The organism is Streptomyces tyrfis, assembly GCF_037034285.1.
GTDB lineage: Bacteria > Actinomycetota > Actinomycetes > Streptomycetales > Streptomycetaceae > Streptomyces.
Window position 1 is genome coordinate 115,072 of record NZ_JBAGJZ010000012.1, and the last position, 57,156, is coordinate 172,227.

At 74.2% G+C, this 57,156-nt stretch carries 48 protein-coding genes and 1 pseudogene (2 of these 49 cut by a window edge); 25 read left to right on the forward strand and 24 right to left on the reverse strand.

The genetic code is table 11. The annotated features are described in order from the left end of the window. Nucleotides 1-1,381 carry the beginning of an FAD-binding and (Fe-S)-binding domain-containing protein gene (locus WA762_RS12055; RefSeq protein WP_335935519.1) on the reverse strand. The gene continues 1,571 nt to the left of window position 1, outside the view, so the window shows 1,381 of its 2,952 coding nt (coding positions 1-1,381); it begins with the start codon at nucleotides 1,379-1,381; its stop codon lies beyond the left edge, outside the window. Between the two features lie 93 nt (nucleotides 1,382-1,474). Continuing rightward, nucleotides 1,475-1,921 carry a MarR family winged helix-turn-helix transcriptional regulator gene (locus tag WA762_RS12060; RefSeq protein WP_335935520.1) on the reverse strand — a complete coding sequence of 149 codons (447 nt, stop codon included), beginning with the start codon at nucleotides 1,919-1,921 and terminating at the stop codon, nucleotides 1,475-1,477. Between the two features lie 198 nt (nucleotides 1,922-2,119). On the opposite strand from WA762_RS12060, the gene WA762_RS12065 reads away from it, so the two are divergent. Next, complete coding sequence (locus WA762_RS12065) at nucleotides 2,120-3,931, forward strand: ABC transporter ATP-binding protein (RefSeq protein WP_335935521.1); 1,812 nt, start codon at nucleotides 2,120-2,122, stop codon at nucleotides 3,929-3,931. A 510-nt stretch (nucleotides 3,932-4,441) separates the two neighbouring features. Here the strand turns inward: WA762_RS12065 and WA762_RS12070 are convergent. Then, a complete protein-coding gene (locus WA762_RS12070; RefSeq protein WP_335935522.1) occupies nucleotides 4,442-5,563 on the reverse strand; it encodes an NAD(P)-binding domain-containing protein in 1,122 nt (373 codons plus the stop codon). 122 nt (nucleotides 5,564-5,685) lie between these two features. On the opposite strand from WA762_RS12070, the gene WA762_RS12075 reads away from it, so the two are divergent. Together WA762_RS12075 and WA762_RS12080 are read left to right on the forward strand one after the other, a co-directional pair. Next, nucleotides 5,686-6,108, forward strand: a complete 423-nt coding sequence (locus WA762_RS12075; protein ID WP_335935523.1) for a secondary thiamine-phosphate synthase enzyme YjbQ — start codon at nucleotides 5,686-5,688, stop codon at nucleotides 6,106-6,108. A 203-nt stretch (nucleotides 6,109-6,311) separates the two neighbouring features. Continuing rightward, nucleotides 6,312-8,543, forward strand: a complete 2,232-nt coding sequence (locus WA762_RS12080; RefSeq protein ID WP_335935524.1) for a serine/threonine-protein kinase — start codon at nucleotides 6,312-6,314, stop codon at nucleotides 8,541-8,543. A 294-nt stretch (nucleotides 8,544-8,837) separates the two neighbouring features. Here the strand turns inward: WA762_RS12080 and WA762_RS12085 are convergent, their stop codons facing one another. Next, nucleotides 8,838-9,236, reverse strand: a complete 399-nt coding sequence (locus WA762_RS12085) for a DUF6221 family protein (RefSeq protein ID WP_335935525.1) — start codon at nucleotides 9,234-9,236, stop codon at nucleotides 8,838-8,840. Between the two features lie 410 nt (nucleotides 9,237-9,646). Between WA762_RS12085 and WA762_RS12090 the strand changes: the two genes are divergently transcribed. From WA762_RS12090 to WA762_RS12145, 12 genes are all read left to right on the forward strand, one after another. Continuing rightward, entirely contained in the window at nucleotides 9,647-10,417 is a 771-nt protein-coding gene (locus WA762_RS12090) for a dienelactone hydrolase family protein (RefSeq protein WP_335935526.1), read from the forward strand. A 119-nt stretch (nucleotides 10,418-10,536) separates the two neighbouring features. Continuing rightward, nucleotides 10,537-12,414, forward strand: a complete 1,878-nt coding sequence (locus WA762_RS12095; protein WP_335935527.1) for a transketolase — start codon at nucleotides 10,537-10,539, stop codon at nucleotides 12,412-12,414. 423 nt (nucleotides 12,415-12,837) lie between these two features. Beyond that, a complete protein-coding gene (locus WA762_RS12100; protein ID WP_335935528.1) occupies nucleotides 12,838-13,191 on the forward strand; it encodes an FAD-dependent oxidoreductase in 354 nt (117 codons plus the stop codon). 154 nt (nucleotides 13,192-13,345) lie between these two features. Further along, the gene (locus WA762_RS12105) at nucleotides 13,346-14,311 is read left to right on the forward strand and encodes an aldo/keto reductase (protein WP_335935529.1); all 966 of its coding nucleotides are present in this window, start codon (nucleotides 13,346-13,348) and stop codon (nucleotides 14,309-14,311) included. A 113-nt stretch (nucleotides 14,312-14,424) separates the two neighbouring features. Then, nucleotides 14,425-15,213: an SAM-dependent methyltransferase gene (locus tag WA762_RS12110; protein WP_335935530.1), complete on the forward strand. Its 789-nt coding sequence runs from the start codon at nucleotides 14,425-14,427 to the stop codon at nucleotides 15,211-15,213. Nucleotides 15,214-16,035: 822 nt separating this feature from the next. Beyond that, nucleotides 16,036-16,989, forward strand: coding sequence for an urea transporter (locus WA762_RS12115; protein ID WP_335935531.1), 954 nt, complete (start codon nucleotides 16,036-16,038; stop codon nucleotides 16,987-16,989). 4 nt (nucleotides 16,990-16,993) lie between these two features. Continuing rightward, on the forward strand, nucleotides 16,994-17,299 hold the full coding sequence (locus tag WA762_RS12120) for an urease subunit gamma (RefSeq protein WP_335935532.1): 306 nt from the start codon (nucleotides 16,994-16,996) through the stop codon (nucleotides 17,297-17,299). A 98-nt stretch (nucleotides 17,300-17,397) separates the two neighbouring features. Next, the gene (locus WA762_RS12125) at nucleotides 17,398-17,808 is read left to right on the forward strand and encodes an urease subunit beta (protein ID WP_335935533.1); all 411 of its coding nucleotides are present in this window, start codon (nucleotides 17,398-17,400) and stop codon (nucleotides 17,806-17,808) included. Further along, complete coding sequence (gene ureC, locus WA762_RS12130) at nucleotides 17,808-19,532, forward strand: urease subunit alpha (protein ID WP_335935534.1); 1,725 nt, start codon at nucleotides 17,808-17,810, stop codon at nucleotides 19,530-19,532. The genes WA762_RS12125 and ureC overlap by 1 nt, the downstream gene beginning before the upstream one ends. Nucleotides 19,533-19,612: 80 nt before the next feature. Beyond that, the gene (locus WA762_RS12135; protein ID WP_335935574.1) at nucleotides 19,613-20,299 is read left to right on the forward strand and encodes an urease accessory protein UreF; all 687 of its coding nucleotides are present in this window, start codon (nucleotides 19,613-19,615) and stop codon (nucleotides 20,297-20,299) included. Between the two features lie 139 nt (nucleotides 20,300-20,438). Further along, complete coding sequence (ureG, locus tag WA762_RS12140; protein ID WP_335935575.1) at nucleotides 20,439-21,119, forward strand: urease accessory protein UreG; 681 nt, start codon at nucleotides 20,439-20,441, stop codon at nucleotides 21,117-21,119. Further along, the gene (locus tag WA762_RS12145) at nucleotides 21,116-22,057 is read left to right on the forward strand and encodes an urease accessory protein UreD (protein WP_335935535.1); all 942 of its coding nucleotides are present in this window, start codon (nucleotides 21,116-21,118) and stop codon (nucleotides 22,055-22,057) included. The genes ureG and WA762_RS12145 overlap by 4 nt, the downstream gene beginning before the upstream one ends. Before the next feature lie 52 nt (nucleotides 22,058-22,109). Here the strand turns inward: WA762_RS12145 and WA762_RS12150 are convergent, their stop codons facing one another. Further along, entirely contained in the window at nucleotides 22,110-23,306 is a 1,197-nt protein-coding gene (locus WA762_RS12150) for an amidohydrolase (protein ID WP_335935536.1), read from the reverse strand. Nucleotides 23,307-23,355: 49 nt separating this feature from the next. After that, nucleotides 23,356-23,766, reverse strand: coding sequence for a DUF5997 family protein (locus tag WA762_RS12155; RefSeq protein ID WP_335935537.1), 411 nt, complete (start codon nucleotides 23,764-23,766; stop codon nucleotides 23,356-23,358). Between the two features lie 58 nt (nucleotides 23,767-23,824). On the opposite strand from WA762_RS12155, the gene WA762_RS12160 reads away from it, so the two are divergent. Beyond that, nucleotides 23,825-24,652 carry a LysR substrate-binding domain-containing protein gene (locus WA762_RS12160; RefSeq protein ID WP_335935538.1) on the forward strand — a complete coding sequence of 276 codons (828 nt, stop codon included), beginning with the start codon at nucleotides 23,825-23,827 and terminating at the stop codon, nucleotides 24,650-24,652. Nucleotides 24,653-24,715: 63 nt separating this feature from the next. Here the strand turns inward: WA762_RS12160 and WA762_RS12165 are convergent, their stop codons facing one another. Further along, a complete protein-coding gene (locus WA762_RS12165) occupies nucleotides 24,716-26,044 on the reverse strand; it encodes a geranylgeranyl reductase family protein (protein ID WP_335935539.1) in 1,329 nt (442 codons plus the stop codon). A gap of 607 nt (nucleotides 26,045-26,651) precedes the next feature. Here WA762_RS12165 and WA762_RS12170 point away from each other — a divergent pair. Then, complete coding sequence (locus tag WA762_RS12170) at nucleotides 26,652-28,094, forward strand: helix-turn-helix transcriptional regulator (protein WP_335935540.1); 1,443 nt, start codon at nucleotides 26,652-26,654, stop codon at nucleotides 28,092-28,094. A gap of 58 nt (nucleotides 28,095-28,152) precedes the next feature. Here WA762_RS12170 and WA762_RS12175 read toward each other — a convergent pair whose 3' ends face one another. The 3 genes from WA762_RS12175 to WA762_RS12185 form a co-directional block, all read right to left on the reverse strand. Next, a complete protein-coding gene (locus WA762_RS12175) occupies nucleotides 28,153-31,647 on the reverse strand; it encodes a M28 family peptidase (protein ID WP_335935541.1) in 3,495 nt (1,164 codons plus the stop codon). 258 nt (nucleotides 31,648-31,905) lie between these two features. Next, nucleotides 31,906-33,135 (reverse strand): serine/threonine-protein kinase, encoded by a 1,230-nt coding sequence (locus tag WA762_RS12180; RefSeq protein ID WP_335935542.1) that lies wholly within the window; start codon nucleotides 33,133-33,135, stop codon nucleotides 31,906-31,908. 318 nt (nucleotides 33,136-33,453) lie between these two features. Then, complete coding sequence (locus tag WA762_RS12185) at nucleotides 33,454-33,969, reverse strand: Lrp/AsnC family transcriptional regulator (RefSeq protein ID WP_335935543.1); 516 nt, start codon at nucleotides 33,967-33,969, stop codon at nucleotides 33,454-33,456. A 225-nt stretch (nucleotides 33,970-34,194) separates the two neighbouring features. Here WA762_RS12185 and WA762_RS12190 point away from each other — a divergent pair, with 225 nt between their 5' ends. From WA762_RS12190 to WA762_RS12205, 4 genes are all read left to right on the forward strand, one after another. Continuing rightward, nucleotides 34,195-35,172 (forward strand): alpha/beta hydrolase, encoded by a 978-nt coding sequence (locus WA762_RS12190; RefSeq protein WP_335935544.1) that lies wholly within the window; start codon nucleotides 34,195-34,197, stop codon nucleotides 35,170-35,172. Beyond that, nucleotides 35,165-36,340 (forward strand): acyltransferase family protein, encoded by a 1,176-nt coding sequence (locus tag WA762_RS12195; RefSeq protein ID WP_335935545.1) that lies wholly within the window; start codon nucleotides 35,165-35,167, stop codon nucleotides 36,338-36,340. Before WA762_RS12190 ends, WA762_RS12195 begins: the two co-directional genes overlap by 8 nt. Nucleotides 36,341-36,780: 440 nt before the next feature. Then, entirely contained in the window at nucleotides 36,781-38,283 is a 1,503-nt protein-coding gene (locus WA762_RS12200; RefSeq protein WP_335935546.1) for an FUSC family protein, read from the forward strand. Between the two features lie 130 nt (nucleotides 38,284-38,413). Next, nucleotides 38,414-39,493 carry a lactonase family protein gene (locus tag WA762_RS12205; protein WP_335935547.1) on the forward strand — a complete coding sequence of 360 codons (1,080 nt, stop codon included), beginning with the start codon at nucleotides 38,414-38,416 and terminating at the stop codon, nucleotides 39,491-39,493. Between the two features lie 141 nt (nucleotides 39,494-39,634). Here the strand turns inward: WA762_RS12205 and WA762_RS12210 are convergent, their stop codons facing one another. Further along, nucleotides 39,635-40,558, reverse strand: a complete 924-nt coding sequence (locus tag WA762_RS12210; protein WP_335935548.1) for a sirohydrochlorin chelatase — start codon at nucleotides 40,556-40,558, stop codon at nucleotides 39,635-39,637. Nucleotides 40,559-40,688: 130 nt separating this feature from the next. Next, nucleotides 40,689-41,666: an N-acetylglucosamine kinase gene (locus tag WA762_RS12215; RefSeq protein WP_335935549.1), complete on the reverse strand. Its 978-nt coding sequence runs from the start codon at nucleotides 41,664-41,666 to the stop codon at nucleotides 40,689-40,691. A 377-nt stretch (nucleotides 41,667-42,043) separates the two neighbouring features. Between WA762_RS12215 and WA762_RS12220 the strand changes: the two genes are divergently transcribed. Continuing rightward, on the forward strand, nucleotides 42,044-42,721 hold the full coding sequence (locus tag WA762_RS12220) for a uracil-DNA glycosylase (RefSeq protein ID WP_335935550.1): 678 nt from the start codon (nucleotides 42,044-42,046) through the stop codon (nucleotides 42,719-42,721). A 261-nt stretch (nucleotides 42,722-42,982) separates the two neighbouring features. On the opposite strand, the gene WA762_RS12225 is transcribed toward WA762_RS12220, so the two are convergent. The 3 genes and pseudogenes from WA762_RS12225 to WA762_RS12235 form a co-directional block, all read right to left on the reverse strand. After that, on the reverse strand, nucleotides 42,983-45,793 hold the full coding sequence (locus tag WA762_RS12225; RefSeq protein ID WP_335935551.1) for a hypothetical protein: 2,811 nt from the start codon (nucleotides 45,791-45,793) through the stop codon (nucleotides 42,983-42,985). A 266-nt stretch (nucleotides 45,794-46,059) separates the two neighbouring features. After that, nucleotides 46,060-47,148, reverse strand: coding sequence for a WD40/YVTN/BNR-like repeat-containing protein (locus WA762_RS12230; protein WP_335935552.1), 1,089 nt, complete (start codon nucleotides 47,146-47,148; stop codon nucleotides 46,060-46,062). 188 nt (nucleotides 47,149-47,336) lie between these two features. After that, nucleotides 47,337-47,831, reverse strand: a pseudogene (locus tag WA762_RS12235) (GNAT family N-acetyltransferase); the annotation flags it as partial. A gap of 110 nt (nucleotides 47,832-47,941) precedes the next feature. On the opposite strand from WA762_RS12235, the gene WA762_RS12240 reads away from it, so the two are divergent. Then, nucleotides 47,942-48,322: a hypothetical protein gene (locus WA762_RS12240; RefSeq protein ID WP_335935553.1), complete on the forward strand. Its 381-nt coding sequence runs from the start codon at nucleotides 47,942-47,944 to the stop codon at nucleotides 48,320-48,322. Between the two features lie 107 nt (nucleotides 48,323-48,429). Here WA762_RS12240 and WA762_RS12245 read toward each other — a convergent pair whose 3' ends face one another. From WA762_RS12245 to WA762_RS12275, 7 genes are all read right to left on the reverse strand, one after another. After that, nucleotides 48,430-48,609 (reverse strand): hypothetical protein, encoded by a 180-nt coding sequence (locus WA762_RS12245; protein ID WP_335935554.1) that lies wholly within the window; start codon nucleotides 48,607-48,609, stop codon nucleotides 48,430-48,432. Between the two features lie 58 nt (nucleotides 48,610-48,667). After that, nucleotides 48,668-49,381, reverse strand: a complete 714-nt coding sequence (locus WA762_RS12250; RefSeq protein ID WP_335935555.1) for an HAD family hydrolase — start codon at nucleotides 49,379-49,381, stop codon at nucleotides 48,668-48,670. Nucleotides 49,382-49,400: 19 nt separating this feature from the next. After that, entirely contained in the window at nucleotides 49,401-50,099 is a 699-nt protein-coding gene (locus WA762_RS12255; protein WP_335935556.1) for a phosphatase PAP2 family protein, read from the reverse strand. Between the two features lie 32 nt (nucleotides 50,100-50,131). Continuing rightward, nucleotides 50,132-51,067 carry a M56 family metallopeptidase gene (locus tag WA762_RS12260; RefSeq protein WP_335935557.1) on the reverse strand — a complete coding sequence of 312 codons (936 nt, stop codon included), beginning with the start codon at nucleotides 51,065-51,067 and terminating at the stop codon, nucleotides 50,132-50,134. An 84-nt stretch (nucleotides 51,068-51,151) separates the two neighbouring features. After that, nucleotides 51,152-51,769 (reverse strand): DUF5134 domain-containing protein, encoded by a 618-nt coding sequence (locus tag WA762_RS12265; protein ID WP_335935558.1) that lies wholly within the window; start codon nucleotides 51,767-51,769, stop codon nucleotides 51,152-51,154. A gap of 222 nt (nucleotides 51,770-51,991) precedes the next feature. After that, the gene (locus WA762_RS12270) at nucleotides 51,992-52,816 is read right to left on the reverse strand and encodes a phosphoenolpyruvate hydrolase family protein (RefSeq protein WP_335935559.1); all 825 of its coding nucleotides are present in this window, start codon (nucleotides 52,814-52,816) and stop codon (nucleotides 51,992-51,994) included. A gap of 105 nt (nucleotides 52,817-52,921) precedes the next feature. Further along, a complete protein-coding gene (locus WA762_RS12275) occupies nucleotides 52,922-54,199 on the reverse strand; it encodes a Tm-1-like ATP-binding domain-containing protein (protein ID WP_335935560.1) in 1,278 nt (425 codons plus the stop codon). 104 nt (nucleotides 54,200-54,303) lie between these two features. On the opposite strand from WA762_RS12275, the gene WA762_RS12280 reads away from it, so the two are divergent. Beyond that, entirely contained in the window at nucleotides 54,304-55,719 is a 1,416-nt protein-coding gene (locus WA762_RS12280; RefSeq protein WP_335935561.1) for an aminotransferase-like domain-containing protein, read from the forward strand. Nucleotides 55,720-55,806: 87 nt separating this feature from the next. Here the strand turns inward: WA762_RS12280 and WA762_RS12285 are convergent, their stop codons facing one another. Then, nucleotides 55,807-56,193 (reverse strand): VOC family protein, encoded by a 387-nt coding sequence (locus WA762_RS12285; RefSeq protein WP_335935562.1) that lies wholly within the window; start codon nucleotides 56,191-56,193, stop codon nucleotides 55,807-55,809. A gap of 128 nt (nucleotides 56,194-56,321) precedes the next feature. Between WA762_RS12285 and WA762_RS12290 the strand changes: the two genes are divergently transcribed. Continuing rightward, a complete protein-coding gene (locus WA762_RS12290; RefSeq protein ID WP_335935563.1) occupies nucleotides 56,322-56,885 on the forward strand; it encodes a GNAT family N-acetyltransferase in 564 nt (187 codons plus the stop codon). Here the strand turns inward: WA762_RS12290 and WA762_RS12295 are convergent, their stop codons facing one another. Beyond that, nucleotides 56,886-57,156 carry the end of a glycerophosphodiester phosphodiesterase gene (locus tag WA762_RS12295; protein ID WP_335935564.1) on the reverse strand. It continues 413 nt past the right edge of the window, so only the last 271 of its 684 coding nucleotides appear in the window; the start codon falls outside the window, past its right edge; it ends in the stop codon at nucleotides 56,886-56,888.

Here is a 57,156-nt window from a genome sequence, read left to right on the forward strand (position 1 = left end):
CGGCGACGGCGGCGTCGAAGCCGTGCTCCGCCTGGAGCGCGAGCAGGGCCTCGCAGGCGTCGGCCAGCCGGGACGGCGGGACCGCGAAGTCCTCCGTGATCAGCGTCGTCCCCGAGGGGCGCGAGCCGCCGACCGCGGTGACGAACGCCTTGCGGGCCTTCCAGTAGCCCGCGATCGTCCCGGCGTCACGGGTGAACTCGTTGGTCACCGAGGCGACGGGCGCGATCAGGTCGAGTCCTTCGACGACGGACGCGGCGGCCCGTTCGTACGCCTCCTGGCCCGCTTCGTCCGGCGCCCGGAACTCCACCAGCAGCGCCGTGGTCTCCTTGGGCAGCCCGGCCCAGTCCGCGGGGACGCCCTGGACGCTCACCGACGCCCGCAGCGTATTGCCGTCCATCAGTTCGACGGCGAGCGCCCCCGCCTCGTTGAAGAGGGGCACGGCGGACGCGGCGGCGGTCAGGGAGGGGAAGAACAGCAGACCGGTGGAGACCCGGCGGTCCAGCGGCAGCGTGTCGAACACGACCTCGGAGATGAAGCCGAAGGTGCCCTCGGAGCCGACCATCAGGCCGCGCAGGATCTGCACGGGCGTCGCCCCGTCCAGGAAGGCGTCCAGGCGGTAGCCGTTGGTGTTCTTGATCTCGTACTTGGCGCGGATGCGCGCGGTGAGTCCGGCGTCCGCCTCGATCTCCGCCTTCAGCGCCAGCAGGCCGGCGCAGAGCGCGGGTTCGGCCCGGGCCAGGTCCTCGTCCGCCGTGGGGGAGCCGGTGTCGACGACCGTGCCGCTCGGCAGGACGAAGGTGAGCGAGGAGACCGTGCGGTAGGAGTTGCGGGTCGTGCCCGCGGTCATGCCGGAGGCGTTGTTGGCGACGACCCCGCCGACGGTGCAGGCGATGGCGCTGGCCGGGTCGGGGCCGAGCAGCCGTCCGTACCGGGCGAGGGCGGCGTTGGCCCGCACGATCGTCGTCCCCGGCCGGACACGGGCCCGGGCGCCGTCGTCCAGCACCTCGATGCCCGCCCAGTGGTGGCGCACGTCGACCAGGATGTCCTCGCCCTGGGCCTGGCCGTTCAGGCTGGTGCCGGCCGCCCGGAAGACGACCTCGCGGCCGTGGTCGTGCGCGTACGACAGGATCGCCGAGACGTCGTCGAGGTCCTCCGGCACCACGACCGCCTGGGGGAGGAACCGGTAAGGGCTCGCGTCGGAGGCGTACTTCACCAGGTCGGAGACCTTCCACAGCACCTTCCCGGCCCCCAGCAGGCCGATGAGGTCGTCGCGCAGCGGCCGGGGCGTGCCCGGTGCCTGCCGGTCGGGGATCCGGTCCGGCGACGGCGCGCGCACTGCCCCGGGGCGGAGGGCTTCGGGCTTCGGCTCCAGCAGTGGCATGTCGGGCTCTCCTCGGCGGTTCTGTTCAGTTCGGTCCGGTGGGCGCGGCCGATGCACATGACACGGCTCGGGCGCACACGCGTTCCCCCAGGTTTAGCAGTGACGCCTCGGCATGCCGTTGACCAGGGCGGACAACAGGCCGCCGAACACCTCGCGCTGGTCGGCGTCCAACGGGGCCAGGATCTCCTCGGCGGCGGCCCGGCGCGCGTCGCGCAGCGACCGGAGGGTGGCGAGGCCCTCCTCGGTGATCTCGATCCGGACCACCCGGCGGTTGTCCGGATCGGGGGCGCGTCGCACCCGGCCGCTCGCCTCCAGGCCGTCGACCAGGCTCGTCACGGCACGGGGGACGACGTCCAGCCGCTGGGCCAGATCGGCCATCCGGGGCGGCCCGTCGTAATGCGCCACGGTGCGCAGCAGCCGGAACTGCGCGGGGGTGATGCCGATCGGCTCCAGCTGGCGGCTCTGGATCCGCTGGAGTCTGCGGGTCACCCGCAGCAACTGCTCGGCGAGCATGCCGTCTGCGTCGGAGGAGGAATCCATGAGGGAACAATATCAGGACCTTGTGCATTGTGAGTAGAGGTAACAATGAGCTATGCTCGCAAAAATCGGAGCCCCCGGTCCGGTCCCGAGCCTGCCCGGACCCACCGGGCCGGACCGGCCGATTCGGACCGGCCCGACCCGGGGCGTGTTCCGCGCCTTGTGCCTTCAGCCTTCACACCGCACCCGTCGAAGGAGCCCATGAAACCCGACGAAATCACCTGGACGCCCCCGCCGCAGGACGGAAGCCGCCCGCCCGCCGAGGTGCGCCGCATCCTGCGCCTGTTCCGTCCCTACCGCAGCCGGCTCGCCCTGGTGGGCCTGCTCGTCGGCGCCTCGTCCCTGGTGTCGGTGGCCTCGCCGTTCCTGCTGCGCGAGATCCTGGACACCGCGATCCCGCAGGGGCGCACGGGGCTGCTGTCGCTGCTCGCCCTCGGGATGATCCTCACCGCCGTGATGAACAGCGTCTTCGGAGTCCTGCAGACGCTGATCTCCACCACCGTCGGCCAGCGCGTCATGCACGATCTGCGCACCGCCGTCTACGCCCAGCTCCAGCGGATGCCGCTCGCCTTCTTCACCCGGACGCGCACCGGCGAGGTGCAGTCCCGCATCGCCAACGACATCGGCGGCATGCAGGCGACCGTCACCTCCACCGCGACCTCGCTGGTCTCGAACCTCACCGCGGTCTTCGCCACGGTGGTCGCCATGCTGGCGCTCGACTGGCGGCTCACCCTGGTCTCGCTCCTCCTGCTGCCGGTCTTCGTCTGGGTGAGCCGCCGGGTCGGTCGCGAGCGCAAGAGAATCACCACCCGCAGGCAGAAGCAGATGGCCGCCATGGCCGCCACGGTCACCGAGTCGCTCTCCGTCAGCGGCATCCTGCTCGGCCGGACGATGGGCCGGGCGGACTCCCTCGTCAAGGACTTCGCCGAGGAATCGGAGAAGCTGGTCGATCTCGAAGTGCGCTCCAGCATGGCCGGACGGTGGCGGATGTCGACGATCGGCGTCGTCATGGCCGCCATGCCCGCCCTCATCTACTGGGCGGCGGGGCTGGCCCTGAAGTCGGGCGGCCCGGCCGTCTCCATCGGCACGCTCGTCGCCTTCGTCTCGTTGCAGCAGGCCCTGTTCCGGCCCGCCGTGAGCCTGCTCTCCACCGGGGTGCAGATGCAGACGTCCCTCGCGCTCTTCCAGCGGATCTTCGAGTACCTCGACCTCGAGGTCGACATCACCGAGCCCGAGCACCCCGTGCGGCTGGAGAAGGTCCGCGGCGAGATCCGCTTCGAGCACGTCGACTTCGGCTACGACGGGACGAGCGCCCCCACCCTCAGCGACATCGACCTGACCGTGCCGGCCGGCGGCAGCCTGGCGGTCGTCGGGCCCACCGGGTCGGGCAAGTCCACGCTCAGCTATCTGGTGCCCAGGCTCTACGACGTCACCGGCGGCCGGGTCACGCTCGACGGCGTCGACGTCCGGGATCTGGACTTCGACACCCTGGCCCGGGCCGTGGGTGTGGTCTCCCAGGAGACGTACCTCTTTCACGCCTCGGTCGCCGACAACCTGCGCTTCGCCAAGCCGGACGCGACCGACGCCGAGATCGAGGAGGCGGCCCGCGCGGCGCAGATCCACGACCACATCGCCGCCCTGCCCGACGGCTACGACACCCTCGTCGGGGAGCGGGGCTATCGCTTCTCCGGCGGTGAGAAACAGCGACTGGCCATCGCCCGCACCATCCTGCGCGACCCGCCCGTGCTCGTGCTCGACGAGGCGACGAGCGCGCTCGACACCCGCACGGAATTCGCCGTGCAGGAGGCGATCGACGCGCTCTCCGCGGGCCGCACCACCATCACCATCGCGCACCGGCTCTCCACCGTGCGCGACGCCGACCAGATCGTCGTCCTGGACGGCGGCCGCACGGCCGAGCGCGGCACTCACGACGAGCTGCTCCGCCAGGACGGCCGTTATGCCGCCCTCGTCCGGCGGGACACCCGACTGGCCCCGGCGGCGGTGGCGAGTTGACGGCGGGGCGGGTGCGCGCCCGCCGCATACGCGACGGCGCCGCCGCTCCCGTGGGACGGGGAGCGGCGGCGCCGGTGAAGCAGTGGTCAGATGAGCCAGCCCACGAAGTGGACGACGCCGGCGAGCAGGCTGGTGAGGATGTTCATTCGGTGATTCTCCTTGTGCATGGTGCATCTGTGGGACAGCGCAGTCGCGGTCTGCAGCCCGTCGCTTGCGCCCTGTAATCATCATCCGCCGCAGGGTGGTTGAGCAACGAATGGCGGAACGATCACGCGTTCCAGCGAACACCCGATCCCCTGTTCGTGTGTTCGTTGACGAGCGGGCGGGTCGGCGTGCGCCGGATGAGGTGTTATGCCGCGTTCGCGCGCCTCGTCGAGGCGAGTCGACGCGCGGCCGAGGCACGTCGGGCGGGGGAGTACGCGGCGTGCGACGGGGGAGAGGAGGAGCGGTCCCGTGCGGCCGTTCCTCCGTGCGCGGTCCGGCGGGAGGACCGGAGCGGCGGACGGGGCGTCAGGCCGTGGCCGGCGCCAGGGCTTCGCCGCTTCCGGTCCGCGTGCTCGCCTCCCTCGCCGGCCTCTCGAGCAGTCGCCGGATCTCGTGCACCGCCGCCCGCCCCGCCCGGTTGGCGCCGATCGTGCTGGCGGACGGCCCGTACCCGACGAGGTGGACGCGTTCGTCCCGGACCGCCCGTGTGCCGTCGAGCCTGATGCCGCCGCCCGGCTCGCGCAGTCTCAGCGGTGCGAGGTGATCGACGGCGGCCCGGAACCCGGTCGCCCAGAGGATGACGTCGGCGTCGACCGTCCGGCCGTCGTCCCAGGCGACCCCGGTCGGCGTGATCCGGTCGAACATCGGCAGCCGGTCGAGCACCCCCTCCGCGCGCGCCCGGCGCACCGCCTCGGTCAGCGGCAGGCCGGTCACGCTCACCACGCTGAGCGGCGGCAGCCCGCGCCGCACCCGCTCCTCCACCATCGCCACCGCGGCCCGCCCCCGCTCCTCGTCGAACGGCCCCTCCCGGAAGACGGGCGGCCGACGTGTCACCCAGTGGGTCTCGGCCGCCACCTCGGCGATCTCCATCAGGTGCTGGGTGCCGGAGGCGCCGCCGCCGACCACCACCACGCGCCGCCCGGCGAACGCGTCGGGCCCCGGATAGCCGCCGGTGTGCAGCTGCTGCCCGCGGAAGCTCTCCTGGCCGGGGTAGCGCGGCCAGAACGGCCGGTCCCAGGTGCCGGTTGCGTTGATCAGGGCGCGGGTCGCGTACGCGCCCTCGGACGTCTCGACGAGCAGCCGGCCCTCGGCGCCCTCGCGCACGGCGGTCACATCCACCGGCCGGTGGACCCGTAGACCGAAGGCGCGCTCGTAGGCGTCGAAGTACGCGCCGATCACCTCGGAGGAAGGGCGGTCGTCGTCGGCGCCGGTCAGCTCCATGCCGGGAAGCGCGTGCATCCCGTGCACCTTGCCGTACGTCAGCGACGGCCAGCGGAACTGCCAGGCGCCCCCGGGACGCGGGGCGTGGTCCAGCACGACGAAGTCCCGGTCGGGCTCCAGCCCGGCGCGGCGCAGATGGTAGGCGCCGGACAGTCCCGCCTGCCCCGCGCCGATCACGACGACATCGACCGTGCGTCCCTCGGCCACCCCAAGATTGTTCACGCTTCTACCAACAGGCCCGGCGGCGGAGATCTTCCCGTGTCCGGCCGCCCGTCCCGGAGTGTGAGAGAGCCGCGCCGGAGCGCCCGACCGGCGAGAGGATGAGGAACATGTCCTCTTCTTTCAGCACCAGCGTCCTGCGCGTCACCACCGGAACGACGGAGACGGTCACCGACCTGACGCGCGACTGCGAGGAGTTCCTCGCCGGGACCGCCGCGGGGCGGGACGGCCTGCTCAACGTCTTCGTGCCCCACGCGACCGCCGGAATCGCCATTCTGGAAACCGGTTCCGGCAGCGACGAGGATCTCCTCGCGGCCCTCCACACCCTGCTGCCCGCCGACGAACGCTGGCAGCACCGCCACGGCACCCCGGGCCACGGCCGCGACCACGTGCTGCCCGCCCTGGTGCCGCCGCACGCGACGCTGCCGGTGATCGGCGGACGGCTGCGACTGGGCACCTGGCAGTCGGTGTGCCTGGTCGACACGAACATCAGCAACAGGGACCGTCAGGTGCGGCTGAGCTTCCTCGGTTAGCCGGCCGCCTCGGTGGGACCGCGGAGGGGGAGTCCTGCGACGCACCTCTTGACGGGTCTCGTCGTGTGCGGCACGGGAGCGGCTCCGGGCTCCGTGTTCGTCACCCGCTTTGCGCTGCCGTACTGCCCTGCGGCTAGTTTGTGTGCGGAACAGGTACGCAGGCCCGTGGCGGCAGAGGTGCACGGGGGACGGGAGGTCGGGGAGTGTCGCTGCGGGGAGGTGATCCAGCCGAGATCGGCGGTTATCCGCTCGAGGCGCGGCTCGGCTCGGGTGGCATGGGCACGGTCTTTCTGGCCCGTACGAGCTCGGGGCGACCCGTCGCGATCAAACTGATCCACCAGCAGTTCGCGGGGGACGACGAGTTCCGCATCCGTTTCCGGCAGGAGGTGGCGGCGGCGAGGCGGGTGAGCGGCGCGTTCACCGCCGCCGTGGTCGACGCCGCCCCTGAGGCCGAGCAGCCGTGGATGGCGACGACCTATATCGAGGGGCACACGCTCGCCCAGCACATCGCGGCGAACGGCCCGCTGAACGGAGCGGAGCTGAGGAGGCTCGCCATCGGGCTGGCGGAGGCGCTCCGCGACATCCACCGGGTGGGGGTCGTCCACCGCGACCTGAAGCCCTCGAACGTCGTGCTCTCGCCCGAGGGGCCGCGCGTCATCGACTTCGGCATTTCGCGCGCCGTGGACCAGCAGACGCTGACGATGACCGGGCGGGTCATCGGTACGCCGCCCTTCATGTCGCCGGAGCAGTTGCAGGCGCCGCGTGGCGTGGGGCCGCGGTCCGATGTCTTCTCGCTGGGGACGCTGCTGGTGTACGCGGCGACGGGCCACGGGCCCTTCGACGCGGACAGCCCGTACATGACGGCATATCAGGTGGTGCACGAGGAGCCGTCGCTGGACGCCGTGCCGGCGGCCTTGCGCGCGGTCGTCGAGCCGTGCCTGGCCAAGGAGCCCGAGGGACGCCCCTCGGCGGACGAACTCCTCGTGCTGCTGCGGGACCTGCCGGCCGACCTCGGCGGGACCGGCGCGAAGGGGGCCGGCGCGGGCCGCACCCGCGACATGATCACCCAGCATCACTTCGCGGCGCGGGCCACCCCGGCGCCGACCGGCCCGGCCGGTCCCGATGCGGGGAGCACCGGCGCCCCCATCGGCCGCCGTCTGCGCCGCCGATGGCGTCCCGTGCTCGCGGCCGCGGTAGCGGTGGCGGCGATCGGCGGGGGAGCCGCCGCGCTGAAGGCGGGCGGCTTCGGAGGCGACAGCGGCGGCGACAAGGACAACAGCGTCGCGGTGCCGGGCGCCGCACTTCCGGACGGCTTCGAGCCGTGGCGCAGGACCGTGCGGGGCGGCCGCGAGGACATCCCCGACGAGCTGCGTTGCGTCGCGCGCGGCGACGCGCTGTTCTGCGGGGGCGGCGGTGTCGTCGCGACCCGTATCAGGGCCTCGGACGGCTCGCAGGTGTGGACGGCGAAGAGCCCGGGCGTTCCCGTCCAGGGCATGCACCTGGTGGGTGCCACCGACGACACGGTGCTCGGCTACCGCTTCGCCGCCGAGGACGCCCCGCAGGACCCGCCCGGCGAGGTGGTGGCCGTGGACGCGGACGACGGCCGGGAGCTGTGGTCCGTGCCGTCCGGCGCCCAGTCGAGGGCCGTCACGGGCCGGACTCAGGACGCCGTCGTGGTCGGCTCCACCGTGGTGACGGTCGACGCCTCCAACTCCCGCTTCGAGGCCCGGGACGCGCACAGCGGCACGGTCGCCTGGGAGACGTCGTTCCCGTCGGGCGCACAGTGCGCTCCGGTCCCGGTGGGCCCGCAGCTCTTCGCGATGTGCGCGACGGACGAGGAGGTGGACGCCTCGGAGGTGAGCCATCCCACCCTGCGCGCGGTCGACCGCGCCTCGGGGACACTGGGCAGGCCCATCGCGGTCGACGGCCCCGCCGTGCCGATGGGCGTCGCCGACGGCGGGCTCGTGCTCCTCCAGGGACGCATGGAGGGAGCGGCGCTCGTCGGCTACGACGGGGTGGCGCGGGTCGACCCGGCCTCGCGGAAGGTCACGTACTCCCGGCTGGCCACGACATACTCGGGGACGCCCGGCATGGCGGACGGCACCCTCTACGTGAGCAGCCAGACCGGGCTCGTCACGGCGCTCGACCCCGCGACCGGCCGGAAGAAGTGGTTCCGGCAGACGGGCGTGGAGGGCGCGTCGGGTCCTGCGGAGGGAGCCGACGCGCTGTACTTCAGCTCGGCCACCGGCCGGGTCGTCGCGCTGTCGCCGCATGACGGCAAACCCCTGTGGACGACGGATCCGCAGGCTGATGGTCTGACGGGCGAGCAGGGCGCGAGCCCGCGCGTGACCGTCGCGGGGCGTGCGCTGATCGTGGCAGCGGCCAAGAACACTCTCTTCGCCTTCGACGCGCAGAAGCCGCCGAAGGCGGGCTGACCTCTCGGGGAACCGGCTGCCGGCCGTCGACGGACGGCCATCCCGAAGAAGCCGCTGACGGGGATCTGGCCAGGAGCCCCTTGGGCGCCGGCCTCTCCTGAGCGCTCCCGGGCGACCGGCCTGCTCCCACCCGGCCCGTTCCGGGTCCGACCGATTTCGGTCCGACCGATTTCGGTCCGACTGGTTGCGGGCCGGCCTGGCGTGGCCCGGCCCGGCGATGCGCGTCGATCCCGTCCGCCTCCCGTCCGCCTCCCACGGAAGCGGCGGGCGGTGGAGCGGTGGGCGGGGCGGGCGCTACTGGATGAACCGCGGCAGCCATCTGGCCCGGTAGTCCGGGTGGCCGGCGTGCTCCGCCGCCATCTGCCGCACGGCGAAACCCAGCCCGATGGCACGGCCCGACGCGAAGTCCTGTTCGGGGCGGTCGGTGTCCTTGTCCGCGATCTCCTCGTACTCGTTCAGGAGCACCCGGCTGGTCTCGATGCGCCGACAGGTGCGCGCGGGATCCTGGAAGGCGATGTGCTCGTCGAAGCCATGACTCCGCACGCTGAAGGCGATGGCGCCGAGACGGTCGTGGACCTCGCCCGGCACGTCGGCCGGGCACCGCCAGGTGTCGCCGCCCGCCGCATGCGCGATCCGCTCCTCCTCGGCGAGGCGCGCCCGGACAAATTCGATCATGTCGGAGTTCTCTGACATCGGAGTTCCGAATCCTCCACCGTTCTGGTCTCCTGCCGGAGACCGCACCTGCTGTCCGCCCGCGTACTCTTCTTCGACCGAGGCTGCCGCACGACGATACCGAGTCGGGGCGCCGGGACAGTGCCCATGACCTGCGGAACGCCGCGCGTGCCGCGCCCCGCTCCGCCCGGTCGCCGACGGTCCGCGCGCGTCAGGCGTCCGCCCGCACCCGGTGTGCCGAGCCCGGGTACGCCTCGTCGGGCGGCGGTCCGCGCCCCGTCCGGGCGAGGACCCGGCGCCGTCCGGCCACGATCGCGCGTCCGCCCGGCGGGGGCGTGCGATGCCGTGATAACGATCCCTCTGGGCCCGCCCGCGAGTGCTGCCGCTCCGGACGGCGGACCACCGTACGCACGAGAGAGAGGGAATCGCCCATGACCGCCGTACGCGGAACGAACGTGGACATCGCCACGCCGGACGGCGTCGCCGACGCCTATCTGGTCCATCCGGACGACGGGAGGCCGCACCCCGCGGTCCTCCTCTACATGGACGCCTTCGGGATCCGGCCCCAGCTGCGGAAGGCGGCCGACCGGCTCGCCCGGGCCGGCTACACCGTCCTGGTCCCCAACGTCTTCCACCGGCACGGCCGGGCCCCGGTGGTCGAGCTGCCCGACTTCATCGACCCGGCCGCACGCCCGGATCTCTTCGAACGCCTGGGCCCGATCCTGCGCTCGCTCACCCCCGAGGCGGCGATGCGCGACGCGGACGCCTATCTGAACTGGCTGGCGGAATGCCCCGCCGCCGCCGACGGACCGGTCGGCGTCACCGGGTACTGCATGGGAGCGGGCCTCGCCCTGCGCACCGCCGGAACGTACCCCGACCGGGTCGCCGCGGCGGCCGGTTTCCACGGCGGACGACTGGCCACCGAGTCCGACGACAGCCCCCACCTGCTCGCCGACCGGATCGAGGCGGAGCTGTACTTCGGCCACGCCGACCAGGACCCCTCGCTGCCGGCCGAGCAGATCGACCGTCTCGAAGAGGCGTTCACCGAGGCGGGCGTGCGCCACCGCTGCGAGGTCTACCCCGGCGCGCACCACGGATTCACCCAGGCGGACACCGCCGCGTACGACCGCGCCGCGGACGAACGCCACTGGGCCGCGCTGCTGGATCTCCTGGAACGCGCCATCGGATCGGCACACGCCTGAATCGCGGCCTTCGCGCCATGGACATACGGTCGGCAAGGGGCACGGCGTCGCGCCCCTTGCCGCTCGGGCGTCCCGCCTCCGCCCCGCCGACGAAGAGCAGGACGAGAGAGGAGGCCGCGATGACGGCCGAGAACACCCACACCGCCGCCCTCGGGCCCGGCAGCGCCCTGGACGAGGTCTTCGAGCTGGCCCAGCAGCTGCGCGTGGACTCCGTCCGCGCCAGCACCGCCGCCGGCTCCGGGCACCCGACCTCCAGTCTGTCCGCCGCCGATCTGATGGCCGTCCTCATGACCCGCCACCTGCGCTACGACTGGCAGAACCCGCGGAACCCCGCCAACGACCACCTGGTCTTCTCCAAGGGCCACGCCTCGCCCCTGCTGTACGCCATGTTCCTCGCCGCCGGCGCGATCGGCGAGGAGGAGCTGATGACCACCTACCGCCGCGCCGGCGCCCGTCTCCAGGGCCACCCCACCCCGGTCCTGCCCTGGGTGGACGCGGCCACCGGCTCCCTGGGGCAGGGCATCGCGTACGGCGTCGGCATCGCGCTCGCCGGGCGGGACCTGGAGCGCGAGCCCTACCGCGTCTGGGTGCTGTGCGGCGACAGCGAGACGACCGAGGGCTCGGTGTGGGAAGCCCTGGACAAGGCGGGCCGCCACCGGCTGGCCAACTTCGTCGCGATCATCGACGTGAACCGTCTCGGCCAGCGCGGTCCCACGGAGCTGGGCTGGGACACCGAGGCCTACGCCCGCCGCGTCGAGGCCTTCGGCTGCCGGGCCCTCGTCGTCGACGGCCACGACCTCGCGGCCGTGGACGAGGCCCTGACCACCGCGGGCGACGGACAGGCCCCCACCGTCGTCGTCGCCCGGACCGTCAAGGGCCAGGGCGTCTCGGAGGTCGCGGACGCCGAGGGCTGGCACGGCAAGCCGCTGCCCGAGGACCTCGCCGCGCGCGCCGTCGCCGAACTGGGCGGCGTCCGCCACCTCACCGTGCGGGGCCACCGGCCGCCCGCCGCCCCCGCCGTCGAGCCGGGCGTCCCCGTGCCGGTCGAACTGCCGAGGTTCCGGACGGGCGACAACGTCGCCACCCGCGTCGCCTTCGGCAAGGCGCTCGCCGCGGTCGGCGCCCGGCCCGACATCGTCGCCCTGGACGCCGAGGTGGGCAACTCCACCCACGCGGAGGACTTCGGCAAGGCCCATCCCGAGCGGTACTTCCAGACCTACATCGCCGAACAGCAGATGATCGCCACCGCGGTCGGCATGGCCGCGCGCGGCTACCGTCCCTACGCCACCACGTTCGCGGCCTTCCTCACCCGGGCGCACGACTTCATCCGCATGGCGGCCGTCTCCGAGATCTCCATGAGCCTGTGCGGAACCCACTGCGGCGTCGAGATCGGTGCGGACGGGCCCTCCCAGATGGGTCTGGAGGACCTCGCCATGATGCGGTCCGTCCACGGCTCCACCGTGCTCTACCCCAGCGACGCCACGTCCACCGCCGCCCTGACCGCGGCCATGGCCTACCTGGACGGCATCTCCTATCTGCGCACCACCCGGGGCGGCTACCCGGTGCTCTACGCGCCCGACGAGACGTTCCCCGTCGGCGGTTCCAAGACCCTGCGCACCACCCGGGGCGACCGGGTCACCCTGATCGGCGCCGGCGTCACCCTCCACGAATGCCTCGCCGCGGCCGATCTGCTGGCCGCCGACGGCATTCCCGTCCGCGTCGTCGACCTGTACTCCGTCAAGCCCCTGGACCTCGACACGATCGCCCGTGCCGCTCAGGAGACCGGCGCCCTCGTCGTCGCGGAGGACCACCATCCCGAGGGCGGCATCGGGGAGGCCGTACTGTCCGCGCTGGCCGGACAGCGGCTGGCCCCCGCGTTCGCCCATCTCGCCGTGCGCAATCTGCCCGGTTCCGGGACCACCGCCGAACTGCTCGACGCGGCGGGGATCTCCCGTGCCCACATCGCGCGGACCGCCCGGGAGCTCGCGGGCGGCTGAACCGGGCCTCGGGCGGCCGGGCCCGTGCGGGTGCGGATCCGCGTGGGGCGGGGAGCGGCCCGGGCCGGACCACGCCGACGCGGCGTCGGGGGAGCGCTCGTCCGGGCCGCCCCACGCGGATTTTCCTTGAAACGGCAACTGTATTTGCCGTTGTGCCGACGGGCGGAGCGGCATCGGGCCCGGACCTCCCCGGTGTCCGCAGACGGTGGGGCACGGACCTGCTGCACTGCCCGTACTGCCACGCGTACGAAGTCCGCGACCAGCCGTTCGCGGTGCTCGGCACCCACCCGGGGGCGGTGCACCAGGCGCTGCTGCTGCTGCGGTGGAGCGACGACGTCGTCCTCCTCCGGCACACCCTGGACCTGTCGGAGCCGGACCGGGAGCGGCTCGGCGGCGCGCGAACTGCCTGTCGTGGAGGGCGAGATGGCCCGGATCGTCGTCGACGAGGACCGGCTGCGCGGCATCGAGCTCGCCGACGGCCGCGTCGTGCCCCGTGCCGCCGCCTTCGCCTTCCCCCGGATTGTCCCGCGCGACGAACTGCTGGTCCGCCTCGGCTGCGAGCGGGACGCGTCCGGCCGGGTCGCCACCGACCGCTCCGGCCGTACCAGCCTGCCCGGCGTGTGGGCCGTCGGCAACGTCGTCGACCCCCGCGCCCAGGTCGTCACCGCGGCGGGCGCGGGTTCCGGCGCGGCCTTCGCCGTCGACGCCGATCTGCTGGAGGAGGACGTCGACCGTGCCGTCACACACCGTCGGGCCGCGACCGTCGTCCTCCGGTAGCACCGCAGGTGCGCCGCGGCGCACCCGGTTCCCTCGGGCCACTGTTCTCACGAAACTCACCCGGCACACGCGCCCCAAGTCGCTTATCGTCGGGGGAGGTTCCCGGCAGGGACGACGCAAGGCCGGGAAGAGGGCGACGACATGGAGGAAGACTGTGCGCTATCGCGCGCTGGGACGCAGCGGTGTGTCGGTGTCCGAGATCGGTTACGGCGCCTGGGGCATCGGGGAGTCCAGCTGGGTGGGGGCCACGGAGGACGAGTCCGTGCGCGCCCTGCACCGCGCCATCGACCTGGGGGTCGACTTCGTCGACACCGCCCGTGGTTACGGCGAGAGCGAACGGATCGTGGGCCGGGTGGTCCGCGAACGGGCCGGCGACGAGGTGCTCGTCGCCACCAAGGTGCCGCCCAGGAACCGGATGTGGCCGGCCCCCGAGGGCGTCGACCCGGCCGAGACGTTCCCCGGCGAGCACATCCGCGAGAGCCTGGAGACCAGTCTGCGCGCCGGTGGACTGGACTGCTTCGACGTCCTGCAGTTCCATGTCTGGAGCGACGACTGGATCGGCCGCGGCGACTGGCTGGAGACGATCGAGGCGCTCAAACAGGAGGGAAAGATTCGCCTGTTCGGGGTCTCCGTCAACGACCACCGGCCCGACACCGCGCTGGCGCTCGTCCGCAGCGACGCCGTGGACACCGTGCAGGTCATCTACAACGTCTTCGACCAGGCGCCCGCCGACGAGCTGCTGCCGGCCTGCGCGGAGCACGGCGTCGGCGTGATCGTCCGGGTGCCGCTCGACGAGGGCGGCCTGACCGGCCGGATCACCGCCGACACGACGTTCCCCGAAGGGGACTGGCGCCGCCGGTACTTCCGCGACGACCGCCCGGCGCAGGTCGAGCGGCGCGTGGACGCGATCGTCTCCGACCTCGGCATCGCGCCGGACGAGATCGCGGAGTACGCCCTGCGGTTCGTGCTGAGCTCGCCGGCCGTCTCCACCGTCATCCCCGGCATGCGCAGCGTGCGCAACGTCGAACGCAACACCGCCGTGAGCGACGGGGTTCCGCTCGACGCGAGCCGGCTGGACGTACTCGCCCGGCACCGGTGGCAGCGCAACTTCTACTCCTGAGCGCCGAGTTCGATGCCGAACGAGATGCGTGGCCCGCGCCGGCGTCCCGGGGCGGGCCACGTTCCGCCGCGCCGACGGGGCGCGGAGACCGACGACGAACCAGGCGGTGGAGCATGAACCAGCACGGGGACGGGCCGGCCGGCGGCCGGGCCCATTCGGCACGGGTGTACGACTGCATTCTGGGCGGCAAGGACCACTACGAGGTGGACCGTCTGGCGGCCGAGGCGTCGCTCAGGGCCTGGCCCGGACTGCGGACGAGCATGCTGGCGAACCGGGCGGCGATGCGCCGGATGGCGCACTGGCTGGCGGCGGACGCCGGGATGCGCCAGTTCCTCGACATCGGCACCGGCATCCCCACCGAGCCCAACCTGCATCAGGTCGTGCAACGCGTGGCCCCCGAGGCCCGGGTCGTCTACGTCGACAACGACCCGGTCGTCCTCGCGCACGCCGACGCGCTGATGCGCAGCACTCCCGAAGGCCGGACCGCGTACATCCAGAGCGACATGAACGCCCCCGGCCCCCTGCTGGCCGACCCCGTCCTCCATCGGACGCTCGATCTGGCGCGGCCCGTCGCGGTGACGGTCATCGCGATGCTGCAGTTCGTGGCGGACGCGCAGGGGCTGATCGAGACGCTGATGGAGCCGCTCGCGTCCGGGAGCCATCTGGCCCTCACCCTCGCGACCGCCGACCTCGCGCCGGGATCGGAGGCCCTCGCCCGCGAGTACTCCGAGCGCGGCATCCCCATGTACCTGCGAGACCGGGCGGAGGTCGAGCGGCTGTTCACCGGGCTCGACCTGGTGGACCCCGGTGTCGTGCCGATGACCTCCTGGCGGCCCCCAGCCGGTGACGAGCCGCCCGCCGCCACGACGAACATGTACGCCGGGGTGGCGCGCAAGCCCTGATCCCCGCGGCCGTCCGTCCTCGGCCCTGTCTTCGAACTGCCGTCGCACGACAGACGGCAGTTCGAAGACACCCCTAAGGGCTGCCCCCGTAATCCTTGGCGGGCGCGCGACGACGGCTGCGGCACCTCGCCGCGTTGTCGGAACGCCCACATACGTCCCGTATGCGGGCACCCCTCCGCCTTGCGATGCACCACATCCGACGCCGCGCGCTGATCCACCACGGATTACGGGACAGCCCTTAGCACGCCACGGCCTGCGTCCAGTCGGTCCGGCGCCCCTTCCCGGGCGCCGGACCTCTTTCCCGTGCGGCCCGCGTGCCCGCCCGCGCCGGACGGCGTGCCGCCCGAGTTCGCGGTCCGCAGGTCGCCGAAGGGCCGTTCCACGAGCCGCCTGTGGGCCGTTCCACTAGCCGCCGACAGACCGTTCCGCGGAATTGCTTCCGGAGTCGGCCGGAATGCATGTGTGCACGTCGGGCGAAAGGGATGCAGAAGCCTCGAATCCGCTTGGTATCGCTTCCCGTGTGCCGGAACCGGGAATGTGAAAAGTTTCGCCCGCGTCGGTCAAATGACAGGTACGGAATGTTCAACCTCTGACCAAGAATTCCCGGGGAGGGGGTGTGGAACCCGCCTCGGCGGGGCGGATTCCGAGGCCTTCCAACTGGGCTCATGACGGATGGTGCGTACATGATCACGTAGGGCGTCGGGTCGCCACGCCTCCTTCACGACTTCTCCGGGCGTACCGTCTCAACGGATTGTTGATCAAGCCAAAGCCTTCTGAATGCCGGGGGCTTGGCGAATTCGCCATGTCCTCGAAGGAGCAGGCATGCCCGCGGCGGAACAGAGGGTGCAGGCGAGGGAATGGTCCTCGTTCCGGGCCGGAATGATACCGATGCGCGGCATTTCTCAAGTGGCGCTCATCTCGAATTCATGGTCCGGTCTGCTGTTCGTCGTCGCGCTGTTCGTGGACGACTGGCGCCTCGGCGTCTACGGGCTGCTCGGCACGGCCTCGTCCACCGCCGCGGCGGCGCTGCTGGGCGCCGACCGCAGGGGGCTGGTCGACGGCTTGCAGGGCTACTGCGGCTGCCTGACCGGCATCGCGCTCGCGGTACGGCTCGGCGTCTCGTGGCAGACGGTCCTCCTGACCGTTCTCGGCGGGGCGGTCTGCGCGGTGCTCGGCGCGGCGGCCGGCCGGCTTCTCGGCCCGCTCGGACTGCCGGTGCTGACGGCCCCGTACTGTCTGGTCGCCGGGGTGCTGGTGGTGGCGCTGTCGAAGTCCCCGGTGACCGACGGCCCGAGCGTCCGCGTCCCGGGCTTCACCACGCTGACGCTCGCGGACGCCGGGCGGGCGCTCTGCAACAACATCGGACAGGTCTTCTACCTGGACAAGTGGTACGCGGGCTTGATCGTGCTGGCCGGACTGCTCCTCGCCTCCCGGGTCGCCGCCCTCGCGGCGGCCGGCGCCAGTGCGGCGGCCCTCCTCGGCGCCTGCGCGTCGGGGCTGCCCGCCGACCGGATCGTCGAGGGATTGTACGGCTACAACGGGGTGCTCTGCGCGATCGCGCTGGCCGCCGTCTTCCTGCCCCTCACCCTGTGGACCGCCGGGTACGCGGCGCTCGCCGCCGTGGCCGCGGTTCCCTTCTCCGCCGCCTGGGAGGCCTTCGCGCAGCCGTCGGGCGGATACCCCTTCACCTGGCCGTTCACCGTGACGACCTGGCTCTTCCTGGTGGCCGGCCCAGCCCTGGGCCGGCCCGGAATCTCGTTCGAGAAAGCAATGTGACGCCATGAACCTCTCACCGCGGGAAATCGACAAACTCCACGTCTACGTGGTCGCGGACCTGGCCCGCCGCCGACGGGACCGGGGAACGAAACTCAACTACAGCGAGGCGGCCGCCCTGATCACCGAGGCCGTCCTGGAGGCCGCCCGCGACGGCCGCACCGTCGCCGAGTGCATGGAGCTGGGCCGCGACGTCGTCTCCGCCGACGACGTGATGCCCGGCGTACGCGAGATGCTCGACGTCCTCCAGGTCGAGACCGCCTTCGTCGACGGGACGAAGCTGGTCACCTGCCACGACCCGATCCGGGCCTGAGCCACCGCGCCACCCGCGTCCGAGCCGCCCGACCCGCGTCGAACGCGACCGCGTCCGGGCCACGCGACCCACGTCCGAGACACCGAGGAGAGACACAGATGTCGGGCGGAGCCCACTACCTCTACGGCGACGAGCCCATAGAGATCAACGCCGACCGGGCCAGGACCACCCTCACCGTCGCCAACACCGGCGACCGGGCCGTCCAGATCGGCTCCCACTACCACTTCTTCGAGGTCAACCGCGCGCTGCGGTTCGACCGCGAGGCCGCCTACGGCATGCGCCTGGACATCCCCTCCGGCACCGCCGTCCGCTTCGAACCCGGTGACACCCGCGAGGTGCGGCTGTGCGCCTTCGCGGGAACCGGGCGGCTCGTCGGCTTCGCCGCACTCGTCGACGGCGGACTCTCCGCCCCCGACACCCGGCGCACCGCCCTCCGCCGCGCCGCGGAACTCGGCTTCATCCACCCCGACGGCGCCGACGCCACCGATCACGAGGAGGCGCAGAACTGATGGCGATCATCCCGCGCAGGCAGTACACGGACCTGTTCGGCCCCACCGTGGGCGACCGGTTCCACCTGGCCGACACCAATCTGGTCGTCGAGGTCGAGTACGACCACAACGTCGGCTCCTACGGGGAGGAGGCCGTCTACGGCGGCGGCAAGGCCATCCGCGACGGCATGGCCCAGGACCCGGCCGCGCTCAACCGCGAGGGCGCCCTGGACCTCGTCATCACCAACGTCGTGGTCCTCGACCCGGTGCTGGGCGTCGTCAAGGGCGACATCGGCGTCCGCGGCGGAACGATCGTCAAGGTCGGCAAGGCGGGCAACCCCCACCTGCAGAACGGTGTGGACCCCGAGCTCGTCATCGGCCCCGGCACCGAGGTGATCTCCGGCGAGCACCTCATCGCCACCGCCGGCGGCGTCGACACCCACATCCACTTCATCGCGCCCCAGCAGGCCCAGGAGGGCCTGTCCAACGGCATCACCACCTTCTTCGGCGGCGGGACCGGACCGACCGACGGCTCCAACGGCACCACCTGCACCCCCGGCCCCTGGAACATCCACCGGATGCTGGAGGCGGTGGAGGACCTGCCGGTCAACGTGGGTCTGCTGGGCAAGGGCAACGGCAGCCTGCCGCAGGCCCTGAACGAGCAGATCGAGGCCGGAGCCGCCGGACTCAAGGTGCACGAGGACTGGGGCGCCACCCCCGCCGCGATCGACACCGCGCTCCGCGTCGCCGACGAGCACGACGTCCAGATGGCCATCCACACGGACACCCTCAACGAGGGCGGCTTCTACGAGGACACCCTCTCCGCGATCGACGGCCGCACCATCCACACCTTCCACACCGAGGGCGCCGGCGGCGGCCACGCCCCCGACATCATCAAGGTGTCCGGCGAGGCCAACGTGCTGCCCGCCTCCACCAACCCGACCCTGCCCTACACGGTCAACTCGGTGGACGAACTGCTCGACATGGTGATGGTCTGTCACCACCTCTCGCGCGACATCCCCGAGGACGTGTCGTTCGCGGACAGCCGGGTGCGCGCCGAGACCATCGCCGCCGAGACCGTGCTGCACGACCTCGGCGTGATCAGCATCTTCTCCTCGGACTCCCAGGCCATGGGACGGGTCGGCGAGTCCTTCGCGCGTGCCTTCCAGACGGCGCACCACTGCAAGGAGACGCGCGGCCCGCTGGCGGAGGACAGCTCCCGCAACGACAACGCGCGCGTCCTGCGGTACCTGGCCAAGCTGACGATCAACCCCGCGCGGGCCGTCGGCGCCGCCGACGTGATCGGCTCCCTTGAGCCCGGCAAGCTCGCCGACATCGTGCTCTGGCCCATCCACTCCTTCGCCGCCAAGCCCAAGATGATCATCAAGGGCGGCATGGTCAACTGGGCGCAGATGGGCGACCCCAACGCCTCGCTCCCGACCCCGCAACCCGTGTACTACCGGCCGATGTTCGGCTCCCACGGCCGTGCCCGGCAGCGCACCTCGGTGACCTTCATGTCGCAGGCGTCCATCGCCGCGGGCGTCCCCGGCGAGCTGGGACTCCAGCGGCGCGTCGAACCGGTACGGCGCTGCCGCACCATCGGCAAGCAGCACATGGTGCGCAACGACGCGCTGCCGCGCATCGAGGTCGACCCGGAGACCTACAAGGTCACCGTGGACGGCGAGCCCGCCACCATCGAGCCGGCCGAGCGGCTCCCGCTCAACCACCTCTTCTACATCGTCTGACCGGCCCGGCCGGACGGACGGCGACGGCCGGACCGCCCACGGGCCCCTGGCACGAACGGAGACCCGGCGTGAACGACCCGATGCCGATCCGGTCCCTGCTGAGCGGACTCCAGCTCACCGACTCGGCCTTTCCCAGCGGCTACTACACCCTCTCCCACGGTCTGGAGGGCTTCCAGCAGGCCCGCGCGGTGACCCCGCGAGGCCTGCCGGACCTCCTGCACGACCTGCTGCGCCACAGCGCGGGGCCGTCCGACGCGACCGCCCTTGCCCTCGCCCACCGCTCGGTCACCGCCGACGACTGGGACGCGGTGGCGGCCGTGGAGGAGCGGCTGTACGCCACCAAACTGGGCCGTGAGGCCCGGCAGGCCGCCGTCCGCACCGGGCGGCAACTGCTGGACCTGGCCGCCGAGGTGTACGGCACGCCGCAGATCGAGCGGTACCGGGCCCTCCGTGCCGAGGGCGCGGTGCGCGGCTGCCAGCCGGTCGTCGCCGCCGTCGTCCACGCCGCCAACGGGCTGACCACTCGTCAAGCCGTTGCCTGCGAACTCTTCGCGTTCGCCTCGGGTTTCGCGGGAGCCGCCCTGAGACTGCGGCTGACCGACCACCGCCGGGCCCAGGTGCTGCTCCACCGGGCCGCCCCCGTGATCGAGGAGACCGTCGAGGCGGCCCTGCACCGGGAACTCCCGGACCTCGGGGGCTGGGTCCCGGTGGCGGACGTCATGGCGGGCCGTCACGAACGCGCCGAGGCACGGCTGTTCGCGAGCTGACGGCCGCGCCCGGGCCGCGCGCGCCGTCGCCGCGAGGCGCGGGCGCCGGCCCGCTGCTCCCATCGCCGGGGGCCGCGGCGGCTCCCCCTCCTCCCACCCGTACGAAGACACCACAGACAGGATCACCATGCACGACCCCATGCAGGCCAGGCACCACCAGCACGACCACGACGAGCTCGTCCGCCGTCCCCGGGACGGCGTCCTGCGCGTCGGAGTCGCCGGGCCGGTCGGCTCCGGCAAGACCGCGCTCATCGAGGCGCTCGTCCCCGTGCTGATCGGACGCGGCCGCACCCCCGCCGTCATCACGAACGACATCTACACCACCGAGGACGCCGCGCATGTGCGCCGGACCCTGGCCGGGGTCCTGGAGGCCGAGAAGATCGTCGGCGTGGAGACCGGGGCCTGCCCGCACACCGCCGTACGCGACGACCCGTCGATGAACCAGGCCGCCGCGGACGAACTCGTCGAACGCTTCCCCGAGGTGGACACCCTGCTCTTCGAGAGCGGCGGGGACAACCTCACCCTCACCTTCAGCCCGGCGCTAGTCGACCTCTTTCTGTTCGTGCTGGACACCGCCGAGGGCGACAAGATGCCGCGCAAGCGGGGCCCCGGCATCACCGAGTGCGAACTCCTCGTCATCAACAAGGTGGACATCGCCCCCTATGTGCGGTGCGACCTCGCCGTGATGGAGTCGGACGCGCACCGCGTCCGGGAGGGCAGGCCGGTGGTGCTGACCAACTCCCTCACCGGCGAGGGACTCGATGCCGTCGCCGACTTCCTCCTGTCCCACGAAGCCGCGCGGGAGGCGGCTTCCGCGTGACCGAGGCGCCCGCGCGGCTGGACCCCGCGCACTACGAACCCCCGCGGGTACCGGCCGAGCTGCTCGACCTGGCCGGCCCGCCCGACACACTGGCCGCCGGGCGCCCCGGCAAGGTCGGCCTGCTCGAACTGCGTTACGCGCGCGTGGGCGACCGCACCGAACTCGTCGACCGCTACCAGAAGTCGCCGTTGCAGATCATGCGGCCGCTGTACGTCGACCCGCTGCGGCCGGACCTGCCGGTGACGTATCTGATGTCGACCGGGGGCGGCATCGTGCAGGCCGACCGCAACCGGATCGACGTCGACTGCGGCCCCGGCACCGCGGTGCACCTGACCACGCAGGCCGCCACCAAGGTGCACCGGATGGAGTTCGACCACGCGACCCAGGCCGTCAACCTCACTGCGGGGGAGGGGAGTTACGTCGAGTACCTGCCCGACCCGCTGATCCCCTACCGGGACGCGCGCCTCTACCAGCACACCCGGGTGGACGTCCATCCCACCGCCACCGTGCTGCTGGGCGAGACGATCGCGGCCGGGCGGCTCGCCCGCGGCGAACGGCACGCCTACCGGCTGCTCTTCAGCGACCTGGAGATCCGGCAGACCGGCGGACCGCTCCTGGCGGTGGACACCGTACGCCTCGACACGCGGGGACCGGGCGGCGTCACCGGGCCGGCGGTCTTCGCCGGGCACGACCTGATGGCCACCCTGTACGCGGTCACCCCGCTCGCCCCGGCGGCCCGGGTCGCGGACGTCCTCCACGAGGCGCTCGCGGCCACGGGCCTGTCCTTCGGCGTGAGCACCCTGCCCGACGAGTGCGGGGCGTGGGTGCGGGTGGTCGGCAGTGACTCGCCCGCCGTCACCCGCGCGACGCGCGCCGCGTGGGACGCCGTACGGCGGTTGCTCATCGGGGTGCCGGCCCCCGACCTCCGGAAGACCTGACAGGAGGCGGGGGCGGGACGGCGACGGGAACGGACACGGCAGGACCGGGCCGTCAGACCTGGAGCTCGCCGTCCCGGACGACCACCCGCCCGCCGGACACCACGAGGCGCCGCCCCGGGGCGCGGACCAGGGCGTCCTGGACGTTCTCGGCGTCCATCAGCACGATGTCCGCGCGCGCCCCCGCGACGAGGTCGTGGACCCGGCGGTGGACGAAGCCGGCCGCACGGCGGGAGGACAGCTCCACCGCGTGGACGAGCTCCTCGTCGGTACGCAGACCGTGGAGCCGGGCGAAACCGAGCGCGACCCGCAGCAGGTCGCCGTCCCCGAACGGCGACCACAGGTCCCGGATCCCGTCGGTGCCCAGGCCGAGCGCGACGGAGCGGTCCCGCATCCCGCGCCAGGGGAGCGGCGCGGTGCGCGGCGGCGCCACCGTCGTCCAGGAGACGCCCGCCTCGGCGCAGCCGTCCAGCAGCGCCTCCTGCCGGGCCGCCGGAAGCTCCCCGAGGGCGAAGCCGTGCGAGACGGTCACCTTGTCGCGCAGCCCGGAACGCCGGGCCCGGTCGAGGATGAGTTCGAACTGGAACGCCCCGAGCTCCCCGCCGTCGTGCAGATGGATGTCGAGACCCACCCCGCGCCGCTCCGCGACCGCGAACAGGCCGTCGAGCTGGGCCACGGGATCACGGTCGATGGACGCCGGGTCGATGCCGCCGACGCTGGTCGCCCCGGCCTCGGCGGCCCGGTCGAGCAGGTCCAGCACCCCCGGGCGGCGGATCACGCCGTCCTGCGGGAACGCGACGATCTCCACCTCGATCGCACCGCCCAGGGCGTCCACCGCCTCGCGGACGGTCTCGATCCCGCGCAGCCCGACCCCGAGGTCGACGTCCACATGGCTGCGCACCGCGGTCGTGCCGTGCCGGAGGAACTCGCGGAGCACCGCGACCGTCGAATCCAGATTCGGGATACCGAGACCGTCGCGCCTGTCGCGCTCATGCGCGATGCGGCCCGAGGTCGTGGGCTCGCCGGCGTAGGGGACCCAGGGCTGACCCCACCAGCTCTTGTCCACGTGGGCGTGGGCGTTGATGAAGCCCGGCAGGGCCAGGAGTCCGCCTCCGTCCAGGCGTTCGCCGTGCTCCCCGTCGTCGCTCGCGCGGTCGGCGGGTGCGACGGAGATGATCCGGTCGCCGGACATCGTGATGTCCACGGGCTCCGCGCCCCAGGGGCGCACATTCGCCAGGGTCAGTTGGGTCATGCGCGGATGGTATGCCAAATCTCCCCGATCGGGGAGGGCGGCGAGCAGGTCAGACGCGCGGCTCGCCCTGCTCGGCGCGCTTCGCCCGCTCCTCCCGCTTCTCCTTGATGCGGACCGTCTCCTTGCGGACCTCCGCCTGGGTGGCGCGCTCGCGCCGGAGCCAGTCGGGGTTCTCCTTCTTCAGCTCCTCGATCTGCTCCGTGGTGAGGGCGTCGGTGACCCCGCCGCGGGCGAGCCCCGAGATGGACACGCCCAGCTTCGCGGCGACCACGGGCCGGGGGTGCGGGCCGTCGCGCCGCAGGTCGCGCAGCCACTCGGGCGGGTCGGACTGCAGTGCGTTCAGCTCGGTGCGCGAGACGGCGCCTTCCCGGAACGCGGCGGGGGTGGCCTCGAGATACACGCCCAGCTTCTTCGCCGCGGTGGCGGGCTTCATCGTCTGGGCGGTCTTGTGGGACGTCATGGGGTCCAGGGTATCGAGCGTGTGCACCGCCTCTGACCAGGGCCGGTAACCTGGCGGGGTGACCAGCTCGGAAGAAACCCCCTCGTTCCGGCTCGCCCACGTCCCCGGGGCGACGCCCGCCAAGTGGGTGAGGATCTGGAACGAGCGGCTGCCCGACGTCCCCCTCACTCTCGTCGCGGTACCGGCCGCGGAGGCGGCCGCCCTGCTGCGGGACGGCGGCGCCGACGCGGGACTGCTGCGGCTGCCGACCGACCGCACGGACCTCAGCGCCATCCCCCTCTACACCGAGACGACCGTCGTGGTGGTGCCGAAGGACCACGCCGTCGCGGCGGTCGAGGAGGTCTCCGCGGAGGACCTGGCGGACGACATCGTGCTGCACCCCCTCGACGACACCCTCGCCTGGGAACGTCTCCCCGGCAGGCCCGCGATCGAACGCCCCGCGACGACGGCGGACGCCGTCGAACTGGTCGCGGCCGGAGTCGGCCTCCTCGTGGTTCCGCAGTCGCTCGCCCGCCTGCACCACCGCAGGGACCTCACCTACCGGACGGTGACCGACGCACCCCAGTCGCGCGTCGCGCTGTCCTGGCCGGAGGACGAGACCACGGACCTGGTCGAGGACTTCATCGGCATCGTCCGGGGGCGGACCGTCAACAGCACCCGGGGCCGCCCCAAGGCCCCGCCGCAGCCGAAGGACGAGCGCCCCGGCACGGGCGGCGCGCGCCGCAAGCCCGCGGCCGGCGGAGCCTCGGGCAAGTCGGCCGGCCGCGGAACGGGCGGAGCCACCGGCCGGGCCGGGGGGAGAACGACGGGGAAGAGCCCGCGGGGCGGTTCCGGCTCCGGCGGCGCCAAGGGCGGCAGGCGCGGGAAGCCCCGCCGCCGGTCCTGAGCGCCGGAAGCGCGCGCCCTCCCGCCCGGCGGCCCCGGCGCCGAGCCCGGTCCGCGCCCCGGCTCAGCGCCCGGTCCGCACCCTCGGCTCCGGCACCACGCGCACGACGCCGTTCAGCAGATGGTCGACGAGGTCGCGCGAGGGCCGGTCCGTGAGGTTCGTCAGCAGCCGGGCCAGGGTGTTGAGCAGGAACGGCGACCCCATCACATGGCGGTTGAGGACCGGCTGGAACCCCGACCGGCTGAAGACGAGATCGGCGGCCGTGTTGCCGAGCCGGTAGTAGCGCCCCCAGCGGCGGTTCATCTCGACGGGGTAGCCCCGCAGCACCCGCTCCCTGCCGGGCCCCGGAGGCAGGGCGAGCGCGAGCGCGGCGGTCTCCGCCGCGACCTCCCCGGCCTCCATGGCCTGCCCGATCCCCTCGCCGTTCCAGGGGCTGATCATGCCTCCGGAATCGCCGACCAGGAGCAGGCCGCGGGTGTAGAGGGGGTGGCGGTTGAAGCCCAGCGGAAGGGCCGCGCTCCGGACGGGGCCCTCGGCGTTCTCCTCGCGCAGCCCCCACGCCTCCGGGGTGCGGGCCAGCCACCGGTCCAGCGCCGCACGCAGGTCGGCCGTGCCGTGCCGGCGGTGCGGCAGCGCGCCGAGGCCGACGTTGACCCGGCCGTCGCCCATCGGGAAGATCCAGCCGTAGCCGGGCAGATAGTGGTCGCTGTCCGGGAAGCGGAGGTCGGCCCAGAGCTCCAGGTACTCCTCCCGGGAGCGCTCCGGGCTGCGGTAGTAGCGGCGGGCGGCGGTGGCGATCTGCCTGCGCCGGTCCCGTTGCAGCCCCAGGGCCAGCGCCATCCGGGCCGAGGCGCCGTCGGCGGCGACGACGATCGGCGCGCGGTACGTCAGGGGTTTCTTCGTCCCGGCGACGGCGGCGGTGACGCCGGTGACGCGACCCGCCCGGTCGGTCGACGGCCCGGTCGCCTTCACCCCGGTGCGCAGCCGGGCCCCGGCCGACGCGGCGTGCCGGGCCAGGAGGTCGTCGAAGTCGTGCCGGCTGCGGGTGAGCCCGAAGTCCGGGTAGCGCCCCAGCGCCGGCCAGTCGATGTGCACCCGGTGCCTTCCGGCGACCCAGCGCATCCCGCGCGAACGCGTCCACCCCGGGGCCTTGATGTCGACGCCCATCCTGATGAGCTGGTGCACCGCGCGCGGCGTCAGACCGTCCCCGCACACCTTCTCCCGGGGGAAGCGGGACTTCTCCACGAGCAGGACGTCGATCCCCGCCCGGGCGAGGTGGTAGGCGGCCGCCGAACCCGCCGGACCCGCCCCGACCACGACGACCTGGGCCTCCTCGTCCGTGCCGTGAACGGGCTCTTCGTACGACGGAGACCGGTCTGTCGTTTCCCGCATGAGGACCCCTTCGTCTGTGTCCGGCCCGGCCGGCGCCGGACCGGGGGCGGCAGCCCCGGGCCTCATCATCGATCAAGGGACGCCGCCGCGGAACCGGGCCGCCCCCAGGGCGTGTCTTCACACGGCCGTCCACGAGGGAGCGGCCCGGCGCGCCGCCCACCGTGCGGTCTCGGCGCCGGCGCGCGGCCGGATCGCCGGCCGGGGCGCGCGGGCGGCCCGGAATCCGCGGGCCCGGCGGCTCAGTACGGCAGCGGGCGGCCCGAGGGGGTCCGGAGGTCGAGAGGGCGCGGCCGCGAAGGCGACTGCGGACGTCGGACGATCCTGATGCGGCCCACGGCCACCACCTCCACTCGGATACCGGTCGTATGCCCCGCGGATCGCTCCTCCATGCGGCCCGGCCGACTCCAACCGGGCGATCCGGCAAGGGAGTTGTGCGACAGGTCCGGAAAATGCCCCCGCCCGGCGCGTCGTGCCGGAGGGCGGCAAGCGGCAGGGCCCGTCTTCCCGTCGCACCGGGGACAGCGCGCGCACGCGCTCGCTATTCTCCCGCCATGAGCCATGAACATGGCACGCGAGGGGCGTCCGGCGCGGCTTCGCGGAGCGCCGGGTGACCGAGGGCGTGGGCCTCTCGCCGGACGCCCGCACCGCCGAGGCATGGCGGTCCTTCGGAACCCGGCTGCGCCAGTGGCGCAGGCGTGCCGGGCTCACCCAGGCCCAGGTCGGCGCCCGGGTCGGCTACGACCACACCGCCATCAGCAAGCTGGAGCACGGCGCCCGGAAGACACCGCTGCCGCTGGCCCGCAGGCTCGACGAACTGCTGACGGCGGGCGGCGACCTCCTCGACGCCTGCGAGGCGGCGGAGGCGGAGTCACCGGGCGGCGCCGGGGAGGAAACGTGCGCGCGCCGGGCGGCGACCGCCGCCCGCACCGGGCCCCCGCCCGGCGAGCCGGCCGGGGGCGACCTGCTCTCCATGCTGCCGCCGGACACCGAGCTGCCCGCGCGGCTGCCCGCCTACGGACTGATGTGCCCGGCGCACGGCCGTGACGGCTGCGCCGTGCCCGCGCTCGCCGACTGCGCCGCCCTGCACGCGGCCTTCTGCGCGCTCGGCCCGGCCGCCGTCGCCTGCCCGCCGCTGGACACCGACACCGTGCACGCCCTGACGGCGCTGCTCGCCTTCTGCCTGCGCGCCGACGAGGAGCGGGCCTGGCCCGGGGCGGCCGTCGTGATCGAGCGCACCCTGCACGCCATGCTCCGCTGGATGGTCCTGCCCGCGGCGCCGTACCAGCGCCGACTCGCGCCGCTGGCGGCCGAGTACGCGCAGTCGGCCGGCTGCCTGCGGCTGCTGAGGGGCCGCAATGCGACGGCGATGGCCTGGCTGGACCGGTCGCTGGGCTGGGCCGGTCTGGCCGGCCGCATCGGCACCGAGGTGGCCGCGCTCAGCGACATGAGCACCCTGGCGCGGCTGGAGGGCGACGGCCCGTCCGCGCTCTCCTACGGCGCCGCGATCCGGCAGGCCGCCACCGGCCGGCACTGGGCCGGAGTCATGAGCGACCTGTATCTGGCGCGCGGGCACGCGCTGCGCGGCGACGCGCGGCAGACCCTGGGGCACATCGACCGCGCCCGGTCGCAGCTGGACCGGGTCGGCGAGAGGGACGAGACGGAGGCGCCGTGGCTGTCCGTCGCCTCCGTGCGCCTGCGGGTGGAGTCCGGCGCCGCCGGCGCGCTGCGGGACCTCGCCGCCGCGACCGGGGACCGGCGGCTGGCGCTGCGGGCCGTCGGGGCCAGCCGGGACGCCCTGGAACTGCTGCCGGCCGGGATGCGCTCGGCGCGGGCGCTGCTCCTGGTGCGGATGGCGGACGCCCATGCCTGCGCCCAGGACCCGCAGGCGGCGATCGCCGTGGCGGGGCCCGTGCTGGACACCGTCGAGGTGAACGCGTCGACGCTGCTGGGCCGTGAACTGCGGGGCCTGCACAGCAGACTGGCCGCCGCGCGCGGCGAACGCCCCGAGACCGAGGAGTTCGCCCGCCGGCTGGCGGCCGCGGTCCGCTGAACCGGCGAGGGCGGGACGCGCACGCACGCGCCCCGCCCGGTGTGCCGTACCTTTTCGGTCAGCTCGCGTTCAGCGTGACGTCGTCGACGACGAAGCTCGTCTGCAGATAGGCGTCCTCACTGCTGGTGAACCCCAGGCTGACCGTCTGCCCGGCGAACGCGCCGACGTCGAAGGTCCGCTGGACGTAGGAGTTCGTCGCGTCCTGGTTGGAGTACGTGGCGAGCGTCCTGGCGCCCAGCTTGACGGTCAGCGTGTCGTAGGCGGGGGAGCCCGCCGACTCGTTGGTGTCGGTGCGCAGATGGAACGACAGCTGGTACGTCGAGCAGCCGGCCGGAATCGTCAGGGACTGCGCGAGGGTGTCGGTGTGGGTGGAGCCCCAGCCGCCGAGCCAGGCCATGTACGAGCCGCCGTGCGCGGGCTTCTCCGACGTCCGGTTGTTGATCACGCCGTCCGTCTGGGTCCATGGTGCGACGCCGTTCTCGAAGCCGCCGTTGACGACGGCCTGACTCGCCCGGCAACTGCCCCCGCCGCCACCGACGACCAGCGAGTACGTGGTGGTGTGGGCGGCCGTGCCGGTGCCGGTCACGGTGAGCGTGTACGTGCCGGGCGCGGTCTGGGCCCCGGCCGAGACGGTCATCGTCGACGACGAACCCGACTGCACGGAGGCCGGGGCGAACGAGACGGTGACCCCGCTCGGCGCGCCCGAGGCGGTCAGCCGCACCGTCTGGCCGGAGCCGCTGGTGGTGGCGGTCGACACCGTCGCGGTGACCGATCCGCCCGGCTGGACGTCGCCGGAGACCGGCTTCACCGAGACGGAGAAGTCGTCGGCGGGGGCGGTGCTGCCGACGGCGGTCTTCCACACCGTGTACGCGACGCCGTCGGCGCTGCGGTCGAGGGCGGTCGCGTTGATGTTGGCGGTGGTGTCGCAGGACTGGTGGTAGCAGGAGTCGTAGGAACGGCCCGCCGTGCCGCCCCACTTGGCAGCCTGCGCCGAGGTCTTGGTGGCGCTGGCGCCCGTGGCGTAGCCCGAGGTGGGGATGCCGCCCTGCTGGAAGGAGTAGTCGTCGGAACGGCCCTGGCCCTCGACGTTCTCCTCCGGCGCCAGGTTCAGCGAGTCCCAGTACTCCTTCATCGGGGCCGAGGCGGCGGAGTTGACGTTGTTGATGAAGTAGCCGGCGTTGGTCGAGGCGACCATGTCGAAGTTGTAGTAGCCCTTGACGGCGGCGCGCTGGGCGGCGGTGAGCTGGCCGACGTAGTACTTCGAGCCCTGCAGCCCCTGCTCCTCGCCGTTCCACCAGGCGAAGCGGACGTGCTTGGTCATCGCCGGGTTCGCCCTGGCCAGGGCGAGGGCGTTCTCCAGCAGGGTGGCGGAACCCGAACCGTTGTCGTTGATGCCGGGCCCCGCGGCGACGCCGTCCAGATGGGCGCCGAACATGACGGTCTGGTCGGAGGGGCCGCCCGGCCAGTCGGCGATCAGGTTGTTGCCCCGGTACGTGCAGCTGGTGCAGGTCTGCTCGCTGACGGTGTAGCCGGCCGCCTCCAGCTTGCCCCGCACATAGGCCACCGAAGCGGTGTAACCGGCGCTGCCCGCACGGCGGTTGCCGCCGTTCTGGGTGGCGATGGCGTTCAGCTGCGTCAGATGGGCCTGCACATTCGCGACGCTGATGTCGGGCGCGCCGCCGCCCGGACCGCCGCCGCCGTCCACCGTCAGGGTGTACTGCGCGGTGTGGCTCTGCGTCCCGTCACCCTTCACCGTGAAGGTGTACGCGCCCGGCGCGGCGGACGACGATGCGGACACCGTCATCGTCGAGGACGCCCCGGACTGCACCGAGGACGGGCTGAAGGAGGCGGTGACCCCGCTCGGCAGCCCGCTCGCCGACAGCTGCACCGGCTGGGCGTTCCCGGAGCTGACCGTGGTACGCACCGCGGCGGTCACCGACGCGCCCGGCTTCACCGACCCGGACGACGGGTCCAGGGACAGGGTGAAGTCGTTGTTGCCGGAGGACGTGCAGGTCGGGTCGCCGCTCTGCGCGGGGACGCTGACCGCGTCCCAGGCGGCCTTGGTGCGGTCGAACAGGACGCAGCTCGTGTCCAGGTTCTTGGCGGCGGTGAGGGTGGCCGTGCGGTAGCGCTTGTAGGTCATTCCGCTCGTCTTGAGCAGCATGCCGCCGTAGAAGACCTTGCCGGCGCTCTGGATGCCGACGCCGGTGACCGAGGAGCTGTTGCAGGTGGGGCTGGAGGGCTTGCCGCCGCCCGGGCTGGAGCCCTCGGCCAGCAGATAGAACCAGTGGTTCAGCGGACCGGCCGCCTTGTGCTCCTCGGTGTTGGGTATCGAGGCGCTGTAGCAGTTCGGGTCGCCGGTCTGCGACGGGTTGTACATGACCCGGATCGGGCCGTTGCCGACCAGGTTGACCTTCTCGCCGACGGTGTAGTCCGGGTCGTCGTACGGCGCCGGCTCGTTGGTGTACGCCTCGGTCAGGGCGCCCATGATGTCGCCGGTGGCCTCGCCCAGACCGGACTCGTTGTTCGCGCCGCCGGGGGTGTACTGGTCGATGCCGTGGCCGAACTCGTGGCCCACCACGTCCATCGCGCCGATCCACTGGTTGGCGTTGTTGTGTCCGATGGAGACCGAGGAGCCGTCCCAGTAGGCGTTGACGTCGTTCAGGCCGACCTTGACCGGCCAGCTGCGGCCGTTGCCGTCGTGCCCGTTGCGGCCGAGCCAGTCCTTGAGCATGTTCCACTCGTGCTGGGCCGCCCACATGACGTCGACGCAGCCGGTCTCCTTGCTGGAGGCGTTGCCGGTGCCCCAGGAGTCGGTCGACTTGCTGAAGACGCCGCCGGTGCTGTAGTCGGCACAGCTCAGACCGGGCCGGTTCGGATCGCGCAGCGAGTAGCTGCCGCCGGAGGCGGTGGTGTCGATGGTCAGCGGATTCGGGCCGTTCCACTGGCTGTTGCCGGTGCCGGCCTTGACGTCGTCGTAAGCGTCGAGGACCTTGCCGGTGCCCGCGTCGACGAAGACGTGCAGGCGGCTGGGCGCCTTGGCGGTGCGTCCGCCGAGCACCGTCTCCCAGGCCAGGCGCGGGGATCTGCCCGCGGCGCGCACCACCAGACGGTGCGACTCCACCCGGTCCACCGAGGCGAGCCGCCTGCGGGAGGTCGCCTCGGCCGCCGCGGCGGAGACGGTCGGGGTGGTCGGCACGTTGATCCGCTCGGGCAGGGCCGACTGGGCGCCGCGCACCCGGCCCTCGGAGTCGGCCACCACGACGGCGTCCCCGCCGACGACCGGCAGTCCGCGATAGGTGCGCTGATAGGCGACCGAGTACATGCCCTTGACCCAGGGGGTCACCATCTGGCGCTCGTATCGCTCGTCGGGTCCCTTCGCCAGGGTGTCGAGACCACTGGCGGCGGCCCGGTCGGCCGCCGACACCGCGGCCTGGAGCGCGGTCGGGGCGGGCGGGGACGGTTCGGCGGAAGCCGACTGGGCGCCGGTGGCGACCAGCATTCCGGCGAGGACGGCCAGGGTCGTCCCGGCCGTCAAGGGTCTGCGTTTCATCGAGGCTCCTTGAATCGGTGGGGGCCCCGATCACGGGCAGCGGCCCGCGTGACCGACCGCCTCGGCCGCCCGCGTCGCCGTCGTCCCTGATCGAGCGACCGAACACTCACATGTGGTCATGGTCGCGTCAACGAACTGCGGAGGTCTCCGGGAGACTTGGCAAGTTTGGTCAAGCGGCGATGGTGGGATCGCACAACTGCCCGCAGCGCGCGATCGGTTCACGTGCCGTCAGGAGGCGAGGAAAGCCGCGCCGGCGGCTCAGTCCTGCTCGTCGCCGCCGTCGTCCTGGCCGGCCCCGTTGTTCCCGTTGTTCGTGTCGCTCCCGCCGTCCTGGACGGGCCGGGACGGCTGCCCCGGCGCTCCGGGCGCGGTGTTCGCGCTGGGCTCGGTGTCCGGTGTGTCCCCCGCGCCGGAGTCGGGGGAGAACAGGGTCATGCCCAGATACACGGCCGCGATGAAGGCGACCGTGCCCGCGACGGCGCTGGCGACCCGGGGCCGGCGCCGGATCGCCTCCCGGGCCTTGGTGCTCCGCCGGGCGGGCGCGGCCGGGGCGGCCGAGCGCCGTCTGTGCCCGCCGCTCTGCGGCAGACGGTAGGTCGCCGGGCCCACGGCGGCGCCCGCGCCGCCGGACGTCGTGGTGGTGTCGAAAGCCGGAGCGGGAGCCGTGTACGGGACGGCGGCCGGCGGGGCGGGCGGCGGCGCGGCGTACATCGGCATCGGCTCCGGCTGCCCCCGCCACGCGTCGCCGTGGAACCAGTCCGCGACCTGCTGGGCGGTGGGCCGCTCCTCGGGCTGCTTGGCGAGCAGGCCGAGGAGGTAGGAGTCGAAGGCCGGGGGCAGGTCGACGCCGCGCTGCCGCAGCGGCACGGGCGGCGTGTCCACGTGCTGGTAGAGCGTGGCCGTCGCCGTGTCGGAGCGGAACGGCGGCTCGCCCAGCAGCAGTTGGTAGATCACGCAGCCCAGTGAGTACATGTCGGACGCCGCTCCGGCGGTACGGCCCAGGGCCCGCTCCGGGGCCAGGTAGAGGCTGGTGCCGACGATCTGCCCCGTGGTGGTCAGCGCGGCGGACGGGTCGTCGACGAACTGCGCGATCCCGAAGTCACCGATCTTGACAGACCCTTCGGCGTCCAGCATCAGGTTCCCGGGCTTGATGTCGCGGTGCACGATGCCCTGCCGGTGGGCGGCGGCCAGCCCCGCGGCCGCCTGGGCTGCGATCCGGGCGACCTGCTCGGCGCCGAGCCGTTCCTCGGCCGCCAGCAGACTGCCCAGACTCGTGCCCTCGACGAGCTCCATCACGAGGAAGAGACGGCCCTCCCAGGTACCGAAGTCGAACACGGCCACCAGATGAGGATGGCTCAGGCGGGCCGCCGTCTGCGCCTCCAGGCGGAACCGGGCGGTGGCGGACTCGTCCGCGTGGTCGCCCAGCAGCAGCTTCACGGCCACCGAGCGGCCGAGCACTTCGTCTTCGGCGCGCCACACCTCACCCATGCCGCCACGGCCGATGGGGGACGTCAAGCGGTACCGACCAGCTACCAGCACCTGTGCACCAATCTCGAATTGTGGGCCGCTCCGAATGCCACGGCGCGCCCCGACCGGGATCGGGGCGGGGTGGGGGGCACGCGGCATGATCAGGATATCGGCCCACCGGAGCGCGGCCGCACGCCCCGCACCCCCTGCCGGGGTCCGGGTGGTCTGCCCTGATTCCACGGATTTCGCCCGGCGGATCCCCCTCCCGCCCCGTCGGCCGGCGTTCCCTGCGGATTCCCGGGGGGCGGCGCCCGGCCCAACCGGCCCGCCCGCGCGGCGTCAGCGCCGCCCGGAGCCCTGCCCCGCGGCGGCGGACGGCCCCGGGCCGGCCGCCCGGCCCACCGACTCCACCAGCGGCAGCAGCCGGTGCGGCACCCGCTCGCGCAGGGCCACCTCGGTGCGGGTGCGCACCACGCCGGGCAGCTGGATCAGCCGCTGGATGACGTCCTCCAGATGCCCGTTGTCACGTGCCACCACCCGGGCCAGCAGATCTCCGCCGCCCGTGGTCGAGAACGCCTCGACGATCTCCGGCACCGCCGCGAGCGCCTCGCCGACCTCGTCCAAGTGCCCCTGGGTGACCTCCAGATGAACGAAGGCCAGCACCGGATGGCCCAGCGCGGCGGGGGACAGGACCGGCCCCGTGCCGGTGATCACACCGGTCCGCTCCAGCCGGTCGATACGCGCCTGGAGGGTGCCCCGCGCGACGGAGAGGATGCGCGCGTACTCGCGGACGCTGGTCCGCGGCCGCTCGATGAGCAACCGCAGGATGCGGGTGTCGAGGGCGTCCACCGCCATGTCCGTCGGCCTCCTCCGGGACGATCCGGCTGCGACTGTACCAATGGCCCGTCAGCGCCCGTGCCCGGACAGATCGGACGGCGCCCGGCCGCCCCCGTCATACCCCTAGTCCCCCGGGGCTACGAAACGGCTTCACGCCCCGGCGGGACGCCGACTACGAAGCGGCGTCCCTAGCTTCGGTACCGATGGCCTCCAGGCCGTCCGGTACGGAAGGAAACACACCACATGTCGTCCCAACCGCGCGTCTCCCGCCTGCGCCGCGGGGTGCTCGCCGCACTGGCGGCCGCCTCCGTGGCGCTGCCGGTCGCGGGAGCCGCCGGGCCCGCCGACGTGCCCGCACCGGCCCCGGCCGTCCGGGGCCCCTTGCGCACCGCCGGCCCCGGGGCCCTCGCCGAGCGCTACGCCGAGACCCGCGCGGACGTCCGGGCCGCCGAGCGGGCCGCCGCCGCCCACGGCGACCGCGGGCGGGCCGCCGCGCTGCGCGCCATGGCGGACCCGGGGCGCCGCCTCCTCTCCTTCGACGGCCGCGACGGGGGCCGCTTCACCGAGGTCTTCGGCGACCTCGCGCACGCGCGGCGGATCGCCGTGCTGGTCCCCGGGGCGGGCATCGACGTCGACCACCAGCGGCGGCTGCGCGACGGCGGCCGGGCCCTCGGCGAGGAACTCGGCGGCAGCTCGGCCGTCGTCGCCTGGCTCGGCTACCGCACCCCGGCGACGGCGAGCCCGGCCGCGCTGACCCCGGACCGCGCCGACGGGGCCGCGCCCGCACTGAGGGAACTCGTCGGCGAACTGCGCCGGATCGCACCCGGCGCCCGGACCACCCTGCTGTGCCACTCCTACGGCTCCGTCGTCTGCGCCAGGGCCGCGCACGGGCTGCGGGTCGCGGACATCGTCCTGTACGGAAGCCCCGGCACCGGCTACGCGAACGCCGCCGACCTGCGCACCCCGGCCACCGTCTGGGCGGGCCGGGGCGCCGACGACTGGATCGCCGACGTGCCCCATGTGAGGCTCCGACTGCCGTTCGCCGACATCGGCTTCGGCGCCGACCCGGTCGCGCCCGCGTTCGGCGCCCGGCCCTTCGCGGCGGGCGACGGCGGACACAGCGACTACCTGGCCCCCGGCTCCGTACCGCTGAGGAACATGGCGCGGATCGTCGCCGGAACGGTCCCCGCCCAGGCCCCCGGGGGAGGGCGTCATGGGTGACCTCGCCCGGCGGATCGACGCCGCCACCCCCGCCGGCCGCGACCGCGCCGTCGACGCGCTGCGCGCCCTCGCCATCCTCGGCGTGGTCCTCGGCCACTGGCTGGTCACCGCGCTGGTCGCCGACAGCGGCAGCCTGCACGGAGCCAGCCCCCTGCGGTACCTGCCCGGACTCGCCCCGGTCTCCTGGGTGTTCCAGACGCTGGCGGTGTTCTTCGTGGTCGGCGGGCAGGTCGCCGCACGCGGCCACGCGTCCGCCCGCGCCCGCGGGGAGAGCTACGGCCGGTGGCTGCGCGGGCGGCTGGCCCGGCTGCTGCGCCCGGTGACCGTCGTGCTGCCGGTATGGGCCATGGCGGCGGGAGCGATGCTCGTCCTCGGCGTCGACCAGGACACCGTGCTCACCCTCTGCCGGCTGGTGTGGTCACCGCTCTGGTTCCTGGCGGTCTTCGCGCTGCTCACGGCGGCGACCCCGCTGGTGGCGCGGGTGCATCCGCTCTGGCCGCTCGCCGCCGTCCTGATCGTCGACCTCTACCGGTTCGGCCTGGACGCGCCCGGCGGCCTCGGCACGGTCAACGTGGTGGCGGGCTGGCTGGTTCCGTACTGCCTGGGCGCGGCCCGGGCCCGGGGCGAACTCCTCGGCCGCCGGACCGGATGGACGTTGCTGCTGGGCGGGTCCGCCGCCACCGCCGCACTCGTCCTGTGGGCCGGCTATCCCGCGACCATGGTCGGCGTGCCCGGCCAGGCGATATCCAACCTCGATCCGCCGACCCTGGCCGCCGTCGCCTTCGGACTCGCCCAGTGCGGGGCGGCGCTGCTGCTCCTCGCGCCGTTGCGCCGGGTGCTGCGCCGCCCGGCGGTCTGGGCGGCGGTGGCGCTGGCGAACGTCTCCGCGATGACGATATTCCTGTGGCACCAGACCGCGATGATCGTGGTCACCGCGACCGGTCTGCTGCTGGGCGGCGGCCCCCTGCCCGGCCTGCACACCGTCCCCGACGGCCCCGACTGGGTCCTGGCCCGGCTGGCCTGGCTGCCCGCGTTCGCGGTGGCCCTGCTGATCTGCTGGGCGGCGTTCCGGGGCTGCGAGCGGGGACGGGCGCGGGGGAGGAGCGCCGTCGCCCGCGCGGGGCGTCCCGTGGCTCCGGCGGAGCCGCCCGCCCGGGACACCCCCTGAGGCGTGCGCAGCCGAGACGCGCGCCGCCGAACGGGGCAGGGCGGGGCTCCGGGGGACGGCGGTCCTCCCGGCTGGCCGCCGTGGAGTCCGCGGAGCCCGCAGGGCCCTTCGCGTCCTCCCCGTCTTCCGAACCCGTCCGCCGGGCCAGCGCCGGGCCTTCCGAGTCCGCCCGCCGGGCCGGCGGCGGACCGGGAGCGGGGGCCCGGTGCGCGGCCCACCCCAGGACGCCGGCCGACGGCGGCCCCGGCCCCGGTCGGTCCGTTGGCCCACTTCTGGTCCAGCCCGATGGCCGTTCGCTGGGCCAATGGCACAGTCGATCTCCGCTCGGTTGAGCCATGGGTTCCCGGGGTGCTGTGATGTACCCGTCGATGGCGCTGCGGATCTCCGCGGCGCCTTTTTCATGCCGGTGCGCCCGACGGCGCACGAAACGGGAGCCAGTGGTGCTGAAGAGGATGTTCGTCTCCCCGGACCCGGGCCGACTGCGGCTGCGCAGCGGACTCAGGGCCGTCCTCGGCATCGGACTCGCCGTCACCGTGTGCGGTCTGGCGGGCCATTCGCTCGTCGCGGCGATCACGGGCGGGCTCGCCGCGCTGCTCGCGCTGTTCACCGTGCTGGATCCCACGGTGCGCGGCCAGGCCGTCACCACCGCGCTGCTGCCCGTCGCGGGCTTCCCGGTGCTCGCGCTCGCCGCCGCCCTCCACGACCACCCGGTCGCGCGGGGTGCGGCGTTCCTCGCCGTCATGGGCCTCGGGGTGTACGCGCGGCGCTGGGGGCCGCGCGGTCACTCGCTGGGCGTCTTCGCGTTCATGGCCTTCTTCACCGCGCAGTTCCTCCACACCCTGCCGGGGCAGCTCCCCGAGCTGTACTCCGCCGTCGCGCTCTCCCTGCTCGCCTCGTCGGCCGTCCGCTTCGGCCTGTGGTGCTACGAGCGACGGCGGCCCGTCGCCGCACCGGCCCCGGCGCCCGGCCGGGGACTGGCCCGGGTCACCACCCGGCAGGCGCTCCAGGCGACGGTCGGCGGGGTGCTCGCGCTCGCGGCGGGGCAGCTGCTGTCCGAACAGCGCTGGTACTGGGCCGTCGGCGCGGCCTGGTGGGTCTTCGTCAACACCGCCTCGCGCGGCGAGACACTGGTACGCGGCTTCCGCAGGGTCCTCGGCACGCTGATCGGCCTCCCCGTCGGACTGGCCGTCGTCGTGCCGCTGCACGGGGCGGCCGTGCCCAGCGCGGTCGTCGTCGCCCTGGGGGTCTTCGGGATCTTCTACACCGCCCCGGTTTCGTACACCTGGATGATGCTCTCCGTGACGGTGATGGCCGGGGCGCTCTACGGCCTGCTCGGCGTGCTCGATCCGGCCCTGCTCCTGCTGCGGGTCACCGAGACCGCCGCCGGGGCGCTGGGCGCCGCGCTCGCGGTCCTGCTGATCCTGCCGGTCACCACGCACGCCACGACCGACGCCTGGATCCAGCGGGCCCTGCGCTGCGTGCACGCCTGCACCGCGGAGGCCGCGGCACGCCTGGCCGGCTCGGCGACCGCCGACCCCGCGCCCCGGATCGCGGAACTGGAGGCGCTCCTGGGCCGGGTGAGGACGTCGCTGGCGCCGCTGGTGCACCCGCTGAGCCCGCTGCGCGCCCGCCGGGCCAGGGCCCGGCAGGTGCTCGCCCTGCTCGACACGTGCGCCCGGGAGGTGCGCGGTCTCGCCTCCGTCGCCGCGGACCCGGAGGCGTCCCACGACGCCCGGCTCGCCGCCGCGTGCTGGCGTGTCGAGGCGTCCGTGGAGGCGCTGACCGCCCCGGACCCGGCACGGCGGGCGGACGTTCCCGGCGTCCCGTCGCCCGCCGCCGCGGCGGGGCCCGCCCTCGCCCATCTGCACGGCCTGGAACGGGCCCTGGCCGAACTCGCCGCGCCGCTGCGCAGCGCGCCCGGCGCGCCGCTCATCGGCGTGTGAGGGGCCGGCCCGGGATCGTACGGCCCGCCGCCATCCTGGTCTAGACCTAGACGGATCGGCTGCTAACGTCGTCCCAGCGAGATCGGAACGGCGCGCACGGCCGTGGTCGGCCGGCGGAGAGGGGCAGTCGGTGACAAGCGGTGCGAAGGGCGGCGGCGCGGGCCGGGCATACATCGGATCGTTCACCTCGGCGGGCGGGCTCGGCATCACCGCCGCCGCCGTGGACCCGGAGACCGGGACGCTGACCGCCCTCGGCTCGACGGACGCCGTCCCCGATCCCTCCTACCTCGCCGTCGGCGACGGACCGGGTCCGGACGCCGGAGTGCTCTACGCGGTCAGCGAGACCGAGCGGGGCGCGGCCGCCGCCCTCGACGTCACCGGCGACGCGCCGCGGACGATCGGCGCGATCCGCCCCGTGGACGGCGAGGGCCCGACCCATCTGGCGCTCGCCGCAGGACATCTGCTCACCGCCAACTACGGCTCCGGCAGCGTCACCGCTCTGTCCCTGCTGGCCGACGGCTCCGTCGGTCCCGTCCGCTCCGTGCTCCGGCACGAGGGCAGCGGCCCGGACTCCGACCGCCAGCGGGCCCCGCACGCCCACCAGGTGCTGCCCGATCCCTCGGGGGCCTGGGTGCTCAGCGTGGACCTCGGGACCGACTCCGTGCGGATCTGTGCGCTCGACGCCGCCGCCGGCACGCTGCGCCTGCACGGCGAGACGGCCCTGCGGCCGGGCACGGGCCCGCGTCACCTCGCCTTCCACCCCGGGGGCCGCCACGCCTACGTCCTGAACGAGCTCGAACCGACCGTCACCGTGTGCCGGTGGGACGCCGCCGCCGGCGTCCTGGAGCCGGTCGGGGAGACGGCCGTGCTGCCCGCGGGCGCCGAGGCCGACGACGACCTGGTGATCTACCCGTCCGAGGTGGTCGTCTCGCACGACGGCCGGTTCCTCTGGACCGCGAACCGGGGGCACGACAGCATCTCCGTCATCGCCCTCGGCCCGGACGGGGACGAGGCCAGGACCGTCACGACCATGGACTGCGACGGACGCTGGCCGCGCGACCTCGCGCTCGACCCCACCGGCCGGTGGCTGTACGCCGCCAACGAACGGTCCGGCAACGTCAGTTGGTTCGCCGTCGACCCGGAGACCGGGATCCCGCGCCGAGCCGGCTCGCTGGACGTCCCCGCCGCGTCCTGCGTGGTCTTCGCCTGACGGCCGATCCCGTCCACCGCGCCCGCACCGCACCAGCCCCGCTTACGGCCGATCGCCGGACCGGCCCGGCTCTCTCCGGGTCCGTCCGGCGATCGGCCGTGAGCGGCGGCCGTGCCGGGCAGGCCCGGCGCCGGCCCGGGTTCAGCGCACCGGGGCGCCCTGCGCCACGGCCGGCGTGATGCCGAGCGCCGTCATGTACATCGACAGCACGAGCTTGCCGATGGCCGGGTAGGCGCCGAGCGGCTCCGCCGTCGCGCAGCCCGCCTCCTTCGCGGCGAGGTCGAGCAGCCCCTCCGGCACCTCGGGGCCGACGAGGTACGGCGCCAGCGCGAGCTGCGCCGAGCCCGACTCCGTCAGCTGCTCGGCCACCGACGCCACGGAACCGTCCACGTCGAGGGCCGCGGCCATCACCGGGACCGCCAGCCGGGCCGCGAGCAGCATGCCGGTGATCCCGGCGGCCTGCACGGCCTCCTCGCCGCCCACCGTCGCCAGCACGATGCCGTCGGCGGCCGTCGCCACGGTGAACAGCCGGGCGCGGTCGGCACGGGCCAGACCGGCCTCGGACAGGCGGACGTGGAGCGCCTCGGCCAGCAGCGGGTGGGGGCCGAGCACGTCCGTCAGCTCCACCTGGGTGCCGCTGTCCATCACGGCCTGCCGTATCCGCCGGATCAGGGCGCTGTCCGGGCCCGCGAGCAGCGGCACCACGACGGCCGACGGCCCCTCCGGCTCGGCGACCTCACGGCCGGCGGCCCGCGCCTGCTCGAAGCGCGCGACCCGTTCCGCCGCGTTGTCGGCGAGGACCGAGGAGAGCCCGGGGAACTCCGCGTCGTCGCCGTCCAGATAGCCGATCCGGGCGTTCAGGCCCGGCAGCTCGGAACGGGCGATGCTGATCACTTCCTCGGCCAGCGCGCGCGTGGTCGGGGAAGGGGCACCGGGAACGGCGAGAACGAGCGCCGAGGCGCCCTCGGGTGCGACCACGGGCTCCGGGCGGCGGTGCCGTCCGGACTGGCGAGGTCGCGGCATACGTACAGGCAGGCCGGAAGCGGGCCCAGTGGGGGTGCTCATGGCGCCGCATGCTACTGGTTTCGGGTACCTCCCCGTTCGGGGAGGGCCCAGTCAGGCGTCATCTGTCCGCATTTATCCGATGCGGGTCCCAGCGGCCGACTGTCCTGCTCCCCGCCTTGCCCGCCCGAGGTCATTGCGCAGGCCCGTCGCCGGGCACGCACAGCAGAGTGGGATGACGGGGGAGCCGCAGATCCCCGTCGGCCAGCGCCCGGGCGACGGACAGGGCGCCGGTCAGCGGATCACCCGAACCGGGGACCGCCCGTGCCCGCGGGAGCTGCCGCGCCAACTCCTCGCGCAGCGGGGCGAGCAGCGCGTCGCCCATCCCGAACAGGCCGCCGGTCAGGGCCACTTCGCAGGGCTCGCCGTCGGCGCCGCTCGCCGGGCACACCGCCGCGGCCGCCGCCGCGATGTGCCCGGCGGCCTCGCGCAGGATGCTCGCGGCGACCGGGTCGTGCCCGGCGCACGCGGCGACCTCGGGGGCGAACGAGGCCAGCACGGCGGGCCGGTCGGAGCGCGGATACAGCAGCCCCGGCAGCTCCGGCGCGGGCCCGAACACCGCCTCCAGGCGGGCCAGCAGCGCGGCGGACCCGCCGCGACGCCCGTCGTGCGCGCGCATGGCCGCGTCGAGACCGGCCCGCCCGATCCAGGCGCCTCCGCCGCTGTCGCCCAGCAGGTGACCCCAGCCGTCGGCCCGGCGCCAGCGTGTCAGATCCGTGCCCAGCGCGATCAGGCCGGTGCCCGCCGCCACCACCGCGCCGGGGCGCTGCCCCACCGCACCGGCGTACGCGGTCACCGCGTCGGCGGCCAGGGCCAGCCGCCGTACCCCGAGCGCCCGTTCCAGGGCCGAGGGCAGCTCGGCGCGCAACTGCCCCCCGAGCGTGGCCATTCCGGCGGCGCCGATCGCGACCGCGGCGACTTCGGAGCCGGTGTCGGCGCCGTGCCGGTCCAGCAAGTCGCGGGCGACGGGCAGCAGTTGCTCCAGCAGGTGGTTCGCGTCGATTCCCGCCGGCCCGGTCCGCACCGGTTCGCCGAGGACCGCGGTGTCCAGCGCCCGGTCCGCGTGCGCGGCGCCCAGCGCCACCCGCAGCCCGGAACCGCCTGAGTCCACACCGAGCACGAAGGGCCCCGGCGCGCCCCGTCCGGCGGCCGTCCCCGTCGCCCCCGTCGCGGCGGAGGGCGTGCCCCCCGTCACGGCCGTCCCCCACGGGTACGGCGCACATCGCCGCCCTGCCGCGAACGTCTGCGTGACCCCATGGACCGGCTCCAGTGCGAGGAGGAATGACGGCGGCAGCCTATCCCGAGCCGCGGCCGGCGGAACCGGCCGTGCGGAAGATCACCGGGAGGCCGGGCGGGAAGGTGGATCGGAAGTCCGGGGGACCGGGGACGCGGGGGAGCCGGAAGCCCGGATCCCGGGGGCGAGGCGGGGCCGGGGCGGCGGCAGCGGGCGGTGGGGCGGCGAGGGATGCGCCGGTAGAGTGATGTTCCGTGGCACCACGACCCTTGAATGAAGTAGTCGAGCCCGGCTGGGCCGAGGCGCTGGCCCCCGTGGCCGGACGCATTGCCGCCATGGGCGATTTCCTCCGCGCGGAGATCGCGGCCGGCCGCACCTATCTGCCGGCCGGTGCGAACGTCCTGCGCGCGTTCCAGCAGCCCTTCGACGAGGTGCGCGTCCTGATCGTCGGTCAGGATCCCTACCCCACACCGGGAATGGCCGTGGGGCTGAGCTTCTCCGTGGCCCCCGAGGTGCGTCAGCTGCCCGGCAGCCTGGAGAACATCTTCCGGGAGCTCCACACCGACCTGGGGCTGCCGCGGCCGTCCAACGGCGATCTGACGCCCTGGACGCGTCAGGGCGTGCTGCTGCTGAACAGGGCCCTCACCACCGCGCCCCGCAAGCCGGCCGCGCACCGCGGCAAGGGCTGGGAGGAGGTCACCGAGCAGGCGATCCGGGCCCTGGCCGCGCGCGGCAAGCCCCTGGTCTCCGTGCTGTGGGGGCGCGATGCCCGCAACCTGCGGCCGTTCCTCGGCGACCTCCCGGCGATCGAGTCCGCGCATCCCTCGCCGATGTCGGCGGACCGCGGCTTCTTCGGCTCCCGCCCCTTCAGCCGCACCAACGAACTCCTGCTCCGCCAGGGCGCCCAGCCGGTGGACTGGCGGCTGCCCTAAGGGCTGTCCCGTAATCCGTGGTGGATCAGCGCGCGGCGTCAGATGTGGTGCATCGCAAGGCGGAGGGGCGCCCGCATACGGGACGTATGGGCGTTCCGACAACGCCGCGAGGCGCCGCAGCTGTCGTCGCACGCCCGCCAGGGATTACGGGACACCCCCTAGCCGCCGCCGGTGCGCCCCGTCGCCCACCGGCGGCGCCGGCCCGGGCCGTGGCCTCGGGCCGGCGCCGCCCGCCCGGTCAGGGGCGTCGGGCGCCGGGGATCACGGCGTGCCGCGCACGGTGCCGGTGAACACCGGCCCCTCGTGCGGCTCCCCTGCGCCGTCGTAGGCGACCAGCCGCATCCGCAGCGACTTCTCGGGCGCGCCCGGCCCGCGCGCGACGGTGGGGACGGACACCTCGACGCTCGTCCCGCCCGCGGGCACCACGGCGCCCAGATACGGGGCTTCCACCGCCTGGGAGAGCGGCCGGGCCGGGTCCGGGGCCTCGCCGAAGTTCTCCTTCAGCCAGTCCGCGTCCACGTCCAGGGTGGACAGCTCCGCCCCGTCGGTGACCGGCAGGATCTCAAAACTGGCCGTGTCCATGTCGACGTCCGCGGGCGTGGAGAGCGACAGCCGCCAGCGCAGGCTCTCACCGGCGGCGACACGGTCCGCGACCGGAGTCACCCCGAACGTGGGCATCGGGTCGTCGTTCCGCACGGTCAGCCCGCCGAGGTGGGAGCCGACGACCGCGCCGCCGACCGCCTTGGCGAACACCCTGTGCGTGACGTCGTACCCGAAGCGGGTGTTGCCGCGCACCGTGATCGGCACGTCCAGACGGGGCCCGCCCGGGCGCACGGTCACCGTCCGGTACCGGACCCGGTCCGTGCCGGGCTCGGCGACGAACAGCCGGACCCGGCCGCTGCCGTGTCCGGAGACCCGCACCGGGACGTGGTACGTCCGCACCCCGGAGTCGCCCTCGTCGACCGTCGCGCCGCCGATGTCGACGCGGGGCAGCGCGCCCGGGCGCACCGCCGGCAGGCCGGGCCGCCAGCCCCACGCGTCGATCAGCCACGCCTTCCCCGACCGGCTGCGCGGGGTCACCTCCAGGGTCTTCAGCCGCTTCAGATCCACCGCACCCCGGACGGCCGCGGACAGCGGCACCCGGACCTCGCGCGCCCAGTAGGACGCGGTCCGGCCGGTGCCGGGAAGCCCGTCGACCCGGGCCCGGCCGAGGACCGCCCGGCGGCCCGAGACATCGGTGACGGACACGTCCATCAGGGTGCCGGTGCTGTTCGGCGGCACGATCAGCCGCAGCGCCAGCGCCTCGGAACCGGCCAGCGAGACCGGGCGGGCGGGAGTCGCCCGCAGCGCGGCCCCCGGTTTCGACCAGCGCAGCGCGACCGCGTGGCGGCCGGGTTCCCGCGCGGTCTCCCACTCCGCGAAGTGCGGTGAGAAGCCCGGGACTTCGGGCGGCAGACAGGCTTTGGCCGGATCCGTGTGCACCTGCGCGCAGAGCCGGCCGCCCGTCACGGCGGCCGAGGAGTCCGGCAGGAAGACGGGTACGCGGTTCCCGCCGACCGCGTGGGTCAGGACGCGGGCGGGGCCGGCGGAGGGGGCACGCCGGCCCGATCCGTCCAGCAGCGGGCGCACGCGGTCGTCGCCGCCGATGAAGAGCCGGGCCGCCGCCGCGATGTACGTGGCGCCCGCCGCCTGCTGCTGACGGGCCGTCAGCCGCGTCTTCCGGCCGGGGCTGCACAGCCGGTCCGGGGTGCCCGTGTCCCAGAAGTCGTCGTCGGCGGGCGCCTCCGCCTGCCCCGGCGTCCACTCGCTGTTGAAGAAGTTGTGGTTGGCGCCGATCACATAGACCGAGCTGTGCAGGGCGGCGCCGCGGCCGACCCCGCGCGTGCCGTCGGCGTAGATCTGGCCCTGCAGGTCGGACACGTCACCGTCGCAGCCCGGCAGAACGGTCACGGACGGCACGTCGGGCGCCGGGTTCTGGCCGAACAGCGTGGGACCTATCAGCACGGTTCCCCGTATGCGCCAGCGCACCGGGCCCCGGTACCCGTCCTGGTCGGCGGGCGGCCGGTAGAGGCTGTCGAGAGCCGCCCGGTCGACGCCCTCGCCGCCCCGGGAATGGCCGACCAGCAGCACCCGGGACAGGTCGGCCGGCGCCGCCGCGCGCACGGCCGCGGGCGCCCGGGACCGCTGCACGGCCCAGTCCGCCCAGCGGGCGAGGTGCAGCCGGACCAGGGACGAGCGCGCCTGCGCGCCGCCGTCCTCAGCGGCGTCGTCCTGCGCGTTTATCCCGTTGGCGGAGATCGAGACGGTGACGTAGCCCTGGGAGGCCAGCAGCTTCTGGTCGGCGAGATAGCCGCGGTGGCTCGGTACCGGCCGCGTGCCCGCCTCGCAGGGCCAGGAGGCGTCCTGGCCGCCCTCGGCGTCGAAGCACGTGTAATGACGGCCGTGCAGGAACAGCGCGAGCGGCCGGCGCCCGGGCGCGCCCACCGGCGACACCACCACGGCGCGCATCTCCACCGGCTCGGCGAACCCGGGAAGCCGCACCGCCCGCTGCGTGTACTCGCCGCTCACCGTCCGGTAGCGGCCCGGTACACCGGGGTCGACCGCGTTCGCGGGCAGCGGGGCCGCCGGCCGGTCGGGAGCCGCGGCACGGCGGGCGTCCGCGGTCCGGTCGGACCCGGGCGCGTCGAGGCGGCGCCCGCCCGCCAGCACCCTCAGGTCCGTGATGGGGCCGTCGTGCGCGTCGCCGAGCTCCAGCCGGAACGTACGCCGGTCCCGTCCGGCCGCCGGCCGCCCGAGAAGGCGGTCCCCGGAGCGGAACTCGACCCGGGCGTCGCCCATCGGCACCGCGCGGGGCGCGGTCCAGACGAGCTGCCGGTGCGTGCCCGTGCCGGCGATCCGCCAACCGGCCGGAAGCGGACCGGCGGGCCCGCCCGGCGTCGCGTTCGACGCGGGGGCGGCGGACCGCGGGGGCGCGCCGGGCGGCTCCGGCGAGGCGTGCGCCGGCTCCGGCCATCCCATGGTGAGGGCGAGTAACGCCGTGGCGGCGGTCGCCACGCGTGAGACATGAATCAAGGTGGTCCTCCTGGTCATCTGCTCGGGGGAGCCCGGAGACCACCGGAACGATCTTCGGGTACCCCGCCCCGGGAGGACGGCGACCCGCACCCGTGGGTTGCCTCGCACCGCGCGGCGCGATGCAGATCATGGCCGGAAGAGGCGGATCCCGGACGGTCGTCGGCCGCCGTGATGCGGCGTCCCGCGGAGGCGGCCGCCCCGCTTCCGCCGACGACGGGGCGTACCGAAGACGGCGGGACGTCGTGTCGCCGGCCCGGGGCGCGGGGTCACCCGTCGATCACGGCCGCCCGCACGCAGAGCACGTCCGGGAGGTGCGAGGCGAGCCGCCGCCAGCTGTCCCCGTCGTCCGCGCTCGCGTACAGCTCGCCGTTGCGGTTGCCGAAGTACACCCCGGCCGGCCGTGCGTCGTCCGTGCACAGCGCGTCGCGCAGCACCGTGCCGTAGTGCGCCTCCTCGGGCAGCCCCGCCGAGAGCGGCTCCCAGGTGCGGCCCGCGTCGCCGGTGCGGAACACCCGGCAGCGACGCCCGGCCGGCACCCGGTCGGAGTCGGCGTCGATCGGGAAGACGTACGCGGTGTCCGCGCGGTCCGGGTGCGCGGCCATGGCGAAACCGAAGTCGGAGGGCAGGCCGCGGCCGATGTCCGTCCAGCCGGCCCCGGAGTCGTCGCTCCGGTACACGCCCCAGTGGTTCTGGAGGTAGAGGCGGTCGGGATCGACCGCGTCCCGGGCCACCTTGTGGACGCACTGACCGAACACCGGATGCTGATCGGGCAGGAAGACCGCCGACACGCCCTTGTTCGACGGGGCCCAGCTCGCCCCGCCGTCCGTGGTGCGGAAGACCCCGGCCGCGGACACCGCGACCGTCACGGACCGGGGGTCCCTCGGGTCCGTGAGAACGGTGTGCAGTCCCTCGCCGCCCGCGCCCGGCACCCACGCGGAACGCGTCGGATGCTCCCACAGGGGGCGATTCAGCTCGAAGGACTCCCCGCCGTCCCGGGAACGGAAGAGCGCGGCCGGCTCCGTCCCCGCGTACACGACGTCCGGCTCCTCGGGGCCCGCCGGGTGCAGCTGCCAGACCCGCTCCAGCGACGCACCGGTGAACTCGGGGAACTTCACGGCGGGCCGTCCGGGCTCGACCCAGGTGCGGCCCAGGTCGTCGGAGTGGAAGACGGACGGGCCCCAGTGCGCGCTGTCCCCGCCGGCCAGCAGCCGGGGCGTCGTCCGGCGGGTGTCGATCGCGACCGAGCCGACCGCCTGGGCCTTGAAGTGCGGGCCGTCGAACTCCCAGACGCCGCCGCGCCGCCGGCCGATGAAGAGCCCCTTGCGGGTGCCCACGGTGAGCAGTACGTCGGTCATGGCCGAACCTCCCGAAACGCCGTTGTGTTGGACAGGCGTCAGTCTGCCCCTCGACCACGGCGGAGGCCCGCAGGACGGCTCCCGGCGATCCGCGCCCCCGCCTCGCCGACGGGCGGGGCGAGATGCGGCGCGTCCCCCGGCGGCACGTCCGGCGTATACGGCCCGTCGTCCGCGCCGCCGGGGGCGGGCCGGACCAGGACCCGGGTGACGCTGCCGTCGTCCTCCACGACGTCCCGGACGTACCGGAACCCGAGCCGGTCCAGCAGCACCAGCGACGCGGTGTTCTCGGCGGCCACCGTCGCGTGCACCTCGGTGAGCCCGAGGGCGTCGTACCCGTACGAGGTCAGCGCCCGCGCGATCTCGGTGCCGAAGCCGCGCCCCCACGCCTCCGGGGCCAGGGCGTAGACGATCTCGTGGCCGGACACGTCCTGGGACGGCTTGATCTCGGCGTGCCCGATCAGGCGGCCGTCGTGCCACACCGCCCATACGTCGAAGAGCTCCTGGGCGTACACCTTGCTGAAGACGCGCTGGAACATGGCGCGGTCCTCGGCCTCGGTGCTGGGGCCGTCGCCCATCCACCGGGACACCCGGGTGTCCTGGAAGAGCTTGACGAAGGTCTCCTCGTCGGCGGGAGAGTAGGGCTCCAGCCGGAGCCTCTCGGTGTTCAGGGTGGGTGTCGCCATGGTGTGGGACGGTATCCGGGGCCGGTCCGGGCGGCAACGGGATTGATCAGCGGCGCGGGCCGGGCCGTGGCGCGGTGAACGGGAACGTCGGGCAGGAGGAGCACGGAGCGATGGCGAGTGGTGTCGAGGACGGTGAAGGGCGAGCCGCGACCCTGGAGGTGAGCGCGGCGGACGCGGAGGTCGGGATCCGGGTCGCGGCCCCCTCGGGGAGCCTCTCCCTGGTCTGCGCCCCCGCCCGTGCCCGGGAGCTGGCGGCGGAGCTCGTCCGGGCGGCGGAAGCCGCCGAGGCCGCGCCCGCGTCGCGGCCGGTCGAGGTCAGGGCGTGCGAGCTGCGACCGGGCGACGTGCGGGAGGGCGACCGGCTCATGACGGTGGAGAGCGTCAGGACCGCCGGAGACACCGTCCACGTCACCTGGAGATCGGGCGCGGGGCGCAGCTGGACCCAGGGGTACGACGCGGAGGCCGCCATCGTGCTCAGGCGGCGCGGCTGACGGGCCGCCCGGGGCGAGATCCGCGTCGGGGGAGTGCTCCACGTGTCCGCCGGCGGGGCCCCGGCGTCCGGAACGCCGCGGTACCGGTGGTGACGCCGGCGCCGGGGTCACGCGGCGGGCCTGGAGCTCCCGCCGGTCACCGCCGCCCACTCCACCAGCAGCCGCTGGTACTCCTTCTCGTCCTCCGGGGACAGGCGGCCGTTCGAGCGCTGCCACAGGTCACGGATCTCTTTGTTCACCACCGCGGCGGTACGCGTGGAGTCGGAGGGGGACGGAGAACGGGACATGCATACAGGCTAAGGCCCTGGTGTGAAAATCAGACCCATTGTGTGTCGGGGACATCTCTCACATGTCCCCTCGGGTGATCTCCGGCACCAGCCCGAGCCTCCGCAGCCCGTCGGGCCGCTCCTCCACCGGCAGATGGTGCACGAACCGCACGTCGCAGCCCAGCGCCGCCGCCCCGCCGTCCGCCCGGCGGTCGTCGCCGACCATCACCACATCCGCCGGATCCTGTCCCAGAAGTGTGCAGGCCGTGTGGAAGAGGCGCGTGTCCGGCTTCTGCACTCCGTGTTCGTACGACAGCACATAGGCGTCGATCAGCGGGTCCAGTCCGTGCGCCCGGAACACCGGCCGCAGATCCCAGCCGATGTTGCTGACCACACCGACGCGGACGCCGTTGTCGCGCAGCGCGCCGAGCACCTCCGCCGCGTCCGGATACGGCCGCCAGGCGGCGGACGTCCGCTGCCGTTCGTACAGTGCGTCGTACAGCCCCGGATCCGGGAGGTCCACCTGGCGGGCCAGGCCGGTGTACGCCTGCCGGTGGAGCTCCGCGCTCTCGTCCCGGGCGGCCCACAGCGCGGCGAGACGGCCGGGTACGCGGCGGGGCGGCGGTCCGCCCGGCAGCGCCCCGGCGGCCTCCAGCTCCCGCGCGCACCGCTCGAACTCCTCCTCGCCCATCGTCACCCCGCGCTCGGTGAGGGCCGCGCGCAGCCAGGACCGGACCGGCTCGATGCGGAAGAGCGTCCCGGAGAAGTCGAAGAGGACGGCCTTGATTCCCATGTCCGCGATCCTGGCCGATTCAGGGACGCCGGGACAAGGCCGCCTCCCCGTGCCGCTCGAACCGTTCGAAACCGGCGACGGCGAACCCGGCCAGCGCCGCCCCGAGCAGCCAGCCGCCCACCACGTCGCTCAGCCAGTGCACCCCCAGGTAGATCCGGGTGAAGCCGACCCCGACCACCGAGACCGCCGCCACCGCCAGGGCCGCCCGCCGCACCCGGCGGCCCGCGCCGCGGCGGCGCAGCAGCCACAGGAGCAGCACGCAGCTCACCGTCGCGGTCATCGCGTGACCGGACGGGAACGCCGCGTAGTGCGCGGAGTCCACCGGGTCCGGCCACCGCGGCCGCGGCCGGCCGACCGCGGACTTCAACGCCTGCTGCACGACGGCGGACAGCACGCCGGTCACGGCCAGCCACCCCGCGAGCACCCGCGCGCCGCGCCACCACAGCACCACCACGGCCGCCGCCACCAGGGCGCGCATGGTCCAGGGATCCCACACCCAGTCGGTCAGGATCCGGTTCGCGTGGACGAGGCCGGGTTCCACGACCGCTCTTCGATGCAGGGCCCGCGCGACGGTGCGGTCCAGAGCCATCAGCGGCGACCAGCGCACGGCGACCAGGACCAGCAGGGCCGCGGCGAGGCAGGCGCAGACCGAGGCCGCGCCGAACGGGGTGGCGAGGCGCCGCGCACGGGCCGGCCGGACGGGAGACGGGGGCGACATGAGGCGATCCTCGCGCAATGGCCCGGCCCCGGCTATCGCAGAGCGCTGAGCCCCGGAACGAAGGCCACCAGGAGCGGAACCACCGGCACCAGGGCGGCCGCCGCGGTCAGCTGGAGCCGACGGCCCGCCGTGAGCCGCTCCGCCGGGGTCAGCAGTCGGTTCACCCGCAGGGGCAGTTGGGCGTCGGACGTTCGGGACGGGCCGAACACCCCCCGGTCCTCGTTGAGTTCGACCAGCGCCAGGGCGGTCGTCAGCCGCCCGAACCGCTTCGACGCGACATCGTCCGCGGCCAGTTCGACCAGCCGGTGCATCTCGTCGCGGAAGGCCGCGAACACCGGCACCTGCGGGAATCCGGTGGCCAGCGCGTCGGAGCAGTGCAGCAGCCAGTCGTGCCGGGCCCTTGCGTGCCCCTGCTCATGGGCCAGCACCGCGTCCAGCTGACGCCCCTTCAGGCGGCTCAGCGCGGCGGTGGTGATGACCAGTTGGGGCGGCGACCCCGGAAGCCACCAGGCGTCGGGGCGGTCTCCCTCCAGCACCACGAGCCGTCCCCGGCCGGGCTCCTCGCCGGGCAACGGCGGGGAACGCACCAGCAGTTCGGCCCTGCGCCGCCGATGGCGCAGCCGGGCGCCGCGGATCTCCACGGCCAGCATCGCCGCCGTCCACACCCCGCCCAGCGCCAGCAGCACGGCCATGGCAGCGGACCACCGGCCGTGGCCGCCCAGCGCGTACGCCTCCACCACGGCCGGCGGGGCCGGGGCGAACACATGCCCGCGCACCGCCTGCCAGGCCGCGGCCGCGCTGAACGTCATGGACAGCGCGAAGGACAACAGCACCCCGGCCACCACGCACTGCCACACCCACAGCGCGACCACGGGCTCCCGCTCCGGCCAGCGGGCCCGCGCCATCAGGCGCGGGGTCACGACGGCGGCCAGTGCGCCGAGCAGCAGCAGCGCGAGGGAGACCAACATGGCGTCAGCCTATGAGCGTCGCGGTGTCCGCGGTACGGCCGCGCACGGCAAGTGACGTACACCACGGTTTGACCCGGCGCCGTCTCACACGGTGAGCAGCATCGCGAACATGGCGATCCCCATCGTCATCCGGCAGGCCAGGGCCAGTTCGGGCCGCGCGACCCAGCCGCCCCCGCCCGGCACCGGCTCGCCGCCCGCGTCTCCGGCCGTCGCGGCCACCGGTATCAACCGGGTGCCCGCCCGCAGCACATAGACCGCGTAGTAGACCAGCAGCAGCCCGGTCAGCAGGGGCACGCCCCCGGCCGTCGCCGCCATGCCGTGGTCCGTCCCTCCGGCGAGCCCGCCGTGCCCCCCGTGCGCGCCGTGGCCGCCCCCGGCGCCCGGGGCCATCGCCACCGCCATGTAGACCATCGCCGCCGACCCCACCAGATGGTGCAGATGGTGGCCGCCGCGCCGGGAGAACCACAACGCGCGCAACGAGGCCGCACCGAACAGCACCGCGTACACGCCCCAGGCCCACGCGGGCGGGGGCACGACGGCCGCGGGCACCGCCATGGCGGCCATGCCGAACCCCATCAGCGCCTCGGCGCGCGCCGCCCTGCGCCCCTCCCCGGTCTCGCCGCGCGCACGCAGCAGGCAGTACGCGCCCGTCAGCGCGCACAACGCCATCAGCAGCCAGCCGGACGTCGCCGGTCCGTGCACAACGCACCCCCCTGGACGTACGAGTTCGGTTCCCTGGGGCGATGCCCGGGCGCGGACCGTCGTACGCGGCGCACTGGAGTACAAGGGGAGCGCGCGGAGGGAGCGTTTCCCTCCGCGCGCTGGTGGCGTGCTGTGCCGTGCCGCGGTGTGCCGTGCCGTGCCACGGCGTTCGGGACGCCACGGCACACCGCGTCGCCCGGACCTGTCGCCCGGCTCTGCCGGTCAGCCGGTGGTGAGGGACTTGAAGGCCCGCGCCTGTTCCGTGATGGCACGCTCGGTGGGAAGCCGCTCCATGGAGGAGGCGCCGAAGAAACCGGCGATGCCCGTGGTGTGCTCCAGGACGTAGCGCGCGTCCTCGGGCTCGGCGATGGGGCCGCCGTGGCAGAGCACGATGATCTCGGGGTTGACGCGCTTGGCGGCGTCGTGCATCTCCTGCACGGCCGTCGCGGCCTCGTCCAGCGTCAGCGCGGTGGCGGCGCCGATGGACCCCTTGGTGGTCAGCCCGACGTGCGGGACCAGGACGTCCGCGCCGGCCCGCGCCATCTCGGCGGCCTGCTCGGGGTCGAAGACATAGGGGGCGGTGAGCAGATCGCGCTCGTGGGCCTGGCGGATCATGTCGATCTCCAGGCCGAAGCCCATGCCGGTCTCCTCAAGGTTCTCGCGGAACTTCCCGTCGTAGAGGCCGACCGTCGGGAAGTTCTGCACACCGGTGAAGCCCACGGCCTTCAGCTGGTCGAGGAAGTTGCCCATGATCCGGAACGGGTCGGTGCCGCACACCCCGGCCAGCACCGGGACGTCCCGCACCACGGGGAGGACCTCGCCGGCCATGTCCAGCACGATGGCGTTGGCGTCGCCGTAGGGCAGCAGGCCCGCCAGCGAGCCGCGGCCGGCCATCCGGTAGCGGCCGGAGTTGTAGATGATCAGGAGGTCGACGCCGCCGGCCTCCGCGCACTTGGCGGACAGGCCGGTGCCCGCGCCGGCGCCGATGACGGCCTTGCCGGCGGCGACCTGCGCGGTCAGACGGGCCAGGGCTTGGTTGCGGTCCATGGAAGGGCTCCCCTTCGGTCGGGTTCGGATTCGGGTTCGGGTGGGACTGGTCGGCTTCGTCCGGTCGGGCGTCCGGGCGGCGCCGGGGCCGTCGGGGCCCGGGGCTCAGGCGCCCGTGCTCCCGTGCGGGCCGGCGTGCGCCGTCGCCCGCGCGCGGTCGCCGATCAGCTGGTGGAGGCGGTCGGCGGCGGCCACGGCGAAGGCGGGGTCGTTCAGGTGCGCGTCCACCTCGCGCAGTTCGACGGCACTGCCCTCCAGGGCGGTGCGCAGGGCCGCCAGACCGGCCGCGTCGGCCTCCGGGTCCTGGAACGGCCCGCCCGGCGCGTCCACCGCAGAGACGCCGCCCGATGGCCACAGGACCGCCGTCGGGCCCTGTGCCGTGGCCAGCTTCCGCCCCATGAGCGCGCCGAGTTCCGCCATCTCGGCGGCGGTGGTGCGCATCAGGGTGACGGTCGGGTTGTGCACGAGGAGGCGCCGCCCGGAGAAGCGCTCCGGGACCGTCTCCCGGGCGCCGAAGTTGACCATGTCCAGCGCGCCCGGGGCTACGACCTGGGGGAGTGCCGCCCGGCCCGCCGCGGTCAGCCGGTCCGGCCCCGCGCTGAGCACGCCGCCGACCAGCTCGTCCGCGAGTTCGGTGGTGGTCAGGTCCAGGACGCCCGCGAGGAACCCGCCGGCCGCCAGCCTCTCCAGGGCCCGGCCGCCCGCCCCGGTGGCGTGGAAGACCAGGACCTCGTAGCCCAGCTCGTCCAGCCGCCGCCGGGCCGCGTCGACCGCGGGCGTCGTCACGCCGAACATGCTGGCCCCGATCAGCGGCCGCCCCTGCGGCCGCGGCCGGCTCAGGGTCCGCTCGTGACGGACGGCCATCCCGGCGGCGGCCGCCGCCGCGTTCTCCAGGATCAGCGCCGACACCGAGTTGATGCCCGCGATGTCCACCACGCTGTACATCATGGTGACGTCGCTGCTTCCCACGTACGGCGACACGTCCCCGCTCGCCATGGTGGACACCAGCAGCTTCGGAACACCGAGGGGAAGCGCCTGCATCGCCCGCGCGGCGATCGACGAGCCCCCGCTGCCGGCCACCGTCAGGACCGCGTGCAGCCGCCCCTCCCGGTGCAGATCGCCGACGACCAGCTCGGCCCCCTCGGCCATGGCGGTCACGGCCGCGCCCCGGTCCCCGGCGGCGCGCAGCGCGTCCAGGTCGTGCCCGGCCCGCCGCGCCACGGCGGCGGCGTCGACGTCGCCCGCGGGGGCGTCCCGCGGCGGCGGCATCACGCCCGCGTCGACGAGCACCACGTCGCAGCCCGACTCGCGGAGCCGCGCCGACAGCCACGCGTACTCCGCTCCCTTGGTGTCCAGTGTCCCCACGAGCACGACGGTCGCCATCTTCTGCTCCTTTGCAACGGCGTTCTCCCGATCATGTGCCGGTGGCCAAAGGGCGGCAAAGACCACTTGGCGGCAATTGGCCTGCGCCGGGCGATGATGAGTGCATGGACCGCATTCCTCCCACCCGTCTGTCGCGCCTGCTGACCGGATGGTCCAGGGGCGGCCCGGGGGCGCTCCCGCAGCTGCTCGCCGACGCCCTGCGGGAGCTGGCCCAGCGCGGGGACGTCGCGCCCGGCACCGTGCTGCCCTCGCAACGGGCCCTCGCGACGGCGCTGGGCGTCAGCCGCTCCACGGTGACGGCCGCGTACGGACTGCTGGAGGCCGGCGGCTGGCTGGAGAGCAGACAGGGCAGCGGCTCCCGGCTGCGGGGATCGGGCGGCGTCGGCGGACCGGCCACCGAGGGGCGGCTGGCCAGCTTCGGCGCCCGGGACGAGGGCATCGACCTGTCCAGCGGGGCGCTCGACGGCCTGCCCGAGGTCGCCGCCGCGGCGGGCTCCCTGACCGCCCGCGACCTCACCGCCGCGCTCGCCGACGACGGATACCTGCCGTACGGGCTGCCCGAGCTCCGCGAGGCCATCGCCGAGTACCACCGCTCGGCCGGTCTGCCGACCTCGCCCGAGCAGATCCTGGTCACCGCCGGATCCCAGCAGGCCGTCTGGCTGATCACCCAGGGACTCGTCGAGCCCGGGGACACCGTGATCGTCGAGGACCCGACCTACCGGGGCGCCCTCGAAGCCCTGCGGGCCCGCGGCGCGCGCCTGGTGCCGCTGCACGCGGACACCGCCCACGGCGACGCCGCCGCACTGGCCCGGCTGGCCGGGCACATCCGCCCGCGCCTGGTCTACCTCCAGCCGTCCGTGCACAACCCCACCGGGCGCGGCATGGACGAGCCCACCCGCCGCGCCTGGGCGTCCGTGCTCACCGAGCGGGGCCTGTACACCGTCGAGGACAACGCCTACGCGGAGCTCTCCCTCGGCGACGACGAGGCGCCCGTCTCCCTGGCCGGCCGGCTGCCCTCCGCCGGCACAGCCACCGTCGGCACCCTGTCGAAGCTCTTCTGGGGCGGCCTGCGGCTGGGCTGGATCCGGGCCTCCGCCACCGTCGTCCGCCGACTGGCCGACATCAAGAAGTCCGTCGACCTGTCCTGCCCGGTGATCGAGCAGATGCTGGCCGTGCGGCTGCTCCGGGAACTGCCCGAGGCCCGTGTACGGCGCCGTTCCCGGCTGCGGGAACGGCTCGCGGAGACCGAACGGCTGCTGCGCGCGCACCGGACCGGATGGCGGTGGGAGCGGCCCGCCGGAGGGTCCGCGCTCTGGGTGGAGATGCCCGGCACGGACGCCGAGGCCACCGCGCAGCTGGCCCGCCGCGCGGGCGTGCTGGTCGTGCCCGGGCCCGCCTTCTCCGCCGTGGACGGGTTCCGCCACCATCTGCGCCTCCCGTTCGCGGACGACGACGGCGACCTGGCGAGGGCCCTGCCCGTGCTGATCGACTGCGCCGAACGCAGCCGCGCCGCGCACTGACATCCGGTCCCCGCGCGCCGGCGCGTGCTCCCCGACCGGTGAAGCGCGGTCCCCGTCCGGTGAAGCGCGGTCCCCGACGGCCCGCCCTCAGGGGCGGTACCGCAGCGGATGGTCCGCCGGCACTTCCACCACGGCGATCCGGTGCCCGTCCGGATCCCTGATCCACATCTCGACGAGCCCCCACGGCTCGCGCACCGGCGGCCGGAGCACCTCGACGCCGCGGGCCGACACCTCCTCGTACGCGGCCCCGACGTCCGCGACCTGCAACCACAGCGCGAGACTCGGCTCCGGCGGTCCGTCCGCGCGCCCGGAGACCTCCAGGAAGCCGCCGCCGAGGAAGTAGACCGTGCCCCGCTCGGGCCCGGTTCCGAACTCCCGGTACACCGGCAGCCCCAGGGAGCGCCCGTAGAAGACACGCGACCGTTCGGGATCGGTCGGACGCAGCAGGATCCGGCTGCTCAGCACATGAACCATGCACCGGACTCTAAGGGCCCGCCCGCCGTCCCCGGCGGGAGCGCGACGGCGGCCGCGTCACGGGCCGGCGGGCGTCCGGGTTACGCTGCTGCGGCACGATCGCAGTCGAGGAACGGAGACCCGCCGCCATGGACACCGCCCCCGCCCGGGAATCGGGACGGCTGACGTTCCGCGACGCGGCCGACGCCGACGTGCCCGCCCTCGTGGCGCTGGTCGAATCGGCGTACCGGGGGGACTCCAGCCGGGCCGGGTGGACCACCGAGGCGGACCTGCTCCAGGGGCAGCGGACCGACCCGGACGGCGTCCGCCGGATAGTCGAGGACGCGGGCAGCAGGGTGCTCGCGGTGGAGCGCGACGGGGAGCTCGTCGCCTGCTGCCAGCTCGAACGGCGCGGTGACGCCGCCTACTTCGGGATGTTCGCGGTCCGCCCCGACCTGCAGGGCGCCGGTCTCGGCAAGGTGGTCATCGCCGAGGCCGAACGCGCCGTCCGGCAGGACTGGGAGGCCTCCGAGATGCACATGACCGTGATCTCGGTGCGCGAGGAGCTCATCGCCTGGTACGAGCGGCGCGGGTACCGCCGTACGGGCAGGATGAGCCCGTTCCCGTACGGCGACGAGCGCTTCGGCATCCCGCAGCGCGACGACCTCGCGTTCGAGCTCCTGATCAAGGACCTGGGCCGGTCCGCGGGGTGATCAGGCGGTGAACCGGCCGGTGCGGCGGATCTCCGGGTAGTCCGTGGTGGCGCCGTCCAGCCGCAGGGCGCGCACCAGCCGCAGCTGGTCCTGGGTGTTGACCACCCAGCCGATGACCTTCAGCCCCTCGGCGTGCGCCCGCTCGACCACCTCCAGGGTGAGGCGGCGGATGTTCAGCGCCAGCGTCGCCGCGCCCACGGCCTTCGCCCGGCCGACCACGTCGCCGTCCCAGCGGCTCGCGATGAGCACGGTCCGCACCCCCGGCACCAGT

Excerpts from the sequence above, each read along its gene's own strand:
- WA762_RS12115 (WP_335935531.1), top strand. The coding sequence starts at position 16,036 with ATGCCCGCGGCGGAACAGAGGGTGCAGGCGAGGGAATGGTCCTCGTTC.
- WA762_RS12155 (WP_335935537.1), bottom strand. The coding sequence starts at position 23,766 with ATGACGTCCCACAAGACCGCCCAGACGATGAAGCCCGCCACCGCGGCG.
- WA762_RS12285 (WP_335935562.1), bottom strand. The coding sequence starts at position 56,193 with ATGGTTCATGTGCTGAGCAGCCGGATCCTGCTGCGTCCGACCGATCCC.
- WA762_RS12085 (WP_335935525.1), bottom strand. The coding sequence starts at position 9,236 with ATGTCAGAGAACTCCGACATGATCGAATTTGTCCGGGCGCGCCTCGCC.
- WA762_RS12165 (WP_335935539.1), bottom strand. The coding sequence starts at position 26,044 with ATGCGGGAAACGACAGACCGGTCTCCGTCGTACGAAGAGCCCGTTCAC.
- ureG (WP_335935575.1), top strand. The coding sequence starts at position 20,439 with ATGCAGGCCAGGCACCACCAGCACGACCACGACGAGCTCGTCCGCCGT.
- WA762_RS12290 (WP_335935563.1), top strand. The coding sequence starts at position 56,322 with ATGGACACCGCCCCCGCCCGGGAATCGGGACGGCTGACGTTCCGCGAC.
- WA762_RS12120 (WP_335935532.1), top strand. The coding sequence starts at position 16,994 with ATGAACCTCTCACCGCGGGAAATCGACAAACTCCACGTCTACGTGGTC.
- WA762_RS12255 (WP_335935556.1), bottom strand. The coding sequence starts at position 50,099 with ATGTCGCCCCCGTCTCCCGTCCGGCCGGCCCGTGCGCGGCGCCTCGCC.
- WA762_RS12075 (WP_335935523.1), top strand. The coding sequence starts at position 5,686 with ATGTCCTCTTCTTTCAGCACCAGCGTCCTGCGCGTCACCACCGGAACG.
- WA762_RS12095 (WP_335935527.1), top strand. The coding sequence starts at position 10,537 with ATGACGGCCGAGAACACCCACACCGCCGCCCTCGGGCCCGGCAGCGCC.
- WA762_RS12090 (WP_335935526.1), top strand. The coding sequence starts at position 9,647 with ATGACCGCCGTACGCGGAACGAACGTGGACATCGCCACGCCGGACGGC.
- ureC (WP_335935534.1), top strand. The coding sequence starts at position 17,808 with ATGGCGATCATCCCGCGCAGGCAGTACACGGACCTGTTCGGCCCCACC.
- WA762_RS12125 (WP_335935533.1), top strand. The coding sequence starts at position 17,398 with ATGTCGGGCGGAGCCCACTACCTCTACGGCGACGAGCCCATAGAGATC.
- WA762_RS12065 (WP_335935521.1), top strand. The coding sequence starts at position 2,120 with ATGAAACCCGACGAAATCACCTGGACGCCCCCGCCGCAGGACGGAAGC.
- WA762_RS12230 (WP_335935552.1), bottom strand. The coding sequence starts at position 47,148 with ATGACCGACGTACTGCTCACCGTGGGCACCCGCAAGGGGCTCTTCATC.
- WA762_RS12135 (WP_335935574.1), top strand. The coding sequence starts at position 19,613 with ATGCCGATCCGGTCCCTGCTGAGCGGACTCCAGCTCACCGACTCGGCC.
- WA762_RS12210 (WP_335935548.1), bottom strand. The coding sequence starts at position 40,558 with ATGAGCACCCCCACTGGGCCCGCTTCCGGCCTGCCTGTACGTATGCCG.
- WA762_RS12180 (WP_335935542.1), bottom strand. The coding sequence starts at position 33,135 with ATGGGTGAGGTGTGGCGCGCCGAAGACGAAGTGCTCGGCCGCTCGGTG.
- WA762_RS12110 (WP_335935530.1), top strand. The coding sequence starts at position 14,425 with ATGAACCAGCACGGGGACGGGCCGGCCGGCGGCCGGGCCCATTCGGCA.
- WA762_RS12100 (WP_335935528.1), top strand. The coding sequence starts at position 12,838 with ATGGCCCGGATCGTCGTCGACGAGGACCGGCTGCGCGGCATCGAGCTC.
- WA762_RS12190 (WP_335935544.1), top strand. The coding sequence starts at position 34,195 with ATGTCGTCCCAACCGCGCGTCTCCCGCCTGCGCCGCGGGGTGCTCGCC.
- WA762_RS12175 (WP_335935541.1), bottom strand. The coding sequence starts at position 31,647 with ATGAAACGCAGACCCTTGACGGCCGGGACGACCCTGGCCGTCCTCGCC.
- WA762_RS12240 (WP_335935553.1), top strand. The coding sequence starts at position 47,942 with ATGGCGAGTGGTGTCGAGGACGGTGAAGGGCGAGCCGCGACCCTGGAG.
- WA762_RS12280 (WP_335935561.1), top strand. The coding sequence starts at position 54,304 with ATGGACCGCATTCCTCCCACCCGTCTGTCGCGCCTGCTGACCGGATGG.
- WA762_RS12260 (WP_335935557.1), bottom strand. The coding sequence starts at position 51,067 with ATGTTGGTCTCCCTCGCGCTGCTGCTGCTCGGCGCACTGGCCGCCGTC.
- WA762_RS12195 (WP_335935545.1), top strand. The coding sequence starts at position 35,165 with ATGGGTGACCTCGCCCGGCGGATCGACGCCGCCACCCCCGCCGGCCGC.
- WA762_RS12250 (WP_335935555.1), bottom strand. The coding sequence starts at position 49,381 with ATGGGAATCAAGGCCGTCCTCTTCGACTTCTCCGGGACGCTCTTCCGC.
- WA762_RS12060 (WP_335935520.1), bottom strand. The coding sequence starts at position 1,921 with ATGGATTCCTCCTCCGACGCAGACGGCATGCTCGCCGAGCAGTTGCTG.
- WA762_RS12275 (WP_335935560.1), bottom strand. The coding sequence starts at position 54,199 with ATGGCGACCGTCGTGCTCGTGGGGACACTGGACACCAAGGGAGCGGAG.
- WA762_RS12245 (WP_335935554.1), bottom strand. The coding sequence starts at position 48,609 with ATGTCCCGTTCTCCGTCCCCCTCCGACTCCACGCGTACCGCCGCGGTG.
- WA762_RS12150 (WP_335935536.1), bottom strand. The coding sequence starts at position 23,306 with ATGACCCAACTGACCCTGGCGAATGTGCGCCCCTGGGGCGCGGAGCCC.
- WA762_RS12185 (WP_335935543.1), bottom strand. The coding sequence starts at position 33,969 with ATGGCGGTGGACGCCCTCGACACCCGCATCCTGCGGTTGCTCATCGAG.
- WA762_RS12270 (WP_335935559.1), bottom strand. The coding sequence starts at position 52,816 with ATGGACCGCAACCAAGCCCTGGCCCGTCTGACCGCGCAGGTCGCCGCC.